This window comes from Cupriavidus sp. SS-3 (genome assembly GCF_035818815.1).
Classification (GTDB): Bacteria; Pseudomonadota; Gammaproteobacteria; order Burkholderiales; family Burkholderiaceae; genus Cupriavidus; species Cupriavidus taiwanensis_C.
The window spans coordinates 225,886-281,510 of the sequence record NZ_JAYLVT010000007.1; the positions used below are offsets into that span (position 1 = coordinate 225,886).

The 55,625-nt window shown below is 68.8% G+C and carries 52 protein-coding genes and 1 pseudogene (1 of these 53 running past the window's edge); 26 read left to right on the top strand and 27 right to left on the bottom strand.

The features are described 5' to 3' along the window. The 4 genes from oxc to U9J39_RS13645 form a co-directional block, all read left to right on the top strand. A protein-coding gene (gene oxc / locus U9J39_RS13630; RefSeq protein ID WP_115713023.1) for an oxalyl-CoA decarboxylase crosses the window boundary here: on the top strand, window positions 1-1,069 show its 3' portion. The gene continues 671 nt to the left of window position 1, outside the view; 1,069 of the gene's 1,740 nt are visible here — the last part of the coding sequence; the start codon falls outside the window, past its left edge; its stop codon occupies window positions 1,067-1,069. Between the two features lie 40 nt (window positions 1,070-1,109). Continuing rightward, a complete protein-coding gene (frc, locus tag U9J39_RS13635; protein ID WP_115713024.1) occupies window positions 1,110-2,360 on the top strand; it encodes a formyl-CoA transferase in 1,251 nt (416 codons plus the stop codon). Between the two features lie 158 nt (window positions 2,361-2,518). Then, window positions 2,519-2,956: a PAS domain-containing protein gene (locus U9J39_RS13640; protein ID WP_116314582.1), complete on the top strand. Its 438-nt coding sequence runs from the start codon at window positions 2,519-2,521 to the stop codon at window positions 2,954-2,956. Window positions 2,957-3,104: 148 nt separating this feature from the next. After that, window positions 3,105-4,682, top strand: a complete 1,578-nt coding sequence (locus U9J39_RS13645) for an AMP-binding protein (protein ID WP_326347293.1) — start codon at window positions 3,105-3,107, stop codon at window positions 4,680-4,682. Here U9J39_RS13645 and U9J39_RS13650 read toward each other — a convergent pair. Next, entirely contained in the window at window positions 4,649-5,263 is a 615-nt protein-coding gene (locus tag U9J39_RS13650) for a TetR/AcrR family transcriptional regulator (protein ID WP_115713027.1), read from the bottom strand. The genes U9J39_RS13645 and U9J39_RS13650 overlap by 34 nt on opposite strands. A 264-nt stretch (window positions 5,264-5,527) precedes the next feature. After that, window positions 5,528-6,115: a hypothetical protein gene (locus tag U9J39_RS13655; protein WP_326347294.1), complete on the bottom strand. Its 588-nt coding sequence runs from the start codon at window positions 6,113-6,115 to the stop codon at window positions 5,528-5,530. Between U9J39_RS13655 and U9J39_RS13660 the strand changes: the two genes are divergently transcribed. Both U9J39_RS13660 and U9J39_RS13665 read left to right on the top strand, forming a co-directional pair. After that, window positions 6,095-7,375, top strand: coding sequence for an SDR family oxidoreductase (locus U9J39_RS13660; protein WP_326347295.1), 1,281 nt, complete (start codon window positions 6,095-6,097; stop codon window positions 7,373-7,375). The two genes, U9J39_RS13655 and U9J39_RS13660, sit on opposite strands and share 21 nt — an antisense overlap. Further along, a complete protein-coding gene (locus U9J39_RS13665) occupies window positions 7,357-7,815 on the top strand; it encodes a DUF2269 family protein (protein ID WP_115682696.1) in 459 nt (152 codons plus the stop codon). The genes U9J39_RS13660 and U9J39_RS13665 overlap by 19 nt, the downstream gene beginning before the upstream one ends. A gap of 54 nt (window positions 7,816-7,869) precedes the next feature. Here the strand turns inward: U9J39_RS13665 and U9J39_RS13670 are convergent, their stop codons facing one another. Both U9J39_RS13670 and U9J39_RS13675 read right to left on the bottom strand, forming a co-directional pair. Next, the gene (locus U9J39_RS13670; RefSeq protein WP_326347296.1) at window positions 7,870-8,175 is read right to left on the bottom strand and encodes a LysR family transcriptional regulator; all 306 of its coding nucleotides are present in this window, start codon (window positions 8,173-8,175) and stop codon (window positions 7,870-7,872) included. Window positions 8,176-8,291: 116 nt separating this feature from the next. After that, the gene (locus tag U9J39_RS13675; RefSeq protein WP_115713030.1) at window positions 8,292-9,233 is read right to left on the bottom strand and encodes a LysR family transcriptional regulator; all 942 of its coding nucleotides are present in this window, start codon (window positions 9,231-9,233) and stop codon (window positions 8,292-8,294) included. 305 nt (window positions 9,234-9,538) lie between these two features. Between U9J39_RS13675 and U9J39_RS13680 the strand changes: the two genes are divergently transcribed. The 5 genes from U9J39_RS13680 to fdhF all read left to right on the top strand — a co-directional run bounded on the left by U9J39_RS13680 (window position 9,539) and on the right by fdhF (window position 17,500). Next, entirely contained in the window at window positions 9,539-10,462 is a 924-nt protein-coding gene (locus U9J39_RS13680; protein WP_115713031.1) for a LysR family transcriptional regulator, read from the top strand. Window positions 10,463-10,589: 127 nt separating this feature from the next. Beyond that, window positions 10,590-10,808: a hypothetical protein gene (locus U9J39_RS13685; RefSeq protein WP_115713032.1), complete on the top strand. Its 219-nt coding sequence runs from the start codon at window positions 10,590-10,592 to the stop codon at window positions 10,806-10,808. Window positions 10,809-11,434: 626 nt separating this feature from the next. After that, window positions 11,435-12,754: an oxalate/formate MFS antiporter gene (gene oxlT / locus U9J39_RS13690; RefSeq protein WP_326347297.1), complete on the top strand. Its 1,320-nt coding sequence runs from the start codon at window positions 11,435-11,437 to the stop codon at window positions 12,752-12,754. Between the two features lie 187 nt (window positions 12,755-12,941). Then, window positions 12,942-14,651: an NADH-ubiquinone oxidoreductase-F iron-sulfur binding region domain-containing protein gene (locus U9J39_RS13695; protein ID WP_115713033.1), complete on the top strand. Its 1,710-nt coding sequence runs from the start codon at window positions 12,942-12,944 to the stop codon at window positions 14,649-14,651. Between the two features lie 26 nt (window positions 14,652-14,677). Further along, window positions 14,678-17,500: a formate dehydrogenase subunit alpha gene (fdhF, locus tag U9J39_RS13700; protein WP_326347298.1), complete on the top strand. Its 2,823-nt coding sequence runs from the start codon at window positions 14,678-14,680 to the stop codon at window positions 17,498-17,500. A 60-nt stretch (window positions 17,501-17,560) separates the two neighbouring features. Here the strand turns inward: fdhF and U9J39_RS13705 are convergent, their stop codons facing one another. The 5 genes from U9J39_RS13705 to U9J39_RS13725 all read right to left on the bottom strand — a co-directional run bounded on the left by U9J39_RS13705 (window position 17,561) and on the right by U9J39_RS13725 (window position 22,380). Then, window positions 17,561-19,660: a TonB-dependent siderophore receptor gene (locus U9J39_RS13705; RefSeq protein ID WP_326347299.1), complete on the bottom strand. Its 2,100-nt coding sequence runs from the start codon at window positions 19,658-19,660 to the stop codon at window positions 17,561-17,563. Window positions 19,661-19,797: 137 nt separating this feature from the next. Further along, window positions 19,798-20,844, bottom strand: coding sequence for an AI-2E family transporter (locus U9J39_RS13710; RefSeq protein ID WP_115682688.1), 1,047 nt, complete (start codon window positions 20,842-20,844; stop codon window positions 19,798-19,800). 83 nt (window positions 20,845-20,927) lie between these two features. Beyond that, entirely contained in the window at window positions 20,928-21,152 is a 225-nt protein-coding gene (locus U9J39_RS13715) for a DUF2188 domain-containing protein (protein WP_115713036.1), read from the bottom strand. Window positions 21,153-21,327: 175 nt separating this feature from the next. Further along, window positions 21,328-21,621 carry a GYD domain-containing protein gene (locus U9J39_RS13720; protein WP_116314571.1) on the bottom strand — a complete coding sequence of 98 codons (294 nt, stop codon included), beginning with the start codon at window positions 21,619-21,621 and terminating at the stop codon, window positions 21,328-21,330. Between the two features lie 237 nt (window positions 21,622-21,858). Then, complete coding sequence (locus U9J39_RS13725; RefSeq protein ID WP_115713042.1) at window positions 21,859-22,380, bottom strand: MarR family winged helix-turn-helix transcriptional regulator; 522 nt, start codon at window positions 22,378-22,380, stop codon at window positions 21,859-21,861. A gap of 139 nt (window positions 22,381-22,519) precedes the next feature. On the opposite strand from U9J39_RS13725, the gene badH reads away from it, so the two are divergent. From badH to aliA, 4 genes are read left to right on the top strand one after another with little or no spacing between them, the layout of a single operon-like run. Then, window positions 22,520-23,287, top strand: a complete 768-nt coding sequence (gene badH, locus U9J39_RS13730; protein ID WP_326347300.1) for a 2-hydroxycyclohexanecarboxyl-CoA dehydrogenase — start codon at window positions 22,520-22,522, stop codon at window positions 23,285-23,287. A 35-nt stretch (window positions 23,288-23,322) separates the two neighbouring features. Continuing rightward, a complete protein-coding gene (gene badI / locus U9J39_RS13735) occupies window positions 23,323-24,105 on the top strand; it encodes a 2-ketocyclohexanecarboxyl-CoA hydrolase (RefSeq protein WP_115682683.1) in 783 nt (260 codons plus the stop codon). Between the two features lie 26 nt (window positions 24,106-24,131). Then, the gene (gene aliB / locus U9J39_RS13740; protein WP_326347301.1) at window positions 24,132-25,283 is read left to right on the top strand and encodes a cyclohexanecarboxyl-CoA dehydrogenase; all 1,152 of its coding nucleotides are present in this window, start codon (window positions 24,132-24,134) and stop codon (window positions 25,281-25,283) included. Window positions 25,284-25,334: 51 nt separating this feature from the next. Then, window positions 25,335-26,978, top strand: a complete 1,644-nt coding sequence (gene aliA, locus U9J39_RS13745) for a cyclohexanecarboxylate-CoA ligase (RefSeq protein WP_326347302.1) — start codon at window positions 25,335-25,337, stop codon at window positions 26,976-26,978. Window positions 26,979-27,139: 161 nt separating this feature from the next. Here the strand turns inward: aliA and U9J39_RS13750 are convergent, their stop codons facing one another. The 3 genes from U9J39_RS13750 to U9J39_RS13760 all read right to left on the bottom strand — a co-directional run bounded on the left by U9J39_RS13750 (window position 27,140) and on the right by U9J39_RS13760 (window position 29,283). Next, window positions 27,140-27,472, bottom strand: coding sequence for a DUF2917 domain-containing protein (locus U9J39_RS13750; RefSeq protein ID WP_116314566.1), 333 nt, complete (start codon window positions 27,470-27,472; stop codon window positions 27,140-27,142). A gap of 14 nt (window positions 27,473-27,486) precedes the next feature. Then, window positions 27,487-28,503, bottom strand: a complete 1,017-nt coding sequence (locus U9J39_RS13755; protein ID WP_326347303.1) for an alpha/beta fold hydrolase — start codon at window positions 28,501-28,503, stop codon at window positions 27,487-27,489. A gap of 165 nt (window positions 28,504-28,668) precedes the next feature. Further along, on the bottom strand, window positions 28,669-29,283 hold the full coding sequence (locus U9J39_RS13760; protein ID WP_240987843.1) for a TetR/AcrR family transcriptional regulator: 615 nt from the start codon (window positions 29,281-29,283) through the stop codon (window positions 28,669-28,671). Window positions 29,284-29,621: 338 nt separating this feature from the next. Between U9J39_RS13760 and U9J39_RS13765 the strand changes: the two genes are divergently transcribed. The 3 genes from U9J39_RS13765 to fahA all read left to right on the top strand — a co-directional run bounded on the left by U9J39_RS13765 (window position 29,622) and on the right by fahA (window position 33,109). Next, window positions 29,622-30,005 (top strand): helix-turn-helix domain-containing protein, encoded by a 384-nt coding sequence (locus U9J39_RS13765; RefSeq protein ID WP_115713049.1) that lies wholly within the window; start codon window positions 29,622-29,624, stop codon window positions 30,003-30,005. 402 nt (window positions 30,006-30,407) lie between these two features. Then, entirely contained in the window at window positions 30,408-31,727 is a 1,320-nt protein-coding gene (gene hmgA, locus U9J39_RS13770; RefSeq protein ID WP_116314564.1) for a homogentisate 1,2-dioxygenase, read from the top strand. Window positions 31,728-31,846: 119 nt separating this feature from the next. Beyond that, window positions 31,847-33,109, top strand: a complete 1,263-nt coding sequence (gene fahA / locus U9J39_RS13775) for a fumarylacetoacetase (RefSeq protein ID WP_115713051.1) — start codon at window positions 31,847-31,849, stop codon at window positions 33,107-33,109. Between the two features lie 24 nt (window positions 33,110-33,133). Here fahA and U9J39_RS13780 read toward each other — a convergent pair whose 3' ends face one another. The 9 genes from U9J39_RS13780 to U9J39_RS13820 form a co-directional block, all read right to left on the bottom strand. After that, a complete protein-coding gene (locus U9J39_RS13780) occupies window positions 33,134-33,613 on the bottom strand; it encodes a hydroxymyristoyl-ACP dehydratase (protein ID WP_115713052.1) in 480 nt (159 codons plus the stop codon). Further along, window positions 33,606-34,418, bottom strand: coding sequence for a beta-ketoacyl synthase chain length factor (locus tag U9J39_RS13785; protein WP_326347304.1), 813 nt, complete (start codon window positions 34,416-34,418; stop codon window positions 33,606-33,608). The genes U9J39_RS13780 and U9J39_RS13785 overlap by 8 nt, the downstream gene beginning before the upstream one ends. A 9-nt stretch (window positions 34,419-34,427) precedes the next feature. Continuing rightward, window positions 34,428-35,630, bottom strand: coding sequence for a beta-ketoacyl-[acyl-carrier-protein] synthase family protein (locus U9J39_RS13790; protein WP_326347305.1), 1,203 nt, complete (start codon window positions 35,628-35,630; stop codon window positions 34,428-34,430). A gap of 65 nt (window positions 35,631-35,695) precedes the next feature. Next, entirely contained in the window at window positions 35,696-36,544 is an 849-nt protein-coding gene (locus U9J39_RS13795) for a polysaccharide deacetylase family protein (protein WP_115713055.1), read from the bottom strand. After that, window positions 36,541-38,955: an MMPL family transporter gene (locus U9J39_RS13800; RefSeq protein ID WP_326347307.1), complete on the bottom strand. Its 2,415-nt coding sequence runs from the start codon at window positions 38,953-38,955 to the stop codon at window positions 36,541-36,543. Before U9J39_RS13800 ends, U9J39_RS13795 begins: the two co-directional genes overlap by 4 nt. Then, window positions 38,952-39,587: a LolA-related protein gene (locus tag U9J39_RS13805; RefSeq protein WP_116314561.1), complete on the bottom strand. Its 636-nt coding sequence runs from the start codon at window positions 39,585-39,587 to the stop codon at window positions 38,952-38,954. Before U9J39_RS13805 ends, U9J39_RS13800 begins: the two co-directional genes overlap by 4 nt. Window positions 39,588-39,604: 17 nt before the next feature. Further along, window positions 39,605-40,579, bottom strand: a complete 975-nt coding sequence (locus tag U9J39_RS13810; RefSeq protein ID WP_115682670.1) for an LpxL/LpxP family acyltransferase — start codon at window positions 40,577-40,579, stop codon at window positions 39,605-39,607. Next, the gene (locus U9J39_RS13815; RefSeq protein WP_326347308.1) at window positions 40,573-42,303 is read right to left on the bottom strand and encodes an AMP-binding protein; all 1,731 of its coding nucleotides are present in this window, start codon (window positions 42,301-42,303) and stop codon (window positions 40,573-40,575) included. The genes U9J39_RS13810 and U9J39_RS13815 overlap by 7 nt, the downstream gene beginning before the upstream one ends. A gap of 49 nt (window positions 42,304-42,352) precedes the next feature. After that, the gene (locus U9J39_RS13820) at window positions 42,353-43,081 is read right to left on the bottom strand and encodes an acyl carrier protein (protein ID WP_240991322.1); all 729 of its coding nucleotides are present in this window, start codon (window positions 43,079-43,081) and stop codon (window positions 42,353-42,355) included. Between the two features lie 265 nt (window positions 43,082-43,346). Between U9J39_RS13820 and U9J39_RS13825 the strand changes: the two genes are divergently transcribed. Both U9J39_RS13825 and U9J39_RS13830 read left to right on the top strand, forming a co-directional pair. Continuing rightward, window positions 43,347-43,607, top strand: a complete 261-nt coding sequence (locus U9J39_RS13825; RefSeq protein ID WP_062802929.1) for a phosphopantetheine-binding protein — start codon at window positions 43,347-43,349, stop codon at window positions 43,605-43,607. Between the two features lie 39 nt (window positions 43,608-43,646). Next, on the top strand, window positions 43,647-44,465 hold the full coding sequence (locus U9J39_RS13830) for a glycosyltransferase family 2 protein (protein WP_115713059.1): 819 nt from the start codon (window positions 43,647-43,649) through the stop codon (window positions 44,463-44,465). A gap of 64 nt (window positions 44,466-44,529) precedes the next feature. On the opposite strand, the gene U9J39_RS13835 is transcribed toward U9J39_RS13830, so the two are convergent. The 4 genes and pseudogenes from U9J39_RS13835 to U9J39_RS13850 all read right to left on the bottom strand — a co-directional run bounded on the left by U9J39_RS13835 (window position 44,530) and on the right by U9J39_RS13850 (window position 49,278). Continuing rightward, entirely contained in the window at window positions 44,530-44,706 is a 177-nt protein-coding gene (locus U9J39_RS13835) for a glycine zipper 2TM domain-containing protein (protein WP_092309867.1), read from the bottom strand. A gap of 172 nt (window positions 44,707-44,878) precedes the next feature. Further along, a pseudogene (locus tag U9J39_RS13840) lies at window positions 44,879-45,763 on the bottom strand (NAD(P)-dependent oxidoreductase); the annotation flags it as partial. Window positions 45,764-46,033: 270 nt separating this feature from the next. Beyond that, window positions 46,034-48,346 (bottom strand): cation:proton antiporter, encoded by a 2,313-nt coding sequence (locus tag U9J39_RS13845; protein WP_115713061.1) that lies wholly within the window; start codon window positions 48,344-48,346, stop codon window positions 46,034-46,036. Continuing rightward, window positions 48,343-49,278: a LysR family transcriptional regulator gene (locus tag U9J39_RS13850; RefSeq protein WP_115682665.1), complete on the bottom strand. Its 936-nt coding sequence runs from the start codon at window positions 49,276-49,278 to the stop codon at window positions 48,343-48,345. The genes U9J39_RS13845 and U9J39_RS13850 overlap by 4 nt, the downstream gene beginning before the upstream one ends. Window positions 49,279-49,411: 133 nt before the next feature. On the opposite strand from U9J39_RS13850, the gene U9J39_RS13855 reads away from it, so the two are divergent. Both U9J39_RS13855 and U9J39_RS13860 read left to right on the top strand, forming a co-directional pair. Further along, window positions 49,412-50,389, top strand: coding sequence for a 3-hydroxyacyl-CoA dehydrogenase family protein (locus U9J39_RS13855; protein ID WP_326347309.1), 978 nt, complete (start codon window positions 49,412-49,414; stop codon window positions 50,387-50,389). Continuing rightward, window positions 50,386-51,273: a 3-keto-5-aminohexanoate cleavage protein gene (locus U9J39_RS13860; RefSeq protein ID WP_326347310.1), complete on the top strand. Its 888-nt coding sequence runs from the start codon at window positions 50,386-50,388 to the stop codon at window positions 51,271-51,273. The genes U9J39_RS13855 and U9J39_RS13860 overlap by 4 nt, the downstream gene beginning before the upstream one ends. Before the next feature lie 43 nt (window positions 51,274-51,316). On the opposite strand, the gene U9J39_RS13865 is transcribed toward U9J39_RS13860, so the two are convergent. Next, a complete protein-coding gene (locus U9J39_RS13865) occupies window positions 51,317-51,592 on the bottom strand; it encodes a hydroxyquinol 1,2-dioxygenase (protein ID WP_115713064.1) in 276 nt (91 codons plus the stop codon). Window positions 51,593-51,897: 305 nt separating this feature from the next. Between U9J39_RS13865 and U9J39_RS13870 the strand changes: the two genes are divergently transcribed. Beyond that, window positions 51,898-52,149, top strand: coding sequence for an H-NS family nucleoid-associated regulatory protein (locus U9J39_RS13870; protein ID WP_373429557.1), 252 nt, complete (start codon window positions 51,898-51,900; stop codon window positions 52,147-52,149). A 40-nt stretch (window positions 52,150-52,189) separates the two neighbouring features. Here U9J39_RS13870 and U9J39_RS13875 read toward each other — a convergent pair whose 3' ends face one another. Beyond that, window positions 52,190-52,627 (bottom strand): hypothetical protein, encoded by a 438-nt coding sequence (locus U9J39_RS13875; RefSeq protein ID WP_115713066.1) that lies wholly within the window; start codon window positions 52,625-52,627, stop codon window positions 52,190-52,192. A gap of 209 nt (window positions 52,628-52,836) precedes the next feature. Between U9J39_RS13875 and U9J39_RS13880 the strand changes: the two genes are divergently transcribed. From U9J39_RS13880 to U9J39_RS13890, 3 genes are all read left to right on the top strand, one after another. Beyond that, window positions 52,837-53,526, top strand: coding sequence for a heavy metal response regulator transcription factor (locus U9J39_RS13880; RefSeq protein WP_018008628.1), 690 nt, complete (start codon window positions 52,837-52,839; stop codon window positions 53,524-53,526). Then, complete coding sequence (locus U9J39_RS13885) at window positions 53,523-54,992, top strand: heavy metal sensor histidine kinase (protein ID WP_326347311.1); 1,470 nt, start codon at window positions 53,523-53,525, stop codon at window positions 54,990-54,992. Before U9J39_RS13880 ends, U9J39_RS13885 begins: the two co-directional genes overlap by 4 nt. 119 nt (window positions 54,993-55,111) lie before the next feature. Continuing rightward, a complete protein-coding gene (locus U9J39_RS13890; protein WP_115683701.1) occupies window positions 55,112-55,522 on the top strand; it encodes a VOC family protein in 411 nt (136 codons plus the stop codon). The last annotated feature ends 103 nt before the right edge of the window (window positions 55,523-55,625 follow it).

Sequence of the window (55,625 nt, forward strand, 5' to 3'; positions counted from 1 at the left end):
GCGCCCGCTGATCCTGATCGGCAAGGGTGCCGCCTACGCACGCGCCGAGGCGGACCTGCGCAAGCTGGTCGAGAAGACCGGCATCCCGTACCTGCCGATGTCGATGGCCAAGGGCCTGCTGCCCGATACGCATCCGCAGTCGGCCTCGGCGGCGCGCTCCTATGTGCTGGCCGAAGCCGACGTGGTGCTGCTGGTCGGCGCCCGCCTGAACTGGCTGCTGTCGCACGGCAAGGGCAAGACCTGGGGCAAGCCCAAGCAATTCATCCAGGTCGACATCGCGCCGACCGAGATGGACAGCAATGTCGCCATCGCCGCGCCGGTGGTCGGTGACATCGGCTCGTGCGTAACGGCGCTGCTCGACAAGATCGGCAATGACTTCGCCAAGCCGGGCGCCGACTGGCTGAACGCGGTGGCGGACCGCAGGGACACCAACCTGGCCAAGATGGCCGAGACCCTGGCCAGGGCCAAGGATGCCGCACCGATGAACTTCCACGGCGCGCTGGCCGTGCTCAAGGACGTGGTCAAGGCCAACCCGGGCATCTCCTTCGTCAACGAAGGCGCCAACACGCTGGACTACGCCCGCGCCGTGATCGACATGTACGAGCCGCGCAAGCGCCTGGACGTAGGCACGTGGGGCGTGATGGGCGTGGGCATGGGCTACGCGGTGGCCGCCGCGGTCGAGACCGGCAAGCCGGTGCTGGCGCTGTGCGGCGACAGTGCCTTCGGATTCTCGGGCATGGAAGTCGAGACCATCTGCCGCTACAACCTGCCGGTCTGCATCGTCATCTTCAACAACAACGGCGTCTACAAGGGCATCGACAAGAACCCCACCGGCGGCACCGACCCCGCGGTCACGACCTTCGTCCCGGGCGCGCGCTACGACAAGATGATGGAAGCCTTCGGCGGTGTCGGTGCCAACGTCACCACGCCGGCGGAACTCGAGGCCGCGGTGAACGAAGCCCTGCGCTCGGGCAGGCCGACGCTGGTCAACGCCGTCATCGATCCGGCGGCAGGCACCGAAAGCGGCCGCCTGACCAACCTGAATCCGCAAAGCTCGGCCAAGAAGTAATCCACCCGAATTTCACCCCCTAATCCAATAGGAGACGAACGTGAACCTCCCACTCAACGGCATCAAGATCATCGACTTCACGCACGTCCAGGCGGGTCCCGCCTGCACCCAGCTGCTGGCATGGTTCGGCGCCGACGTGATCAAGGTGGAGCGCCCGGGTTCCGGCGACGTGACGCGCACCCAGCTGCGCGACATCCCGGATGTCGACGCGCTGTACTTCACCATGCTCAACAGCAACAAGCGTTCGCTCACGCTGGACACGAAGAAGCCGGACGGCAAGAAGATCCTGGAGCAACTGATCCGCGAGTCGGACGTGCTGGTGGAGAACTTCGGCCCGGGCGCGCTGGACCGCATGGGCTTTTCGTGGGAGCGCATCAACGAACTCAACCCGAAGATGATCGTGGCGTCGGTCAAGGGCTTCAGCGACGGCCACCACTATGAAGACCTGAAGGTCTACGAGAACGTGGCCCAATGCGCCGGCGGCGCGGCCTCGACCACCGGCTTCTGGGATGGCCCGCCCACGGTGTCCGCGGCGGCGCTGGGCGATTCCAACACCGGCATGCACCTGGCCATCGGCATCCTGACCGCGCTGATCGGCCGCGACAAGACCGGCAAGGGCCAGAAGGTGGCGGTGTCGATGCAGGATGCGGTGCTGAACCTGTGCCGCGTCAAGCTGCGCGACCAGCAGCGCCTGGACCGCCTGGGCTACCTGGAAGAGTACCCGCAATACCCGCACGGCACCTTCAGCGACGTGGTGCCGCGCGGCGGCAACGCGGGCGGCGGCGGCCAGCCGGGCTGGGTGCTGAAGTGCAAGGGCTGGGAGACCGATCCCAATGCCTACATCTACTTCACCATCCAGGGCCATGCCTGGGAGCCGATCTGCAAGGCGCTGGGCAAGCCGGAATGGATAGCCGATCCCAACTACGCCACCGCCAAGGCGCGCCAGCCGCACATCTTCGATATCTTCAACACCATCGAGGAATGGCTGGCCGACAAGACCAAGTACGAGGCGGTCGACATCCTGCGCAAGTTCGACATCCCGTGCTCGCCGGTGCTGTCGATGAAGGAGATTGCCGCCGATCCGTCGCTGCGCGCCAGCGGCAGCATCACCGAGGTGCCGCACAAGGAGCGCGGCAGCTACCTGACGGTGGGCAGCCCGATCAAGTTCTCCGACCTCAAGCCGGAGATCACGGGTTCGCCGCTGCTGGGCGAGCATAGCGAAGAGGTGCTGGCCGGCCTGGGCTACGGTGCGGAAGACATCAAGCGCCTGCGCGAGTCCCAGGTGATCTGACGCCGCCCGCCGGCACCCCGTGCCGGCGCCGACGCCGGGGCCGCGCGCACAGCGGGCTCCGGCGTTTTTGCTTGTGGCGCCGCGCTGTGGCACGCTACCTTGACGGCACCGGCGGGCTCCAGGCCGCTGCCGTTTGCAGATGACGAGAGGGAATCCCCATGACAGAGCAGATCGACTACGCGCAACTGGTGTCCGCCATCGGCGACGCCATCATCATCTCCGACGCCAAGGGCGCCATCACCCTGTGGAATCCCGCGGCCGAGCGCATGTTCGGCTTCACCGAGGCCGAGGCCATGGGGCAGTCGCTGGACCTGATCATCCCCGAGCGCCTGCGCGGGCGGCATTGGGAAGGCTACGACAAGACCATGGCGACCGGTATCACGCGCTACGGCCATGACCTGCTCAAGGTGCCGGCGGTCGACAAGGACGGCAAGACGATGTCGATCGCCTTCACCGTGGCGCTGCTCAAGGACGATGCCGGTGCCGTGACCGGCATCGTCGCGGTGATCCGCGACGAGACCGCGCGCTTCCAGGAAGAGCGGGCGCTGAAGAAGCGGCTGGTGGAGCTGGAAAGCCAGGTGAAGGAACAGGCCTGAGGCGCCTGCGGGTTGCGTGTCGCCGGACACCGTTGAGCGGCTGGCTTTGCCCTGAGTTAACCCGGCCTTCTCGGTACCAAAAGCGTTGACCTGGTACCGGGTGGCCCCTACATTGGGAGCCTGACCAGAACAACTCCAGGGAGACAACATGGCCCGTCAGGCTTCAGCGGCTTGCGTCGTCCACGGCGGCGCGACCGTCGGCCAGCTCTATACCGCGGCGCTGCGCGCGCGGCCCGGCGTACCCGCCGTGGTCGGCGACGACGTCACGCTGAGTTATGAGGCGCTGGCCCGGCACAGCGCACGCATCGCACGGCTGTTCGCCGCGCGCGGCCTGGCGCGTCAGGACGTGGTGGCCTTCCTGGTTGGCAACCGCGCCGAGGCGGTCGCAGCCATCATCGCCGCGCAGCTGGCGGGGCTGAAGGCCGTGTCGCTGCACCCGATGGCCGCGCAAGCGGACCATGCCTTCGTGCTCGAAGACGCGGCGGTGCAGGCGCTGGTGGTCGACAACGCCCGCTTTGCCGAGCGCGCGCGCGCGCTTGCCGCCAGCACGCGGGTGCAGGTGCTGCCGCTCGACGACGGCGAGTTCGGCCCCGGCCTGGTCCGCGCCGCCGCCGGCTTCGACGACGCCCCCGTGGTCCCCGGCGACGATCCGACCGAGATCAGCAAGCTGTCGTACACCGGCGGAACCACCGGACGTTCGAAGGGCATCCTGCATACGCACCGGACCTCGGTGACGATGCTGCAGTACATGCTGGCAACCTACGAATGGCCGGCGCAGGTGCGTTACCTGGTGACCACGCCGATCTCGCACGCCTCCGGCAGCCTGTTCCTGCCGACGCTGCTGCGCGGCGGCACCATCTACCTGTGCGACAAGTTCAGCCCGGCGGATTTCCTGCGCCGCGTGGCCGAGCACCGCATCAACCTGACCTTCCTGGTCCCCACGCAGATCTACGGGCTGCTCGATTGCGACGGCCTGGACGCGGCCGACCTGTCCAGCCTGGAACTGGTGCTCTACGGCGCGGCGCCGATCGCACCGGTGCGCCTGGCCGACGCGCTGCGCCGCATCGGCCCGGTGTTCGGGCAGATCTACGGCCAGGCCGAGGCGCCGATGTGCATCAGCTACCTGAGCCCGCGCGACCATGATCCGAACCATCCCGAGCGCCTGCGTTCATGCGGCAAGGTCATTCCCGGCAACCAGGTCAGGCTGCTCGACGCGCAGATGCGGGAAGTCGCGCCGGGCGAGGTGGGCGAACTGTGCGTGCGCGGCCCGCTGGTGATGGAGGGCTACCTGAACCGGCCGGAAGAAGACGCCAGAGTCTTTGCCGGCGACTGGCTCCATACCGGCGACATGGCCCGCTGCGACAGCGAAGGATTCCTGTACCTGGTTGACCGCGCCAAGGACATGATCATCAGCGGCGGCTTCAACGTGTACCCGAGCGAAGTCGAGCACTGCCTGGCGCTGCATCCGGCCATCGCCATGTCGGCGGTGATCGGCGTGCCCGATCCCAAGTGGGGCGAAGCCGTGACCGCGGTGGTGGTGGCCCGTCCCGGCACCGAGCTGACCGAGGCCGAGGTGATCGCCCACGTGACCCGGCACAAGGGCGTGGTCAATGCGCCCAAGCAGGTGGTGTTCGCCGATGCGCTGCCGCTGACGGCGCTGGGCAAGATCGACCGCAAGGCCATCCGCGGTCGTTACTGGGGCGGGCAGGAGCGGCAGGTGGCCTGAGCACGGCTACCGGCGTCCGGCCGGCACAGCAGGCCGTTCAGGATGATCTCGTAGAACTCGCTGAAGGCATCGCCCATCTTCATCCCGGTGTCCTTCAGGAACTGCTGGCTGCGCAGGCGATGCGCGGCGCCGAGGATCGCTTCGGACACCAGCCGCGGGTTGTGCGGTGCCATCAGTCCCTGCCGCATGCCGGCCTCGAGCAGGCTTTCCAGCCCCCGCACGCGCGCCAGCTGGTACGCGTCGAACACGGCCCGGCCGCTGTCGATGGCATCGAGGTCGGCCAGTGCCGCCTTGCTCAGTCCCGAGGTGTTCAGCGCAGCATGCAGGTAGGCCGACACGGCGCGCGCGGCATCGCTCTCGCGGCGCGCAGCGGCGAAGCCCCGCTCCAGGTTGGCCGCCAGCACATCGCGGCAGATGCCGACGAACAGCGCCTCCTTGGTCGGCGCGATCTCGTACAGGCGACGCCGCGAGCAGCGCATGCGCTGCGCGATCTCGCCGATGGTCAGCGACGAGACGCCTTCGCTGCACAGCAGGCGCGTCAGGTCATGGATAAAGTCTTCGTCGGTGCGTCGCGTGGCCATCAAGCGGGCGGGGTATGCGTCCGGCTGCCGCCGGCGGGTTGAAGCTGGGTTGGGAGCGGTATGTTACGACGATTCCCGCACGCGCTGCAGCATGGCGCCAGGCGCGCGGTGGCGTGGAGCTTGCACGGCTGGTGCAGCGCGTTGCCGGGTGCAACGCCAGGGCCCGCCCGGACGCGGCGGAAACGGTAAAAGCGGGAGAGCCGTGTGAAAATTACTGGCGCTGCGTGCAGCAAGACGGACACAGGCGGCGGACGCGGGCAGGACTCAAGCGCGCCTTCCTGCTTGCCGCAGCAGCATCGCGCCCAGCGGCAACGCCAGACCGAAGGCGACGTAGACCAGTGCCAGCATGCCGGGCGACAGCCGGCGCTCGAAGCCAGGGGTGAGGCGATGGGGCGTGCACTTCAGGTCGACGAAGCACGCAATGCCGGCAATCGCGAGGCCGCCGAGCACGCGCGTCGGCGCCGTGGGGGATGCGGCAGGACGCGCGCTGGCATGGACATCGCCATGTGTGCCGGCCACCGCCATCGCGCCTTCGTAGAACGCCGCCCAGAACACCGACATCGCATGATGGATGACATAGCCCAGCACGGTATGCCGCACCGACGGCCGGTTGGTGTGAATGGCCCGCTCGCCCCAGATCCAGTGGCTGACGGCGTTGACAGGCGCGAACGCGCTGCCGCAGTCGACGCTGCCGCCGCAGGCGAGCATGCCGGTCGACAACAGGCTGGCGCAAGTGCCCGAGACCGCGGCCCGGCGCAGCACGGTGGCCGCATCCAGCGCGTGCTGGTGCTCGGCGCCAGCGGCTTTATCGGCCGGCATGCCTGTGCCGCAATGCTGGATCGAGGATTCCATGTGATAGCGGGGGTGCGGCGCGTGCCTGCGCACGATGCACCCGAAGCGCCGCACAGCGGCCATGCCTGCACGGCAAGCGAATTTCGTGCCGTCGATTTCGCGCGGATGACGGCGGCGGCGGACTGGGCGCCGGTGCTGGCCGACATCGATGCGGTGGTCAACCTGGTCGGCATCTTCCGCGAGACCGCCACGCAGCGCTTTGACGTGCTGCACCGCGCGGCGCCGCAGGCGTTGTTCGATGCCTGTCTGCGGCAGCGCGTGCGGCTGGTGGTGCAAATGTCGGCGCTGGGTGCCGACGAACACGCGCTGACCGACTTCCATCGCAGCAAGCGCGCGGCCGACCAGCACCTGCTCGGCCTCGGCATCGATGCCGTGGTGCTGCAGCCGTCGCTGGTGTTCGGTGCCGACGGCACCAGTGCGCAGCTGTTCTGCGCGCTGGCGACGCTGCCCTGCCTGGCATTGCCCGGCGGCGGCAGGCAGCCGGTGCAGCCGGTCCATGTCGACGACGTGGCGCAGGCCATCGTGGCCTTGCTGGCCGGATGGGGCGGCGCAGCGCCCTGGCGCTCCGGCCGGCTGGCGCTGGTGGGGCCGGCGCCGATGCCGCTGGCCGGCTACCTGCAGGCGTTGCGGCATGGCCTGGGCTTGCGCGGCAAGGCCTGGCTGTTGCCGTTGCCGCGCGCGCTGGCCCGCGCGGTGATGCCGCTGGCCGAACGCGCCACCGGCGGCGTGCTCGGGCGCGATGCGCTGACCATGCTGGACCAGGGCAGCGTGGCCGATCCGTCCGGACTCGCGCGCGTGCTCGGGCGGTCGCCGCAGGCGGCGCATGCCTTCATCCCGCCGGGACTGCGCGGCGCATTGCGCGCGCAGGCACTGCAGCGCTGGCTGCATCCGCTGCTGCGCTGGAGCCTGGCCTTTGTGTGGATCGTCACCGCGGCGGTTTCGCTGGGCCTGTACCCGGTGGCCGACAGCTATGCGCTGCTGGCGCGCGCGGGCGTGCCGCCTGCGCTGCAGCCGCTGGCGCTCTATGGCGCGGCGCTGCTCGACCTGGCCTTCGGCGTGCTGTGCGTGCTGCCGCGGCGCCCGCGCTGGCTGTGGCTGGCGCAGATCGCGCTGATCCTGGGCTATACCGCCATCATCAGCGTGCGCCTGCCGGAATACTGGCTGCATCCGTATGGCCCGCTCATCAAGAACGTGCCGATGCTGGCCGTGCTGTGGTGGCTGCACCTGACCGAGGAGCGGGCATGGACTACGTCACGCTGAAATGGCTGCATATCATGTCGGCCACCTTCCTGTTCGGCACCGGCGTGGGCAGCGCCTTCTACCTGGTTGGCGCGACGCTGACGCGCAATGTCCGCACCGTCGCCGCGACCGCGCGCATGGTGGTGATCGCCGACTGGATCTTCACGGCCTCCACCGCCATCCTGCAGCCGCTGACTGGCTATGCACTGGTGAAGATGGCCGGGTTCTCGTGGTCGGTGCCGTGGCTGAAGTGGTCGGTGGTACTTTACGCCGTCGCCATTGCCTGCTGGCTGCCGGTGGTCTGGCTGCAGAAGCGCATGCGCGACGTGGCGCTGGACTGCACCGGGCCCCAGCTGCCGCGTGTGTACTGGCGCCTGTTCTGGTGGTGGTTCGGCCTGGGCTTTCCGGCGCTGTTCTCGTTCCTTGCCATCTTCTACCTGATGGTGGCCAAGATCAGTTGAAGAAAGAACGGCGAGGCCGCTGTCGCGCGCCTCGCCGTGAACCGATCGGGCCGCTCAGTTGAGGTGGCCGACCGCGCGCAGGTACTCGTTCTTTTTCTCGAAGATCAGCCCGCTCAGGAACGCGGCGTCGTAGGCGGCCAGCAGGTGAGGGTGGTGTTCCTCGATATAGCGGGCCACGCGTCCCTTTTCGCATTCGATGCCGCACAGCCATTCATACATGGCGGCGTCCCAGCGAAAGCGCAGCCCCAGTTCGATGAAGGCCGCGTTATACGCCGCGAGCTGGGTCTCGCGCGGGATCGGCTGGTTGTCGGCGCCGACCGTGATGGCGGCGCGGCGGCTTTCCTGCTGGGCTGGGTTCATGCTGGTCTCCTCGGATGCGCGCTGGCAGTTGGGTTGAGACAAGCATAGGGACGGCGAACAATTTACGATAATTAAAGTTTCATAGAGAAATCATAACTCATCGTTTATGGATGAGGTCAAGCGTCCTGGCGGATCAGTCCTTCCACACCGGTGATGGTCTGGATCAGGTCCGCGCCTTCCTCCATCAGAAACTGCTTGAACGCCAGCGCCACCGGCGGCAGTCGCTTGTTCTTGCGGTGCACCACGTACCAGTTGAGCATCACCGGAAAGCCTTCGATATCGAGCACGGCGAGCTTGCCGGCCTGCAGCTCCAGGCCCACGGTATGGGCCGACAGGAAGGCAATGCCCATATTGGCGATCACGGCCTGCTTGATGGTCTCGGTGCTCTTGATCTCCATGGCGATGCGCAGGTTCGACAGCCGGCCGGCAAAGCCCTCCTGCATCGAGTTCCAGGTGTCCGAGCCCTTCTCGCGCGAGACAAAGGCCTCGTCGGCCAGTTCGGCCAGCGGGATATTGCGCGCGCCCACCAGCGGGTGGCTGGGCGCGGCCACGATCACGTAAGGGTGCGGGGCAAAGGCCTCGTTGATGGTGTCCATGCCTTCGGGCGGGCGCACCATCACGGCGAGGTCGGTCAGGTTGCCGGCCAGCTGGTGCAGCAGCTCCTCGCGGTTGTGCACGGCCAGGTTCAGCGTCACGCCAGCGTGGCGGTCCATGAATTCCGCCAGCAGCCGCGGAAAGAAGTAATCGCCGGCGCTGATCACCGCGACATTGAGGCGGCCGCCGGAGATGCCCTTGAGCTGCGACATGGCGTCTTCGGCCTCGCGGAACTGCTGGATGATGCTGCGGCTGTAATGCAGCATTTCATGGCCCGCCGGCGTCAGGTAGATCTTCTTGCCGAGCTGCTCGAACAGCGGCAGCCCCACGTGGTGCTCCAGTTGCCGCACCTGGGTCGATACCGCGGGCTGGGTCAGGTGCAGTTCCTCGGCGGCGCGGGAAAAGCTCAGATGGCGGGCTACGGTCTCGAAGACCTTCAGTTGCCGCAGCGTGGCGTTCTTCATCCTGCTTTCGTCCTATAAACGATCGGCTATATAAACGATAAAAAACTTTATGCATTGCTGATCTTAGATTCAAGTAGCATCAATCGTCCGTTCGACATTTCCCGCCAGAATCCGGCACTCCGGCAGCGCAGGAGCCAGCCACCGGCCATCATCACGGCCGACAACACGATGGCTGCCCACAGCCACGCAAACCAGGAGACAACCGTGACCGGATTGAACGCAACCGTGCGTGCACCGCGGCGCCATGCCGTGCCTGAAGACAGGATTTACCTCGGCCATGCCGGCGCGGGGCAGGGGGGCAGGCCATGAATATCTCGCTCCCGCAACTGAAGGCCTTTGCCGCGGTGGCGCGGCACAAGAGCTTTACCCGCGCCGCGGTCGAACTGGGCCTGACGCAATCCGCGGTCAGCCGCAGCGTGCGCGAGCTGGAAGAAGAGATCGACCAGCGCCTGTTCGACCGCACCACGCGCCAGGTGGAGCTGACCGACGCCGGCCAGCACTTGTCCCAGCGCATCTGCCACCTGATCGACGAAGTGGAGCAGACCCTGCGCGACAGCCAGAGCGCCAGCCGCCCATGCCAGGGCCTGGTGCAGATCGCGTCGGACCCGGTGCTGAGCTCGATGTCGCTGCCGACCTGGCTGGCCGGCTGCCGGCAGGCGTGGCCGGCGATCGCCATCCACCTGAAGGACCGTTCGCAGGAATCGGTGCTGCAGAGTGTGCGCAGCGGCGAGGTCGATTTCGGCATCGCCACCGATCCGCGCGCCGGCGACGACCTGTATTGCGAACCGTTGTGCGTCGACGCCTATCACGCCGTGCTGCCCGCCAAGCATCCGCTGGCCCAGCACGACACCGTAGGCTGGGGCGACCTCTGCGATGCCAGCGTGCTCACGCTGGACCAGCAATGCGGCGTGCAGCCCGTGGTGGAAAAGGCGCTCAGCAGCTATCACGTGCGCGCGGGCTCGCTGCAGTTGCTGGGCCATTTCGCTGCGGTGTTCGGCATGGTGGCGCTGGGCCTGGGCATCGGCGTGCTGCCGTCGCGGGCGCAGGCCGGGGGCATGCATCCGGCAGCCGTGATGCGGCCGCTGCGACCCCAGGTGACGTCGACGGTGATGCTGGTGCGGCGCAAGAGCCGGTCGCTCAAGCCCAACGCTGCCGCGATCTGGGATGCCTTGCGCGGCCAGGAATACCAGGAGCCGCCTGTCCGCAGGCGCGAAGCGACGACGGTTTGAGGAGAGGCGAGAAGAGTGTTGGATTAGTGCACACGCTCTATTGATATATTACATACAGGATATTTACACATAGTGCGGCGCAGCATATAATGAAAACTCCTGATCACAACGCTACTGGAGTTTTCAAATGGAAGTCGCTCTTCTCGTCGCCCTTGGCCTGGCCCTGATTGCTGTCGGTGTGGGCGTGACCACGCTGCTGGCCACGCGCCTGCCCATGGATGTGCTGGTCACCGCGCAGGACCATGGCCGCTTCGCTGGCCTGGGCTCGGACCAGCACAGCGACGGCGTGGGCCGCGCCCGCACGTCGCGCATCGTGCCCGCCGCCGGTGAACTCGCCTATGCCTGACGCCGCCAGGCGTGCGGCGCGTTCGCGCTGAAGCGCTGAAGGCAAGGGCTGTAGCGGCCGGCATCCCTTGCGACCATCACGGCGAGTACGGCCGCCATTCTCCTTATCTCCCTTCGTTCTCTTCCCTCGGTTCGCAAGAGCGAACGCCTTGGCGCCTGCTTGCGCGCCGTCAACCATCGGCACCGTGCGTGCCCCGCGTGGATTCCCCGACATTCCATATCGATACGGACACGGCCGGACATCCATGTCTGCATCTAGGGACTTTCCCGAACCGATCGTTTTCCCGGTTTTTCGATGGCGAGATCCCCGGCATGCTTGCGGATGCCGTGCGTCGGCCGATTTATGACCCGCCGCAAGGCAACTGCTTGATTTCCAAGGACTCTTGATGCTGCCGGAACTGCCATTGATTCCGCTTGCGCACCAGTCGCGTGCGGTCCGTGACGGCTACGGCACCAGGTAACGCGGCTGCATGCTGCACAGCCGCGAAGAATACGCTTGACTTACATGATATATCACATACCGTATAGCACTGGGACGGCTAAGCTGTTCTTCGACCGAGAGTCACGCAGAGGCGTCTGAAGGCGCCCATCTTCCACCTTGGCGGTTCGCCGCTATAAGGAGACATCATGGAATTGCAGCAGAGGGAGTCCACGTCGCGCTTTGCGTCGCCGTGGGTGCAACTGGTATTTGGCGTGATCTGCATGGCGATGATCGCCAACATGCAGTATGGCTGGACCCTGTTCGTCAACCCGATCGACGACAAATACGGCTGGGGCCGTACCGCGATCCAGGTCGCATTCACCATCTTCGTTGTGACCGAAACCTGGCTGGTGCCGATCGAGGGCTACCTGGTCGACAAGTACGGCCCGCGCCCGGTGGTGGTGGGCGGCGGCCTGCTGTGCGCAGTGGCCTGGGCGCTTAACTCGGTGGCGTCCTCGCTGCCCATGCTTTATGTTGCGGCGGCCATCGGCGGCCTGGGCGCGGGCGCGGTGTATGGCACCTGCGTGGGCAATGCGCTGAAGTGGTTCCCGAATCGCCGCGGCCTGGCGGCGGGTATCACCGCGGCGGGTTTTGGCGCCGGCTCGGCGCTCACCGTGGTGCCGATCGCCAACATGATCAAGAGCTCCGGCTATGAGGCGGCATTCCTGTGGTTCGGCCTGGGCCAGGGGCTGGTGGTGTTTATCCTCGGCATGGCCCTGTACCCGCCGTCGGCCAAGATCCTGAACGAGGTCAAGACCACGCTGAAGACGGCCGCCACCTACAACGCGTCGCCGCGCGAGGTGCTGAAGTCGCCGATCTTCTGGGTCATGTACGCGATGTTCGTGATGATGGCCGCCGGCGGCCTGATGGCCACCGCGCAGCTGGGCCCGATCGCCAAGGACTTCGGCCTGCACGAGGCGCCGATCTCCATCCTCGGCCTGACGCTGCCGGCGCTGACCTTCGCGCTGACCATCGACCGCGTGCTCAATGGCCTGACGCGTCCGTTCTTCGGCTGGATCTCCGACCATATCGGCCGCGAGCGCACCATGTTCTTCGCCTTCGCGGTCGAGGCCGTCGGCATCCTGCTGCTGTCGAAGTACGGACACCATCCGGTCGCCTTCGTGATCCTGACCGGCGTGGTGTTCTTCGCCTGGGGCGAGATCTACAGCCTGTTCCCGGCCACCTGCGGCGATACCTTCGGGCCCAAGTTTGCCGCCACCAACGCCGGCCTGCTGTACACCGCCAAGGGCACGGCGGCATTGCTGGTGCCGTTCTCGAGCGTGATCACCGCCGCCACCGGCAGCTGGCACGCGGTATTCATGGTGGCCGCGGGCATGGCGGCACTGACCGCGGCGATGGCGCTGTTCGTGCTCAAGCCGATGCGCGAGGCCCATGCCCGCAAGTACGTGCATGCCAACACCGCTGCGCCGATGGGTTACCGTACCGTGCCCGAAGACCTGACCTGATGAAGAAAGCAGTACGGCGCCCACCGGCGCCGGCAGTATCCGGGCGCGTGCGGCTGCGATGCCTGCACAGCCGTCGCGCCCGGTAGAGCACAATACAACAACAACAAGGCACGACAGGAGGGCGGCCCGCCGGACGCCTTCCTGATCGCGCACCGCATCCCCACCAACAACATCCTCCAGGCACGCCATGAACCAGGTTGTCATTCCCCTCGAGGCCACGGGCCTCAGCCGGCAGCGCAAGCGCCGCCAGCCCAAGGGCCGGCAGGTCGACGCGGCCGCGCTGGCCGAAGTGCGCGTGGCGCTGGGCGACATGCCCCGCCGGCGCGACCTGCTGATCGAACACCTGCACTGCATCAACGACCGCTACGGCCAGCTGGCCATGCCGCACCTGGTGGCGCTGGCCAGCGAACTGCGGCTGTCGATGACCGAGGTCTACGAGGTCGCCACGTTCTACCACCACTTCGACGTGGTGCGCGAGGATGCCGACGGCCAGATCGCCCCGCCGCCCGCGCTGACCGTGCGGGTGTGCGAAGGCATTGCCTGCGAGCTGGCCGGTGCGCAGGCCCTGATCGACAAGCTGCCGGCGCTGCTCGGCACCGACGTGCGGGTGGTCGCCGCGCCCTGCATCGGCCGCTGCGAGAAGGCGCCGGCAGCGCTGGTCGGGCAGAACCCGGTCGATGCCGCGACAGCCGAGGCCATCGGTAACGCCGTGCAGGCCAAGGCCGTGCGCCATGCGCCCGAACCCCATATCGACTACGACACCTACCGGCGCGACGGCGGCTATGCCTTGCTGAAGGCCCTGGCCGGCGGCGCGCTCGACCCGGACGCGGTGCTGGCCACGATGGAGGATTCCGGCCTGCGCGGCCTGGGCGGCGCGGGCTTCCCGACCGGGCGCAAATGGCGCATCGTGCGCGGCGAGGCCGCGCCGCGGCTGATGGCGGTCAATATCGACGAGGGCGAGCCCGGCACCTTCAAGGACCGGGTCTACCTGGAACGCGATCCGCATCGCTTCCTCGAGGGCATGCTGATCGCGGCGCATGTGGTCGACGTGGCGGCGATCTATATCTACCTGCGCGACGAATATGCGGGCTGCCGCGCGCTGCTGTCCGCGGCCTTGCAGCAGTTGCAGCAGGACCCTCCGGTCCCTGGCCTGCCGCGCATCGAGCTGCGTCGCGGCGCGGGCGCGTATATCTGCGGCGAAGAGTCGGCCATGATCGAATCGATCGAAGGCAAGCGCGGCATGCCGCGGCTGCGTCCGCCTTATGTGGCGCAGGTGGGGCTGTTCGGGCGGCCGACGCTGGAGCACAACTTCGAAACCCTGTACTGGGTGCGCGACATCCTCGAGAAGGGCGCCGAGTGGTTTGCCTCGCAAGGGCGCAACGGGCGCAAGGGCCTGCGTTCGTTCTCGGTCTCGGGCCGGGTCAAACGACCTGGCGTGCACCTGGCGCCGGCCGGGATCACGGTGCGCGAGCTGATCGACGAATACTGCGGCGGCATGCTCGACGGCCATGCGTTCTACGGCTACCTGCCGGGCGGCGCGTCGGGCGGCATCCTGCCGGCGGCGCTGGGCAATATTCCGCTGGACTTCGATACGCTGCAGCCCTACGGCTGCTTTATCGGCTCGGCCGCGATCGTGATCCTGTCCGACCACGACAGCGCCACGCAGGCGGCGCGCAACCTGATGCACTTCTTCAAGCACGAGTCGTGCGGACAATGCACGCCGTGCCGCACCGGCACGGCCAAGACGCTCGACCTGATCCGCCAGCCGAAGTGGGACCTGGCGGCGCTGGATGACCTGTCCGCGGTGATGCGCGATGCCTCGATCTGCGGCCTGGGACAGGCCGCGCCGAACCCCGTCGACTGCGTGATCAAGTACTTCCCGCACGAACTGGCCTGATGCCGGCCCGAGCCTGAGAGACAGACATGAATGCACTGACCCGCGCCGAACGCGCGCTTGTCGAATCCGCCGAACCAGCCGTCACCTTCACCCTCAACGGCCGCGAGGTGAGCGCCCAGCCCGGCGAAACCCTGCTGAAGGTGGCGCAGCGCGAAGGCTTCGACGTGCCGCACCTGTGCTACAAGGACGGCCTCGAGCCCGCCGGCAATTGCCGCGCCTGCATGGTCGAGATCCAGGGCGAGCGCGTGCTGGCCCCGTCGTGCTGCCGCTTTCCCGCCGCAGGCATGCAGGTGCAGACCGAATCGGAGCGCGCCCGCCGCGCCCAGCGCACCGTGCTGGAGCTGCTGCAGTCGGACATGCCGGAAGCGGAATACACGCGCAACAACGAGCTTGACCAATGGGCTGCCCGGCTGGAAGTCGGCAAGCCGCGCTTCGCCCCGCGCGAACGCGTGGCGGCGGACCTGTCGCATCCGGCCATCGCGGTCAACCTGGATGCCTGCATCCAGTGCACCCGCTGCCTGCGCGCGTGCCGCGACGAACAGGTCAACGACGTGATCGGCCTGGCGCTGCGCGGCGACGAAGCCCGCATCGTGTTCGACATGGACGACCCGATGGGCGCCTCCACCTGCGTCGCCTGCGGCGAATGCGTGCAGGCCTGCCCGACCGGCGCGCTGATGCCCGCGCGCGATGCCGCGCTGGCGGTGCCCGACAAGCAGGTGGAATCGGTGTGCCCGTACTGCGGCGTCGGCTGCCAGCTGACCTACAACGTCAAGGACAACCGCATTTTGTTCGTGGAAGGGCGCGATGGCCCGGCCAACCACCAGCGCCTGTGCGTGAAGGGCCGCTACGGCTTCGACTACGTCCAGCATCCGCAGCGGCTGACGGTGCCGCTGGTGCGCCGCGACGGCGTGCCGAAGCAGGGCGATTTCGTCATGGACCCCGACCACGTCATGGACGTGTTCCGCGAAGCCAGCTGGGAAGAAGCGCTGGCGCTGGCCGGCGGCAAGCTCGCGCAGATCCGCGATACCCATGGCAAGCGCGCGCTGGCCGGGTTTGGCTCGGCCAAGGGCAGCAATGAAGAGGCCTACCTGTTCCAGAAGCTTGTGCGCACCGGCTTCGGCAGCAACAACGTCGACCACTGCACGCGGTTGTGCCATGCCTCGTCGGTGGCGGCGCTGCTGGAAGGGATCGGCTCGGGCGCGGTGTCCAATCCGGTGATGGATGTCGACAAGGCCGAGGTGGTGATCGTGATCGGCGCCAACCCGACCGTGAACCATCCGGTGGCCGCCAGCTGGATCAAGAACGCCGTGAAGAACGGCACCAAGCTGATCGTGGCCGATCCGCGCCGCTCGGACCTGGCGCGTTTCGCCTGGCGCTTCCTGCAGTTCAAGCCCGATGCCGACGTGGCGCTGCTCAACGCGATGATGCATGTCATCGTCAACGAAGGGCTGGTCGACCAGGACTTCATCGACAGCCGCACCATCGGCTTCGACGAACTGCAGCGCAACGTCGCCGCGTACAGCCCCGAGCTGATGGCGCCGATCTGCGGCATCGACGCCGAAACCATCCGCGAGGTCGCGCGCGTCTATGCCACCGCGAAGAGTTCGATGATCCTGTGGGGCATGGGTGTGTCGCAGCACGTGCATGGCACCGACAACGCGCGCTGCCTGATCGCGCTGGCGCTGATGACCGGCCAGATCGGCCGCCCCGGCACCGGCCTGCATCCGCTGCGCGGCCAGAACAACGTGCAGGGCGCTTCCGACGCGGGGCTGATCCCGATGATGTACCCGGACTACCGGCGCGTCGACGACCCGCTGGCGATCGCCAGCTTCGAAGCGCTGTGGGGCATGCCGCTGGACCGCCAGCCAGGCCTGACCGTGGTCGAGGTGATGCAGGCGATCGAGCGCGGCGAAGTGCGCGGCATGTACATCATGGGCGAGAACCCGGCGATGTCCGACCCTGACGCCGAGCATGCGCGCGAGGCGCTGGCATCGCTGGACCACCTGGTGGTGCAGGACATCTTCCTGACCGAGACCGCGTACCTGGCCGACGTGGTGCTGCCGGCCTCGGCCTTCCCCGAAAAGACCGGCACCTTCACCAACACCGACCGCACCGTGCAGCTCGGACGGCAGGCGCTGAATCCGCCGGGGCAGGCGCGCCAGGACCTGTGGATCGTCCAGCAGATGGCGGCACAGCTGGGGCTGGACTGGCGCTACGACAGCGTCGAGGACGTGTTCAACGAGATGCGGCAGGCGATGCCGAGCATCGGCGGCGTGACCTGGGAGCGGCTGGAGCGCGAACACGCGGTGACGTATCCGTGCAAGGAAGAGGGCGATCCGGGCGAGCCGGTGATCTTCGTCGACAGCTTCCCGACCGCCACGGGGCGGGGGCGCTTCGTGCCGGCCGATATCATCCCGGCGGCCGAGCGGCCCGACGCCGACTATCCGATGGTGCTGATCACCGGACGCCAGCTCGAGCACTGGCATACCGGCAGCATGACGCGCCGCGCCGGCGTGCTGGACGCGATCGAGCCCGATCCGGTGGCGCTGGTGCATCCGCTCGACCTGGATGCGCTCGGGGGCACGCCGGGCGGCGTGGTCACGCTGTCGTCGCGGCGCGGAGAGGTCACGCTCTATGCGCGCGCCGATGCCGGCACGCCGCGCGGCGCCGTGTTCGTGCCGTTCTGCTACTACGAGGCGGCGATCAACAAGCTGACCAACGCGGCGCTGGACCCGTTCGGCAAGATTCCCGAGTTCAAGTACTGCGCAATCAGGATGACGGCGGGCGGACCTGTGCCGGTGCAGTCCAGCTATGGCGGCGGGCAGATCCTGGAGCCCGCTTCGGCCTAGCCCGGCCTAGTCACAAGGAGCGGTGGTGTTTCGCATCGCCGGCGGAACACCACCCCAGCTTCAATAGTTCATGGTCACGTTGAGCATGGCGACGCGCGGATTGCCCACCGGCAGCACGTTGTTGTTCAGGCCACCCGCGTAGTACATCTTGTCGAACACGTTCTTGACGTTGAATGCCGCGCGCCAGTGCGAGGCCACGTAGCCGACGGCAAGATCGGCGACGGCGTAGCCCGGCACGGTGTAGTTGAAGCTGTAGCCGCGCTTGGCGCTCTCGCCCCGCACGCCGGCGCCGACGTACCAGCCGGCCAGCGCACCACGCAGGCGATACTGGCTCCAGACCGAGAAGCTGTGCCGCGGCACGCTGTTCAGCGGCTTGCCGACGTTTGTGGCGGTGGTGTCCTCGGTGACTTCGCTGGCGATGTAGGCGTAGGCCGCCGATACGCTGAGGCCATTGCCGAGATCCTGCGTCAGTTCCACTTCCAGCCCGCGCGAGCGCTGCTCGCCCACGGCCATGCTGAAACCCGTGTTGACCGGATCGCTGCTGAGCACATTGGTGCGCGTCAGGTCGAACGCCGCCAGCGTCAGCAGGCCGGACTTGTCCGGCATGTCGAACTTGACGCCGACCTCGTACTGGCGACCCTTCTCGGGCCTGAAGGTGGCGCCGCTGACATCGGTGCCGGCGTTGGGCAGGAACGACGTGGCGAAGCTCGCGTACGGTCGGGCCCAGTGCGTCAGGTCGTACATCACGCCGGCGCTGCCGGTGACGGCGTTGTTGTCATTGTCGGTACGCGACGAGGCGAGCCGGTCGGTTGTGCCCGTCCGCGCGGATTCGTAGCGCACGCCGCCGGTGACGGTCCAGCGCTGCCCGATGCGGACCTGGTCGCGCAGGTAAAGGCCCAGCGCATCCAGCGTATCGGTCGCATCCACGCTATAGGCGGACGGGCAGTTGATGCTGGCGCCATAGACCGGGCTGTAAACGTTCAGCGCGGCCACGCGGCACGTCTTCTGCAGGCGGTCTTCCTTGGTATGCCGGTAGTCGATGCCGAAGGTCACGTTGTGGGCATGGCCCGTGAACGCAAAAGTCCGCTGCACGTTGGTGTCGACGCCGAACGAATTGCCCGAAAAGTTCTGCTGCGTGCCGCTGCGGTTCATCGACTGGCTGTTGAGCGCCATGGTGCCGGCCGATACCAGCGTACCGGTCAGCGACGAGGTCTGGTAGCGCAGGTTCTGGTTCAGGGTCCAGCCCGAGTCGAACCGGTGCGTCAGCGCGTAGCCGATGCGGTTCTGCTCGCCGTCATAGGAAGGGGCATCCGGTTCGCCGATAAAGCGGTTGGCCGGCACCACGCCATTGCGGTTCGGCACCAGCGTGCCATTCACGGGCAGGCCCTGCTGGCGCACGTAGTTGCGCTGGTTGTGGCTGGCCAGGATGGTGAAGTCCGTGCGCGCGCCCAGGTCGAGCGTCAGCGACGGCGCGATCCAGCGGTTGCGATACCAGACGAAGTCGGTCGGATCGTCGCTGTTCATCATCAGCCCGTTCAGGCGGAACGCCGCCTTGCTGTCCTTGGCCAGCGGCGTGCCCACATCGACCGTCATCTGCCGGAAGCCATAGTTGCCGACGGTCAGGCCCAGTTCGCCGAACAGTTCCGCGCGCGGGCGCTTGCTGACCATGTTGACCAGGCCGCCGGGCTGCACCGCGCCGAACAGTATCGAGGCCGGTCCCTTGAGCACTTCCACGCGCTCCACGCCGAACAGCTCCTGCGCCACGCGGTTGTTGCTGTCGACCAGCAGCCCGTCGGCAAAGATCGATTCCGAGGCACGCTGGCCGCGGATGATGAAGTCGTCCCAGCCGCGCCGGCCATAGACGTTGGTAACCACGCCGGCCGAATTCTGCAGCGCGTCGCTGAGGTTCTGCGCCTGCTGGCTGTCGAGCAGGTCGCGCGTGATCACGGTGATCGATTGCGCGGCGTCGGCCGCCGCTTCGCCGGATTTGGTCACGCCAGCCGCCCGGCGCGTGGCGAAACCGATGTCGGTCTGCCCGTCAGCGGCGGCGCTGACCGTCACGGACGGCAGCGTGGCCGGTTCTTCGGCGGCGTGGGAGACAACGGCAGGCAGCAGCAGCGAACTGGCGGCGGCAGGTATGGCAAGACGGCGGAAAAGCATGACGGCCCGGGATAAAAGCAAAAGGCCGAATAATAAATGAGAATAATTCTTGTTTCTAGGGGTTTTGTCTGGGCGTTCGCAGTTGCTTTGTCAACGTGCAGAACACGGCGACATGGCGAAATGGCGGCGTGAACCGGTCACATGGTGTCGTCGCGATCCTCGATCACCGAGATATCCCAGCACGACATAAACAGCGCGGCAATCAGCGGACCTATCACAAAGCCGTTGATGCCAAACACCGACATGCCGCCGAGGGTCGAGATCAGCACGAGCCAGTCCGGCAACTTGGTGTCCTTGCCGACCAGGACAGGGCGCAGCAGGTTGTCCACCGCGCCGATGACGAGGGTACCGATGGCAATGAGCGCGACGCCTTTCCAGACTGGGCCGGCCAGCAGGAAATAAATTGCGGCGGGGCCCCAGACCAGCGCGGCGCCAACGGCCGGCAGCAGCGACAGAAACGCCATCAGCGTGCCCCACAGCAGCGCGCCGTTGATGCCCAGCAGCAGGAAAGCCAGGCCGCCCAGAATGCCCTGCACCGCCGCCACCACCACGTTGCCCTTGACCGTGGCGCGGACCACGGTGGTGAACCGGCCGACCAGCCGGCGGGTGTGCGCGTCGCTCAGCGGCATCGCTTCGCGGAAGCGATGGGAAATCACCGCACCGTCACGCAGCAGGAAAAACACGAGGTACAGCATGACACCGAGGCCAACCGCGAACTGCAGCGTGTTCTGGCCAATGGCGACAGCCTGGGCCGCCATGAACTGGCTGATGCGGGCGGCCCCTTCGGTCAGTTTTGCCTGCAGGCCCGCGACGTCGGCCAACCCGATTTCGTTCAGCCAGTTCTCGATGGAAGCCGGCAGGGCTTGTACGGCGGTCTGGAAGTACTGCCCGAAATCCCATTTGCCGGTCTTGATTTGCTGGTAGGCAAAAGCCACTTCCTGTGCGAGCGTGGCAATCATCAGGAATACCGGGACAATGGCCATCAGCACGCAGACCAGCAGCGTGGTCAATGCCGCGAGATTTTCCCGGTTGCCGAATCGCACCGTCAGCTTGCGGTGCATGGGATGGAACAGGATGGCAAGTATGGTGCCCCACAGGATCGCGCTGTAGAAGGGCAGCAGTATCCAGATGAACGCAATGGTGACGGCGATCAGAAGGATGTAAAAACCTCTCAAATTGCGCATCGGGTTGTCCGCGATTAGAGTCGTCCAGGCACGTTGCCGATGGTGCCCTGCACGATGGTACCCTGCACGAGGTTTCCCTTCCATTACCCGTCGGCGTCACCGGAAGCGTTGCCGAAGCAGTTGCGCTCCATGATCTGGTGGTCTTTTCCATGGATCAGCAACTCGACCTTTGCGCGCCTGGCTTTTTCCATGCCGGTGGCGATCGCATGGTCCATCGACGTGAATCGCTGCTGGTTGCCGGCGCGTCCTTCCGCTTCGACGGCCCAGCCGTTATGGGTCGGCACGACATGGATATTCTTGCCTGGCATGGCGCTCTCCGGAAGTTGGCAGTATGAGTGTCAGCGCTGTGCCGTGGCCGAGGTATCGGGCGCCGTCTGACAAGGCCGTCGGATATCCGGAAAGCGCGCACCAGCCAGCAGCAACAACGCCCGCCAGGCGCCATGGCGGGCGTTCTTGATGACATGGACAGAGTGCCAGGGCGGTTCAACTCATCTTGTCGATAATCTCCTGCATCTCGTCGACGTTGAAGGCCCGCAGCGTCTGCGTGCGCACGTTGCCGAGCGCGCCCACCGCCAGGCCGAAGGCGGTCATGCTGGCGTCATCCTGGGCTTCGACGGTCAGCACGATGTCGTATTTGCCCAGGGTCCAGTAGATGTCTTTCATCTGCACCCCGAAGCGCGCGCCCATCTCGCGCACCGCGGCGGCGCGCTTGGTGGTGTCCTTGACGGCGCGGATGCCCTGGTCGGTGAAGCTGGCTAGCACGATATAGCGGGTCATGGCGGGATCTCCGGTAAGGATCGATCGAACGCCGTCCCGGCTGCGCGCACGCGACCGATCGCAGCAAGCCGGGGCAGTGGTTCAGGGAGTCCCGGCGCAGCGCCGGGGGCCTGAGCAACCCCACACCGACGCATATTGCGCGCCAGCCGACGTGGTGGGCCGCGTCGCGGGAAATGCCGCGGTGCCCGACGGCTCGGGATGGGCTGCTGTGTATCAGTCCTGATACAGCGATCCGCCTTAGTCCTGTGCCGGCCCGCCGTCGCCACCCTCCGGCGCGTCCAGTGCGCGCATGTTGTCCAGCAACTTCAGCAGGTAATGCAGCGTGTGCGTCAGGTCGTTGGTGGAGAAGCCGTCCAGCGCCTGCTCGTAGTACTGCCGGATCTTCGGCTGCGCCTGGTGGAGCCACACCTCGCGGCCCGGCTCGCTCATCCGCACCAGCCGCGAGCGGCGGTCGCGCCCGTCAGGCGCCAGCGTGACGTGGCCGTCCCGTTCCATCCGGCTGACCAGCCCGGACAGGTTCTGGCGGCTCACCATCAGGTAACGGGCCAGGTCGCCGACGCTCATGCCATCGGCGGCTTCCGGCCGCGACAGCGCGCCCAGCACGGCCCACTGCTGTGTCGTCAAGCCTTCCGCTTCGACGGCGCGCGAGCCGGTTTTATGCAACATGTTTGCGCATTGGTACAGGCGAAAGAACAGCCGGTTGGCCAGTTCCATGCGCGCGTTAGTCGGGAGTTCGCCTCCCTGGTCGGGGTTAACCATAGTGATTTCCAAAGGATAGCGGCCTTGCACGCGGTCTCGGTCGCGCCTAGTATACGTCAATATATTTACGTAAATAAAGGCGCATGTGGCGGCGACACCGCCGGCACGATAGCACCGGAACCCTGAAAGGAGAACGGCTGTGCAAGGACTCGAAGGCAAGACGGTCATCGTGACCGGCGGTGGTGGCGGTATCGGCGGCGCAACCTGTTTGCGCTTTGCACGTGCGGGCGCGGCGGTGGGGGTGCTCGACCTGAACCCGGACGCGGGCGAACGCGTGGCGGCGCAGATCCGCGATGCCGGCGGCCGCTCGCTGGCGGTGCGCTGTGACATCACCGATCGCGCCAGCGTCGATGCGGCGGTGGCGGCGGTGGAGCAGGAGTTGGGACCCATCGACGTGCTGGTCAACAACGCCGGCTGGGATGTGTTCCGTCCGTTCGTCAAGACCGAGCCGGCGCAGTGGGAGCGGCTGATCGCCATCAACCTGACCGGCGCGCTGCATATGCACCACGCGGTGCTGCCCGGCATGGTGGCGCGCAAGCGCGGGCGCATCGTCAATATCGCCTCCGATGCCGCGCGCGTGGGTTCGTCCGGCGAGGCGGTGTACGCCGCGTGCAAGGGCGGACTGGTGTCGTTCTCCAAGACCATCGCGCGCGAGCATGCGCGCCACGGCATCACCGTGAACGTGGTGTGCCCGGGGCCGACCGAGACCGCGTTGTTCGAGGACTACAAGCAGGGCGCGGGCAACCCCGAGAAGCTGGTGGAAGCCTTCACCCGCTCGATCCCGCTGGGCCGCATCGGGCAGCCCGACGACCTGCCCGGCGCGGTGCTGTTCTTTGCCGGCGACGATGCGGCCTTCATCACCGGGCAAGTGCTGAGCGTGTCGGGCGGCCTGACCATGAACGGCTGAGCGCAAACCATCCCAACCAGACAACGGAGACCACCATGCAATACGAAGACATCCGCTATGAAGTGCGCAACGGCGCGGCCTGGATCGTCATCAACCGCCCGGAAAAGATGAACGCCTTCCGCGGCCGCACCTGCGACGAATTGATCCACGCCATCAACCGCGCCGGTTATGACCGCGAGATCGGCGCCATCGTGCTGGCCGGCGCCGGCGACAAGGCGTTCTGCACCGGCGGCGACCAGTCCGCGCACGAGGGCCAGTACGACGGCCGCGGCACCATCGGCCTGCCGATGGAAGAACTGCACAACGCCATCCGCGACGTGCCCAAGCCGGTGATCGCGCGCGTGCAGGGCTATGCCATCGGCGGCGGCAACGTGCTGTGCACGATCTGCGATTTCACCATTGCCTCGGACAAGGCCGTGTTCGGGCAGGTCGGGCCGAAGGTTGGCTCGGTCGACCCCGGCTACGGCACCGCCTTCCTGGCGCGCGTGGTGGGCGAAAAGAAGGCGCGCGAGATCTGGTACCTGTGCCGCCGCTATCCCGCCGCCGAAGCGCTGGCGATGGGCCTGGTCAACGCCGTGGTGCCGCACGAGCAGCTCGACGCCGAAGTGCAGAAGTGGTGCGACGAGATCCTGGAAAAAAGCCCGACCGCGATCGCCATCGCCAAGCGCTCGTTCAACATGGACACCGCGCACCAGGGCGGCATCGCCGGCATGGGCATGTACGCGCTCAAGCTCTATTACGACACCGAGGAATCGCGCGAGGGCGTGCGCGCCTTCCAGGAAAAGCGCAAGCCGGATTTCCGCAAGTACGCGAAGTAAGCCGGCCCAACCGCGCGGAGACGAACATGAATCCCTACCTTGACGAAGAACTGATGGCGCTGGCGGAACACGCGCGCCGCTTTGCCGACGCGCGCGTCGCACCCGGCTGCCTGGAGCGCGACCGCACCCGCGTGCTCGACCGCGCGCTGATGCGAGAGATGGGCGAGATGGGCTTTATCGCGCCCGAGCTGCCGGAACAGTATGGCGGGCAGGGCCTGGGCTCGCTCGCCGCCGGCGTGATCCACGAAGCGGTGGCGCGCGCCGACCTGAGCCTGTCGTACATCAACCTGCTGGCCTCGCTGAACGGGCAGATCCTGGCGCACCACGCGCGGCCGGAGATCGCCGGCCCCTGGCTGCAGCGCCTGACGCGCGGCGAAGCGCTGCTGGCGATCGCGCTGACCGAGCCGCGCGGCGGCTCCGACGCGGCCAGCCTGCGCCTGCGCATGGAGCGCGATGGCGACCACTATGTGCTCAATGGCGAGAAGACCTCGATCTCCGCCGCCGACCAGGCCGATGCCGCAGTGGTGTTCGCGCGCAGCGGTTCGGTGGAGTCGGGAGCGCGCGGCGTGTCGGCGCTGCTGGTGCCGATGGAGCTGCCGGGCATCACGCGCAACCGCTTCGACTGCCATGGCCAGCGCGCCATCGGGCGCGGCTCGATCTTCTTCGAGAACGTGCGCGTGCCGGCCAGCCACCTGCTGGGCAAGGAAGGGGAGGGCTTTGTGCAGGTGATGCAGGGCTTCGACTTCTCGCGCGCGCTGATCGGGCTGCAGGTGCTGGCGGTGGCCCAGGCAGCGCTGGACGAGACCTGGACCTATGTGGCGGAGCGCCAGGCCTTCGGCAAGCCGCTGTCGGCGTTCCAGGGCGTGTCGCATCCGCTGGCCGACTTCGAGACCCAGGTGCAGGGCGCGCGGCTGCTGTGCCTGCAGACGCTGTGGCTGAAGGACCGCGGCCTGCCGCATACCGCCGAAGCCGCGATGTGCAAGTGGTGGGCACCCAAGCTGGCGTACGACGTGGTGCACCAGTGCCTGCTGTCGTTCGGCCACGGCGGCTATGACCGCGGCGTGATGGAGCAGCGCCTGCGCGACGTGCTCGGCTTCCAGATCGGCGACGGCACCGCGCAGATCATGAAGACCATCATCGCGCGCACCCGCGCCGGGCGCGAGGCGGTGCCGGCCTGACGCGCGCGCCTGACGCAACGACTGGCAGCACACAACAACGAGGAGAACGCCATGGATTTCGACGCCGTACTGATCGCGCCGCGCCGTGCCGCCAGCGTTGCCGGCGGGCACTGGCAGGACCGTACCATCAACGACTATCTTGCCGCATGCGTGCGGGAACGGCCCGACGCAACCGCGTTGACGGCGCTCAGCATCGAACGTCAACAGGTGACGCGCTTCACCTGGCGGGAGCTGGCGCGCATGGCCGATCGCGTGGCGCTAGGGCTTTCCCGCCTCGGCATCGTTACCGGCGACGTGGTCTCATGCCAATTGCCCAACGGCTGGCACCTGAGCGTGCTGTACCTGGCCTGCGCGCGGCTGGGCGCAGTGCTCAACCCGGTCATGCCGATCTTCCGCGAGCGCGAGCTGTCGTTCATGCTGGCGCACGCCCAAAGCAAGGTGGTGGTCGTGCCGAAGACGTTCCGCGGCTTCGATCATGCGCACATGCTGCGGGGTTTGCGCGATGCGCTGCCCGCGCTGCGTCATGTCGTCGCCGTGGACGGCGACGGCGACGACAGCTTCGAGGCGCTGCTGAGCGGCCCGCCCTGGGAGGACGACACCGATGCCGCCGCCATCCTGCTGGGCAGCCGCCCCGGTCCGGATGACGTCACCCAGCTGATCTACACCTCCGGCACCACCGGTGAACCCAAGGGCGTGATGCATACCGCGAACACGCTGTTCTCCAACATCGTCGCCTATGCCGGCCGGCTCCATCTCACCGGCGACGACGTAGTGCTGATGGCCTCGCCGATGGCGCACCAGACCGGCTTCATGTACGGACTGATGATGCCGGTGGTGCTGGGCGCGCATGCGGTGCTGCAGGATATCTGGGACCCGGCGCGCGCGGCGGCGCTGATCCGCGAGCAAGGTGTGACCTTCACCATGGGTTCGACACCGTTCCTGACCGACCTGGCCCGCGTGGTGGCGGAGTCCGGCACGCCCGTGCCGAGCCTGTGCACCTTCCTGTGCGCTGGCGCGCCGATCCCGGGGGCGCTGGTGGAGCGCGCGCGCTCGGCGCTGGACGCCACGATCGTCTCGGCATGGGGCATGTCGGAGAACGGCGCCGTGACCACGACCCTGCCGGACGATCCCGAAACGCGTGCCTCGACTACCGACGGCTGCCCGCTGCCCGGCGTGGAGCTAAGGGTGGTGGACGGCGCCGACGCGGACCTGCCCGCGGGGCAGACCGGGCGCCTGCTGGTGCGGGCCTGTTCGAATTTCGGCGGCTACCTGAAGCGGCCGCACCTGAACAGCACCGATGCCGACGGCTGGTTCGACACCGGCGACCTGGCGCAGCTGGACGCGCACGGCTACCTGCGCATCGCCGGCCGCAGCAAGGACGTGATCATTCGCGGCGGCGAGAACATCCCCGTGCTGGAAGTCGAGACCCTGCTGTACCGGCATCCCGCGGTGGCGCAGGTGGCGATCGTGGCCTATCCCGATGCGCGGTTGGGCGAGCGTGCCTGCGCCTTCGTCGTGCCACGCCCGGGGCAGTCGATCGACATGGCCGGCATGGTCGACTGGCTCAGGCAGCAGAAGATGGCGCTGCAATACATCCCGGAGAAACTGGTGGTGCGTGACGCGCTGCCGGCCACGCCCGCCGGCAAGATCCAGAAGTTCCGGCTGCGCGAGATGCTGCTTGGCGAAGAAGGCTGAGGTTGCGTCGGCAGGTATCCGCGGCGCGGGCGGCAAGGTCAGCGATGTTTGCCATGGCGATTGCGCAATTAACCGCCATGACGCACAGCCATCCACCAACGCCCTGGGGCGGCAAGCTGGCAGGGCTTGTCGGCGGATGGCAGACGGGGTGGCGGCTCGTGTCAGCGGCTGGCGCCGGTATAGCCGTGGCGGCGCGGGCCGAGCCAGCGCGATAGGCGCTGCCGCCATGGGTCGCGAACCGGGCCGGGAGCCGCCTTGCAGCGGCTGACATGCAGAGAGGCGGCGGTGATCGCATACAGCTCGACATGGCCGGCGTCGGACAACGTAAAGCACTCGCTTGCGGTCAGCGCCGTGTCCTTCGGATCGCCATCGCGGATCAGCCACAATTCGCCGGCGGTGCAGCGCACCGCCACCCGTTCGCCGGGCCCGGCGACCAGCCGCAGCGAGCTGCGGGCGGGCAGGGTGGCGGTCATATCGTTGCTTACCAGGTACATGATGGTCTCCTGGTTCAGGCCACGGCCAGGCCGGCGGATACCGGTAGCTGGCACGGCCCGGATGGCGGCCGGATGAATTCGGCGATGCGCTGGATCACCGCGGGATCGCGCAGGATGCGGCGATGGCCGAGGCCGGTGGTGGTCTCCAGCCGGGCGCCAGGCCAGGCACCGGCGATGGCCGCGCCGTCTTCCCAGCGCACCTCCTTGTCGTCGCGGTCATGGATCACCAGCGTAGGCGGCACCGGGCGGGCGCGGCCCAGGTCCGGCACGTTGAAGGCCGACCATGGCATGCCGAGCCAGCGTTCGCTGTGGCGTTGCATGCGGCCCAGCACCGCCGGCGCCACGCCCAGCTGCCACGCCAGCGCGGCGCATGCCGCGCGCATGTCGGCGGGCGCGCCCAGCAGCACCGCGGCGCGTGCCGGCAGGCCTTCGCGCAGCGCCAGCGCCGCGGCCGCGCCACCGAGCGAATGCGCCACCACGGCATGGACCGGCCCGGCATGCCAGGCTGCCGCCAGCAGCGAGCGCGACATTTCCAGCACCGAACTCTGCGCGGCGCCGCGCGCGCCGGCATCGGAGGCGCCGTGCGACAGCGCATCGAAGGCGACCACCCGCATGCCCGCTGCCAGCAGGCCGTCGATCGCCGCATGCCACTGGCCCGCATGACCGCCCCAGCCATGGGCGAGCAGCACCACCGGACCTGCGCTGCCCCAGCGGTAGACCCGCACCCGCCGGCTGGGTCCATGGCCGGTTACCAGGGCCCAGTCTGCGCGCGCACTGTCCAGCGCATGCCGGGCAGCGGAAGTGGCGACACCCCGCGGCGGGCAGAACCAGATCCGCTCGAGCCGACGCGCCGTCGCCGCGGGCATCAGCACGCTGCCCGCTTGCCAGCGCAAGCGCTGCAAGCCCGTCAGGACACGCTGCAAGGTACCGTCGCGGCTGGCGGGGGACGACGCATCTGGGCTGCGCAAGGCGGTCGCGGCCACGGCGGGAGAGGGGGAAACCGGGGAAGGAGAAGAGACTGCTTGCGTCATGACCTGCACCTCCAATGGATTCTGGATTGCGCGACGTCATCGGAACCGGGCGGGCCGGCGGCGTCTCGCGCTTTCTAAAAGACCGACCAGTCGTGCTTTTTTCGGTGCAAAAAAAGCCGCCGGAGCGGTTTGCTGCCTGCCGGCGGGATAGCGCCGGCGCCGATGTCAGGTCCTCGCGGGATGGGGCGCGCCTGCCGCCGCGCGCGCGGCCAGGGCCGCGAAGGCGTGCCGCGCCATCGCTTCCGCATCCTGCCGCCCCAGCAGCTTGAACGACTGCTGGAAGGCCATGCCGATGCCGGACAGCTCGAAGGCGAACTGGCGCGGGTCGACGTGCGGCCCGAACTGGCCTTCCTCGATGGCGTCCCCCACCACCCGCGCGATGGTGCTGTGCCAGTCCTTCAGCGACTGCACCACCAGGTCGCGGATAGAGCCGGGGCGGTCGCGATACTCCTGCCCCAGCGCGGTAAACAGGCACCGCCCCTGCGTCACCGTGCCGCCAAGCCATTCCAGGTAGCCTTCGAACAGCGCCTGCAATCGCGGCATGCCGCGCGGCTGGCGCATCGCCGGCCGGATCACGATGTCGCCGAAACGCTCCACCGCCAGGTCCAGCACCGCCTGCTGCAGCATCTCCTTGGACTTGAAGTGCGCGTACAGGCCGCTCTTAGACATATTGGTGTCGGCCGCCAGCGTGGCCAGCGACAACTGCTCGAAGCCGACCTTGGCGGCGGCGTCCAGCGCCTGCTCGATGATGGCTTTGCGGGTGAGATGTCCTTTCTGCATGCAACGAAGAATAGCACGACCGGTCGGTTTGTCAACGAAACCGGATGCATGGTAGTTGCCCCGACTTGCGTTGTTGTGCTGGGGAGGCCATAACGTCATACAGCTATGCATGTGACGTCAACGCAAATTCCGAGGGCTCGTTACTGTCAAGGCGGCGGGAAGGTGTTGTGCTCTGTCCGACGCTTGGAGGGGCGCCTTCCGGTAGATGCCGGCGCAAGATGACGGGCCAGCAATAAATCTGCACAAAGTGTTTCGGCGGTTACATACGGAACGCTTTGCGTGCTCTATACTCGAATGCACGTCCGCGCACTTTTTTTCACTGGTGACTGGAGACCGACATGAACAGTACAGCCGTGCCGAGAGGCGCTAGCGAACCGTTCCGGCAACTGCGGGCGCTGCGCCGCGCGCGCAAGCTCAAGCAGGAGGACGTTGCCCGCAAGGCGGGCATTTCCCGGGAGGCTTACCTCCGGGCAGAATCAGGTCAGGCCGACCCCCGCATGTCGACCTTCCTGGCGGCCTGCGAGGCGCTGGGCCTCGAAGTGGTGCTGGCGCCGCAGCACCTTGCCGCTGACGTCAACGCTTTCATTGCCAGCCGCAACGGCGGCGTGACCGCTGCCTCGATGGCCGGCCAGCCCGCTGGCAGCGCGCCGGCACCGGCCGCGGCACCGGCCTCCGGCGGCGGTTTCGGCCCCGGCACCGGCGAGGGCCACAAACCGGTCTGATCCGCCTTCTGCCTGGCCGGACGCATGCTTGTGCGGGCCGGTCCGGCGGCGGGCCTCCAGGCCACCCTCCGCAAGCGGCGCGTGCCCTCCGGCGCGCGCCGAGCCGCTTTTGTCCCGAGAGCCGTTTCTGCTCCCTGACGCCGCAGGCCTGACTGCCTGAACCGGCGCTTTCAAGCCTTACTGTCTTCTTCCGCTTCTGGCACCCCCAGCGGCGTCCTCCCCATTTCCTGATTCGCCGCCTACAACTGCAAGAGCGCCGCGTGCTGCCCGCGCGCCTCCGCGGTTTGACACGCCCGGTTTCGGTGATTACGATATGGTAAATTCATTGCACAATACGTAATTCAAGCGCCGTGCGGCCAGCGCTGCGCTGATGGACCCACCCCGGAGACGCAAGACCACACCATGGACCTCACGCATACCCAGCTTGCCGAGCACGGCTATATGTCCGGCTTCGCCAATGAATTCGCCACCGAGGCACTGCCCGGCGCGCTGCCGGTCGGCCAGAACTCGCCCCAGCGCGCGCCCTATGGCCTGTATGCCGAGCAGTTGTCCGGCACGGCGTTCACGGCGCCGCGCGCGCACAACCGCCGCTCGTGGCTGTACCGCATCCGCCCGGCGGCAATGCACAAGCCGTTCACGCTGATCGAACAGTCGCGTTTCCTGAGCCGCTTCGACCAGGTGCCGCCGTCGCCGAACCAGATGCGCTGGAGCCCGCCGGCGATGCCCTCGGTGGCGACCGACTTTGTCGACGGCATCGTCACCATGGCCGGCAATGGCGGCCCGGAGGCGATGACCGGCTGCGGCATCCACCTGTACCTGGCCAACCGCTCGATGCAGGACCGCTTTTTCTACAACGCCGACGGCGAGATGCTGATCGTGCCGCAGCAGGGCCGGCTGCTGATGGTGACCGAACTGGGCCGCCTGGAAGCCGAGCCGCACGAGATCGTGGTGATCCCGCGGGGCGTGCGTTTCCGCGTGGAGCTGCCCGACGGCGAGGCGCGCGGCTATATCTGCGAGAACTATGGTGCGCTGTTCCGGCTGCCCGACCTGGGCGTGATCGGCTCGAATGGCCTGGCCAATCCGCGCGACTTCCTGACACCGGTGGCCAGCTACGAAGACCGCGAAGGCGCGTTCGAGCTGGTGGCCAAGTTCCAGGGCAACCTGTGGCGCGCCGACATCGGCCACTCGCCGCTCGACGTGGTGGCCTGGCATGGCAACTACGCGCCGTACAAGTACGACCTGCGCCGCTTCAACACCATCGGCTCGATCAGCTACGACCATCCGGATCCGTCGATCTTCCTGGTGCTGCAATCGCCGTCGGATACGCCGGGCGTCGACACCATCGACTTCGTCATCTTCGGGCCGCGCTGGCTGGCCATGCAGGACTCGTTCCGCCCGCCCTGGTTCCACCGCAATATCGCCAGCGAGTTCATGGGCCTGATCGCGGGCGTCTACGACGCCAAGGCCGAAGGCTTCGCGCCGGGCGGCGCCAGCCTGCACAACTGCATGAGCGGCCACGGCCCCGATGCGGAGACGTTCGAGAAGGCCAGCGTTGCCGACACCTCGACGCCGCACCATATCGAAAACACCATGGCGTTCATGTTCGAAACCCCGGGCGTGATCCGCCCGACGCCGTACGCGGCGCAGTCGGCGTCGCTGCAGCAGGAGTACTACACCTGCTGGCAAGGCCTGAAGAAGCATTTCAACCCGAACACCCGCTGATCCCGGCCGCCTGGCCCGCCCGGTTTTCTCTCTCCCGCTTGCGGGAGAGGGCAGGCGCCCGCCAGGCGTGACGCGTCACCGCATGTGACAAGTGCCACCAAAATTTTCGGAGTATCCCGATGACCGCCCCCCAAACCAGCTGGATCGACAGCGCCAACGACGGCAACACCCATTTTTCGCTGCAAAACCTTCCCTACGGCGTGTTTTCCACCCAAGGCCGGGCGCCCCGAGTCGGCGTTGCCATCGGTGACCAGGTCGTGGACCTCGACGCGCTGGACCAGGCCGGCCTGCTGCCTGAAGCGGCCCGGGGCACCTTTGCCGCGGCCAGTCTCAATCGCTTCATCGCGCTGGGCCAGCCGGTCTGGAGCGAAACGCGCCGGCGCCTGACGGCGCTGTTGTCCGGTGCCGACGCCGCGTTGCGCGACAATGCCTCCCTGCGCGACCAGGCGCTGGTGCCGATGTCGGCCGCGACGCTGCACCTGCCGGTCGAGATACCGGGCTACACGGATTTCTATTCGTCGAAGGAGCACGCCACCAACGTCGGCCGCATGTTCCGCGATCCGGACAATGCGCTGCTGCCGAACTGGCTGGAAATCCCGATCGGCTACAACGGCCGCGCCAGCTCGGTGGTGGTGAGCGGCACGCCGCTGCATCGCCCCAATGGCCAGATCAAGCTGCCGAACGAGGCGCGCCCGGTCTTCAGCGCCTGCCGCAAGCTGGATTTCGAACTGGAGATGGGCTTTATCGTCGGCAAGCCCTCGGCCCTGGGCGAGCCGGTCAGCACCGCCGACGCGCCGTCGCATATGTTCGGCATGGTGCTGCTCAACGACTGGAGCGCGCGCGATATCCAGCAATGGGAATACGTGCCGCTGGGGCCGTTCAACAGCAAGGGCTTCGGTACCTCGATCTCGCCGTGGGTGGTCACCATGGAAGCGCTCGAGCCGTTCCGCCGCGACAATCCCGCGCAATCGCCCGAGCCGCTGCCCTACCTGCAGCAGCAAGGCAAGAACGCCTACGACATCGCGCTGGAAGTCGCGCTGCAGCCCGCAGGCGCAGCGGCGCCCAGCACCATCTGCCGCACCAACTTCAAGGCGATGTACTGGACCATGGCGCAGCAGCTGGCGCACCACACGGTGTCGGGCTGCAATGTGCGCGTGGGCGACCTGATGGGCTCGGGCACGATCAGCGGCACCACGCCGGACTCTTACGGCAGCCTGCTCGAGCTGACCCGCAACGGGGCCGAGCCGCTGACGCTGGCCGATGGCAGCCAGCGCAGCTTCCTGCAGGACGGCGACGACGTGCTCATGACCGGCTACTGCCAGGGCGACGGCTATCGCGTCGGCTTCGGTACGGTGTCGGGCAAGATCCTGCCGGCGCGCTGAAGCGAGGGTGCTGGCCGGCAGGCTTCAGCCTGCGTCAGCGCCAAGCGCGGCGGCATCCAGGATGACCGCCGCGCGGCCCGACAGCAGCGTACGTCCCGCGGCGCTGACGGCAAAGGCGTAGAGCACGGTGGCACCTTCGCCGCTGATGCGCTCCGCCGTGACCTCCAGCGGCGCCGCGATGTCGTCGAGCCGTTCCACCTGCAGCACCAGCTTGCGCACGCTGGCAAGGTAGCCCGTGCGCGGGCGCTGCGGCGCGCCGCCTGCCTGCCCGGCCTCGGCCAGCAAGGCGCCGTGCACTGCCATGGCCTGCGCGGCATATTCGATCCCGCATACCGCTGCCAGCCGGTCCTGCGCGCGCAGCGGATTCTCCGCATGCGTGTGGCTGCTTGCCGTGCAGCGGATCGATGCCGCGTCCCACGCCACCACGCCGTCGAGCAGGCACATGCTGCCCTGGTGCGGAATGCGCGCCGCGATCCAGGCGCGGTCCCTGATTGTTTCAGGCATCGGCCTGGCTGCCGAGGCTGGTGACCTCGGCTTCGATCCGCAGCGTGTCCAGATAATCCAGCACCACCGTGCCGGTCTCGCCGCGGGCGATGGCGGCCAGCAGCGGCAGCGCGCGCGCGGCCGGGGCTGACTGGCGCAGCGCTTCCAAAGCGGCGTCCGCCATCGCGGTGGCCGGTGCCTGTGTCAGCGCCACCGCGATGCGCGCCAGCGAGCGCGGGCTCGGTTGCGGCGTGAGCAGCAGGGCCACGCCGAACGGATCGGGAATCGGCCGGCAGCTGTGCAGCGGCTCCGGATAGCCGGTGTCATAGGCAATCAGCAGGCAGGGCTCGGCATCGGCGCTGGCCTGCAGTACGCCTTCCAGCAGCCCCGCGCCAAAGCTGCCGTCCATCGCGCACAGCACGTTGGAGGCGCGCATCGCGCCGGCTGCAATCGACCAGTAGCCGGCGGTCGCGTTGTGCACGGAGTTGTGGAAGCGCGTGGGCGACATCAGCGGCTCGGGCTGCGCCAGCGCTTCGCAGATGGCATGGAAGTTTTGGCCATCGCTGCTGGACGAGGTAAAGATCGTCGGCAACTGCGCGGCATCGCAGCCGCCGGCAGCCACTGCCTGCTGGCCGACGCCAAGCGCCAGCCGGACGGTGGGTCCGGTGCGGCGGCGCTCTGCCGGTGGCAGGCCCGACGGCAGCGGCAGCTCGGTGGCCGCATGCTCGTACGGCGCGCGTCCGGCGAGCACGGCACTGGCCTGCTGCCAGCCGCTCAGGCCGGGGCCGAGCAGGCCGATGCTTTCGAGATAGACGGGCTGGGGCATGGCGCTGGCTCAGTGAGCAACTGCGTCCGCACGGGCGAACAGCAGGCTGCAGTTGGATCCACCGAAACCGAACGCATTGCTCATCGCGTAGCGCAACGGCGTGTCCTGGTTGGCGAGCTGGTAGTTCACATCGAGCGCGGGGTCCGGCTGCGTGGTGTTGATGCCGGCCGGCACCAGGCCGTGGCGCAGCGCCAGCGCGCAGATCACGGCTTCGAGGGCGCCGGCCGCGCCGAGTGCATGGCCGGTGGCGCCTTTGGTCGAGCTGCACGGCGTGCCGGGCAGCACCGCGGCCATGGCCAGCGCTTCGGCGGCGTCGTTGCTGCGCGTGGCGGTGCCGTGCAGGTTGACGTAGCCGACTTGCTCCGGCGCGAGGCCTGCGCCGGCCAGCGCCTGCGCCATTGCCATGCGTGCCCCCAGCCCCTGCGGGTGCGGTGTCGACATATGGTGCGCATCGCTCGATTCGCCGATGCCTGCGAGCAGGATGGCATCGTCCGCCACCGTGCCGGTCACGCGTTCGAGCAGGCCGAACACCGCGCCTTCGCCGATCGAGATGCCATTGCGGGCCACGTCGTAGGGCCGGCACGGCTGGCGCGACAACAACTCCAGCGCATTGAAGCCGTACAGCGTGGTGTGGCACAGCGAGTCGACGCCGCCCACCACTGCCGCATCGATCAGCCCGGCCTCGAGCATGCGCCGCGCCGAGCTGAACACCTTGGCTCCGGACGAGCACGCCGACGACACCGCCGCCGCCGGCCCGGTCAGGCCCAGTTGCTGCCGCAGGAACGCCGGCAGCGAGTAGGGGTTGTGCGTGCCGCCGTAGTGGAAGTCCGGCGGCAGCGCGCCGCTGGCCGGATCGCGCTGGCGGTAGCCCAGTTCGGTCTGCAGCACGCCCGCGGTGCTGGTGCCGAGAAAGACACCGATGCGGTGGGCGCCGTAGCGCGCCGCCGCCTCGCGCACGCGTGCGGCAAAGTCGTCCTGCTCCAGCGCCAGCTGCGCCAGCCGGTTGTTGCGGCAGTCGAACTCGGCCAGCGCGGCCGGCAGCGTGACGGCGTCCAGGCCGGCCACTTCGCCGACATAGGTATCGAGGGCAACGTCGCCGAAGCGGCACGGCGCCAGGCCGCCGCGCTGCGCGCGCAGCGCCGCCAGCGTGGCGTCGAGGCCGGCGCCGAGGCAGCTGGTGGCCGTGAAATGCGAGAACAGGAGCGGGGACACAGCTTCGGTGAGGCGAATGGAAGGAATCTCTGAAGGCAGCGGCAATTGTAACAAGCCGCGGCGGCTCAGCCCGGCGGCACGGCGGCGCGCAGCGTCACGCAGCGCAACCCGGCCCGTTCGATCGCGTCCAGCAGGCCTGGCAGCACGGTGGTGCAGTGGGGCTGGCCGGCAGGGTCCAGGCCGGGGTTGCCGTCGTGCAGCAGCAGGATGTCGCGCGCGGCCAGGCTGCCGGCGAGGCGCCGCGCCACGCGCGCGGCGTGGTTGCCGCTGAGGGTATCGAAGCCGCGCCGGGTCCAGGCCGCCAGTTGCAGCCCCAGCCGGCACAGCACCGGCTCAAGGAAAGGATTGCGCAGCCCCGCCGGGGCGCGGAAGAAGCGTGGCGCCTGGCCGGTGATCTCGGTCAGCAGCAGCTGCGCGGCGGCAATGTCGCGCTGCATGCGGCCGGGCCCGAAGGTGGAGAAGTGCAGCCGGTGGTACATGCTGTGGTTTTCCACGGCGTGGCCACGGCGCACGATCTCGCGCACCAGTTCGGGATGCGCCGCGGCGCGCTCGCCGATGCAGAAAAACGTCGCGCTGGCGCCGTGCTGGTCGAGCAGGTCGAGCACCCGCGGCGTCAGGTCCGGGTTGGGGCCATCGTCGAAGGTCAGCGCCACGCAGCCTTCCGCCGATGGCGGCAGGCGCAGCAGGTTGGGGCCGAGCCAGGTGCTGCGCGGCCACAGGCCGGCCGCGCACATCGCCACATGGGATGCGCCGATGCCGGCCAGGCCCCAGCCCAGGCCTTGCGGATAAGCGAGCATCGCGCCGACGGCGCCCACATGCACCGCGGCGGCGCCATAGAGCAGCGGGGTCGGCCGCCATGGGCGGCTGGGAGGACGCCCGGGCAGGGCAACGCCCGGTGCGGATAGCGGCTTCATGTTGCACTCCCGGCCTTCGCCGCTGCCGCGGGCGAGGCCGCGGGCGCGAGGATGGCCGAAAACCACAGCGCCAGCACGGCGCCGGGGCCGACCGTCAGGCCGAATGCCTGCAGCAGCGGCAGGCTCGACAGCGACAGCAGGCCGAACGCGGCGACCGTGGTCAGGTTGGCCAGCAGCAGCGACACCAGCGTGTGCGGCGAAGCACCAGCCTCCTGGCCGTCTGCCGCCGGGCCATTAAAGAATAGTGCGTAGTTGGAGCCGACCGCGGCCAGCAGCAGCAGGCCCACCAGGTGCAGCAGCGTCAGCGGCTGGCCCAGCGCCGCCAGTCCGCCCAGCACCACCACCGCGGCGGCGGCCAGCGGCAGTACCGTCGCCAGCACCCGCCGCGGCGAGCGCAGCGCCAGCGCCAGCAGGGCGATGATCGCCAGCAGTCCGGCCAGCGACAGCAGCAGGGCCTCGCGCAGGTAGCCGGCATAGAGCCGGTCCGATTCGCCCTTGAGATCGACGAACAGCGTATCGGGCACGCCCGCCCGCTGGATCGCGGCGCGCACCGCCGCGCTGTCTACGCCGTCGGCGGCGCTGGCATAGCCTGCGGCATGCACCGGCGCGCGCAGGGGCAGCGTCGCGCTCCAGCGGCCGTTGCGTTGCACCAGCAGGGCGTCGACCGCCAGTGCCATCGAGGTGCCGCGCAGGCTCTCGCGTTGCAGCAGGGGACCGGTGCGGGCCGCTTCGGCCTGCGCCAGAAAGGGCCCGAACACCGATGCGCGCACCGGCTGGCCGGCGATGGCGGCATGCAGCCGCTGCGCCAGCACATCGGGAGGCGGCAGGCTGGCCTGGCGCTCGCGCTGGGTCGCCGCGCTGGGCAGGTAGCGCGCGGGGCTCTCGTAGCCGCCGATGAAGTTCTGCGCCACCAGCGGTTCCAGTTCATGCGCGACGCGTTCCGCGCCCTGCAGCACGGATTCCTGGTCCGGCCCCGACACCACCACCAGGTAGCGCACGTCCGGTGCGCCCAGGTTTTCGCGCAGCGAGGTATCCAGCGCCTGGTCGCTGGCCGATACCGGGCTCAGCGCCTGCAGTTCCCGGCCCCACAGCGTGCCGCGATGCTGGACCAGCACCACGCAGGCGCCCACTACAAGCAGCAGCACCAGCCAGCGCAACCGGGGCGCGCGCTGCGTCAGCCATTGCAGCTTGCGGCCGAGCGGTGCGACGTCGCGCAGCTGCAGCGTGGCCGGCACCAGCTGCGGCAGCACGAAGCGCGTGACCAGCGCGGCGGTGACGAGCCCCGCGATCGAATACAGGCCCAGCTGCGCCAGTCCCGGGAATCCCGACAGCAGCAGCGACGCAAAGCCGCAGACCGAGGTCAGCACCCCCAGCCGCACCGTCGGCCAGAAGCCGCCCAGCCAGGCGCGTTCGTCGCGCCGGCCATTGCTTGTGTACTGCGCGGACTGCACGAACAGGTAGATCGAATAGTCGACCGCCTCGCCGATCAGCGTGGTGCCGAAGCCCAGCGTCAGGCCATGCACCGCGCCGCCGAAACCCAGGCTGACCGCGGCAATGCCTGCCAGCGCGCCGCTGAACACGGGCACCAGCCCCAGCACCAGCAGCGGCACCGAGCGGTACACCGCCAGCAGCAGCGTGACGATAATGGCCAGCCCGATGGTCGAGAGCCGCTCGACGTCGTGCCGGATGGTGTCGCGCGCCTTGACCGAGAACACGCCCGGGCCCGTCATCACCAGCTGGTAGGGGCCGTTCGCGGCGGCGCTGGCAAAGGCTTGCTGCACGGCCGCCATCGCCTCTGCCTGCGCATCGGTATCCGAGCCCGCGCCGGTGGTCTGCGCCAGCAGCAGCGCGCGCTTGCCGTCGCGCGAGGCCCACGCGCCCGCATGCATCGGCACGCGCTGGCCGGCATCGAGCTGGGCCAGCATCGCCGCGACCTCGCCGGTGGGATCGCGCGGCAGCAACGACTTGGTGAAGAGCCCGGCCGAGGAGGCCAGCAGCGCGAACGAATCGTTCACTGCCTGGGCCAGGCCGTGTTCGCTGAACCGCTCCGGCGTGACCTCCGGGCTGAGCAGGTAACGGTGCGCGAACACGTATTCGCGGTCCGCCGCCTGGTTGACCGGCTCGCCGTTCTGCACCGAGGCGAAGCGCGGGTCGCTACGCAGTTGCGCCGCCATCGCGCGCGAGACCCTGGCGCGGCCATCGGCATCGCCGCCTTCGATGCCGACCAGGATCAGGCGCGATACCAGCCCGTCGCGCAGCTGGTTCACCAGCAACTGCTGTTCGGCGCTGGGCAGCCGCGGCAAAAAGGCGGACAGGTCGGCGGTGAAGCTGGTGCGGCTGACGACTGCGGCGCAGGCCAGCAGTGCCAGCACCCACAGCGCCAGCGCCAGGCGGCGCGGTGCCGCGCTCATCGGCTCGCGGCCGGCCGGATCTTCATCACCGAGCGGTCACCGTCGGCCTGCCGGATCTCGACCTGGTCCAGCACATCCTGCCTGCCTTCGATACGCACCTGGCTGACGGCCGCGGCCAGGCGCGAGTCAGCCGGCGTCAGCGTCAGCGTCCAGCGGCTGGCCCGGCCCTCGACGCCGAGCTTGTAGTAGCGCTCCAGCGCATCGCGGTTGCCGGCCAGCGTGGCGCGGATGCTCTCGATAAACGCGGCGATCTCGGGGTAGTTCTGCAGCGGCATGGTGTAGCGCTTGCCGTCGCGCTCGACCGTCAGCATGTCGCCGTCCAGCAGCAGGTTTTCCGCCTTGGGGGAGAGCGTGCGCTTTTCCAGGTGGTCGGGCGCGGTGAAGCGCAGTTCGCCCGACGACTGCACCGGCTTGTCGAGCAGCGCCAGGTACTTGGTCTCGGTAAACAACACGCGCCCCGACTTGCGCTGCGCCAGCGTGGACATCAGCTGGTCGACGCCGAACGCGGCGGTGGCGGCCGGCGCCGCGGATGAGGCGGGTGCTGCCGTGGCCGGCAGCGGCGCCAGCGCAAGCAGTGCGCTTGCCAGCAGGGTCGACAACGAATAGCGGACAGGGCGCGCGGATAAGAACATCAATGGCGGCTCACGGGTTAGGGCTCGTTCCCCGGCGGCGGCTGTTCGGACAGCGGCGGGCCGGCGTGCCAGAAGTCATAGAAGTTGAACCAGTTGTACGGGGCGCTGCGGCTGAACCGCTCCAGCAGCCGCACGTAGTCCGCCAGCGCCGCCTGCACCGCCGTTTCGCGCTGGCCGCGCGCGGTCTCGGTGAAGTCCGCCAGCGGCACGAAATGGACGTCGTAGCGGTTGCCGCCGCGGTACAGGCCGGTGATGAAGAACACCGGCCGGCGCAGCATGGCCGCCATGCGCAGCGGGCCGGTTGGGAAACCTGTCGGCGCGCCGAGGAAACTGCATTGCTGCACCGGGTCGGTGGCGCGCTGCGACAGCGTGCGGTCGGCCAGCATGCCGATCATATAGCCGCGGTCCAGGTAGTCGCGCACGCGCAGCATGGTGTCGAAGCGGCCCAGCGCGATCACGTCCTGGCGCATGGCCGGATTGATCGACTGCAGCACGTCGTTGAGCTTGTGCGCGTTCTCTTCGTACATGGTGATCGCGACCTCCATGTTGGGGTGGCGCCGTCCCAGCGCGCGCACCACCTCGAAGCTGCCCAGGTGCGCGCCCAGCAGGATGGCGCCGCGGCCGCGCGCCATCGCCGCTTCCAGCAGGTGCTCGCCATGCAGGCGAATGTCGAACAGGTCGAAGCGCCCGTTTAGCAGGTAGATGCGGTCGTGGATGGTCGAGGCGAAGGTGAACACATGGCGGTAGCCGTCGCTCCAGCCGGCCTGGCGTCCGAGCACGCGGTCCAGGTACGCGCGCGAGGCATGGCGTGCCGCCGGCGCGAACAGCATGAAGTAGGCGGCAATGGCCCGCAGCACCACGCGTCCGGCGGGCCGGCCCAGTGCCAGCGAGATCCACGTCATGACGCGCAGCAGCGTGATGCTGCCGCGCTCTTTGCGGCTGGACCATTCCGTGTCCAGCGGCGCCTGTCGCCGCCACAGCCAGCTCAGCATGGCAAGGCTCCGGCTTGCGGCGAGTTGGTGCGCACCTGCAGCGTGCCGCTGGCGACATCGCGCCCGGCGCTGCGCAGCGTGAAGCGGATGGTCTCGGCGCCATCGGCTGCCGCCTCGGACTGGTGCAGCACCTCCACGCGCTCGCCTGGGCGCACCGGGCTCAGGAACTTCAGCAGGCTCGCCTGCGCGACTGCAAGCGGGCGGCCCAGCGCGGTGCCGAGCGCCAGCACGGCATGGTCCAGCAGCACCACGCCGGGCACGATCGGATGGCCCGGGAAATGGCCGGCCATGGCAGGATGGCCGGCGTCGATGACAAAGCCTGGCGGCAACGCGGCAGCGCGGTCATGCGCGCCGGACAGGGTTGCCACCAGCGCGGCCAGCGCCTCGCGCGGCAGCTTGCCCGCGGCATTGCGCGGCAGGCGCTCGGCAAAGTACAGCGGGCGCGGCATGAAGGCCGGGTCGATCCGTTCGCGCAGCGCCTGCTGCAGCCGGGCCGGCGCCACGCCCGGCGCCACCACCACGGCCACCAGCCGCACCACGTGCCCGTGCGCGTCGCCTTCATGCGCGTCGTCGGGCATGAAGAACGCGCCGTCGCGCACGCCGTCAATGGCGGTGAGCTGGTGATTCAGGTAGCCCAGCGAAGTCCGCTTGCCGGCGATATTGAGCAGGTCGGCCTTGCGCCCATGTAGCAGGAAGCGCTGCGTGTCGAGCGGCGCGATGGCGTCGCCCAGCGCCACCGGCTGCTCGATATGGCCGCCCTCGGCCCAGGTTTCGGTATCGTCAGCGGCGGCGTTGGGGCGGGCTTGCAGCCGCACGCCGGGCACCAGGGTCCACGTGTCTTCCTGGGCGGTGCGGCGGGTGGCAAGTTGTCCGGTCTCGGTGCTGCCGTAGATCTCGCACAGCGGCGCGCCGAACAGCGCCTCGGTCTCGGCGGCGAGCTGGCGTCCCAGCGGCGCGGTGGCGCACAGCACCAGGTCGGCCGCGGGCATGGCGACCCCGGACTGCACCAGCGTGCGCAGATGCACGGGGGAGCTGACCAGCACGCGCGGCGCCGGCACCGCGGCCAGTGCCGCGCTGACGTCGGCCGGATAGAACGCCGGCGCGGCTACCAGCGCCGCGCGGCCCTGCAGTGCCAGCATCACGGTGGCTTCAAGGCCGAACATATGCTGCGGCGGCACCGTGCCCGCCAGCGTCCACGCGCGCCCGTCGAGCAGGCCGAGCCGCTGCGCCGCGGCGCGCGCGCTGCCGACCATGGCGCCCCAGGTCTTGCGGTGCGGCACCGGCGTGCCGGTCGAACCGGACGTGAATACGTAGGCCATCACCTGCGCCGCCGGAATCTGCGGGATCTCGACGGGACCGTCGGCGGCGGTGGCGGCCAGGCCATCGTGGTAGTGCAGCGCCGGCATGTCGAAGGCCGCGTCGGGCTGGTCATGCAGGCAGAAGGCGTCGGGCGCGAAGGCCAGCAGCTGGCGCACCGTCTCGGGCGTGTGCGAGGGCGGCAGCAGCGTGGGCTTGCCCGCCAGCAGCGCCGCGCACAGGCCGACGGTAAAGCGGTAGCGGTCGGTGCAGGCGTTGAAGACGTGGCCGCCAAGGGTACCGGCAGGCAAGGCCGCTGCCAGGCGGGCCGTATCGGCGAGGAACTGCCGCACGGTGACGGGCCGTCCGTGCACCCAGGCGATGGTGTCGTCGGGCGCAGCGTGGGCAACGATGGGGAATGAGGTCATGGACGGAGCCTGTGCCTGTTACGCGGGGCCGGGGCCGGATGGCGGCGCGTCAGCGCGGCAACCCGGGCCGGGCCGCACGGGCCGTCATCAGCGCGCGGTAGCCGTGCACCGCGTCGAGCAGCCCCCGGTGACGCATGCCCGGAAAGGCGATGCGGCGGTACAGGGCCTCGCCCGCGAACATCAGCGCGATCAGCAGCGGCGTGGCCAGGTTGGCGAAGCTGGACCAGGCCGCCACCGGCGCAAGCACGAACAGCAGCGTCGACACCCCCACCATTGCCGCGAAGAACAGCGTCCAGGCCTGGGTCACGCGCACCGTGTAGCGCGCATGCGCGGCGGACAGCGGGCCGTGGATGGCGCTGGCGATCTGGGTGCAGAGCGGGGTGCGGCCGCGGCGCAGGCTGAGCGCGAACATTGCCCCCAGCGCGGCATTGGCGCCCGCATGCTGCAAATAGTAGGTCCAGCCGAAATGGCCGGACAGCGGTGCGCGCCACAGCCACAGCGCCGCGCACGCGGCGAGCAGCGCCAGCAGGGCGGGCACGCGTCCGGCCAGCCGGCGGCAGGCGACGAAGCCGATCAGCAGGAACGGCGCCGCGCCGAGCCACAGCGCGGCCACCTCGGCGCCCGGCTGGTGCGCCGCGCGATGCAGGGCCGACTCGTAGACCACGAAGGCTGCCACCGCGCCGATCCAGGCATGGCGCCGCCACCACGGGGCGGCAGCGTCCGGCGCAGGCATGGCGGCGGGCGGGGAACGGCGGTCGAACGGCTGGCTCGAAGGCATTTGTGAGAGCTTGGTGTGTTGCGTAAGGCGCTTGGCTTGCGGTGCGCCGGAAAGGCGCCAAGTGGCACGCGAAGCGAACGCTTTATACCCCAAAAGACCCTCCGGACGCGATCATGATTCCCCAATAGGTTGTTGATGTTGTTACTAAACTTCTCTCGACTGGCCCGGGAATGGCCCGTTTGATAGCATTCGGGTGCCCGACGCCCGCACCGGGACCGACTTGCCCGGCACGGGCGGCGCAGCGGCGTTCCAGCCATCTAGCAACATGACCGAACTCGAAACCGAACTTGCCCGCCTGATCCTCGACGAACTCGACATCGCCGAACTGCGGCTGGAGGACATCACCGCCGCCACTCCGCTCTATGGCGAAGGCTTCGGGCTGGATTCGATCGATATTCTCGAGATCGCCCTGCTGGTGTCGCGCAAGTACGGCGTCGAACTGCGCTCGGACAATCCCGACAACAAGACCATCTTCACCTCACTGGGCAGCCTGGCCGCCTACCTGGCGCAACACCGCACGCGCTAGCCCAGCCACTGTTTCCTCCAGCCCGTACAGGACCACGACATGCCGCAGCAAGCCACGCCCGCGCCGGCGCTGGTGGAAGGCGGTGCCCCGCCTTCGGCGACCCACCTGGTGCTGATCCCCAGCTATAACCCCGGCGCGCGCCTGCAGGAGGTGCTGCGCGGCGCGCGCGCGGCCTGGACCCCGGTCTGGGTGGTGGTCGACGGCAGCACCGACGGCAGCACGCAATGGCTGCAGGCGCAGGCCGCCGCCGACCCCGGGCTGCAGGTGCTGGTGCTGCCAAGCAACCAGGGCAAGGGCGCCGCGGTGCTGCACGGCATCGAACAGGCTGCGGCGGCAGGCTACACGCATGTGCTGGTCATGGACTCCGACGGCCAGCATCCGGCCCACCTGATCCCCGCATTCATGGCGGCGTCGCAGCGCGACCCCGGCGCGATGGTGCTGGGCCGCCCGCGCTTCGACGCCAGCGCCCCGCGCGAGCGGGTCTACTGGCGGCGCATGTCCAATTTCTGGGTGGATGTGGAGACGCTGTGGGCCGGTATCGGCGATTCGCTGTTCGGCTTTCGCGTCTACCCGATCGCGCCGCTGCGTGCGGTGATGCATGGCAGCCGCTGGATGCGGCGCTTCGATTTCGATCCGGAGGTGGCGGTGCGCTTGTGCTGGCGCGGCGTGCGTCCTATCAACCTCGACGCCCCGGTGCGCTACTTCGATCGGCGCGAGGGCGGCGTCTCCCACTTCCGCTACCTGCGCGACAACCTGCTGCTGACCGGCATGCACCTGCGGCTGCTGGCCGGCTTCGTGGTGCGGCTGCCGATGCTGCTGTGGCGGCACCTGCGCCGGCCGTCCGGCCACGCGGCGTAACCCACGGCCAAAACAGGCCAGGCCGCGCGCGGCGGCCTGGTGCCCGGTGGGACGGATCGACCCGTCAGTCGCTGAGCTCGTGGCCGATCACACCGCCCACCACGGCGCCGCCGATGGTGCCGGCGGCGCTGCCGTCGGTCAGCTCATGGCCGGCGACACCTCCGGCGACCGCGCCCGCCGCCGTACAGCCGGCCAGCGCCATGCTTGCGCCTACCAGAAGCGCGCCTGCGAGTTTCCACATGATGGTCTCCTGCCTCGTGGCCGGGCCCGCCGCACCACGTCTCGGGGAAGACATCGCAGCGGCCGGGGCCCTCATGCGACCACTTTAGGCGTGTGACGCGGCGCGGCCCTTCCGTGAAGCGCCGATTGCCCTGTAGGAATCGGACGACGGCAGGGGTGGAGCGTCCGTGGCCTCAGCCCTGGTCGCTGTGCTGGCGCAGCCGCTTGATCAGCGACGAGGTGTCGGCGCGGCCACAGCCCATCTGCTGCAGGTCGGCGTAGAACTGGTCCACCAGCGCCGTGACCGGCAGGGCCGCGCCGTTGCGGCGGGATTCGTCCAGGCACAGGCCAAGGTCCTTGCGCATCCAGTCCACGGCGAAGCCAAAGTCGAACCGGTTGTCGATCATGGTGGGGCCGCGGTTCTCGAGCTGCCAGGAACCGGCCGCGCCCTTGCTGATGACGTCCAGCACCAGGCGCATGTCCAGGCCCGCGCGCTCGCCGAAGGCAATGGCCTCGGACAGGCCCTGGATCAGGCCGGCGATGCTGATCTGGTTGACCATCTTGGCCAGCTGCCCGGCGCCGGACGCGCCGATGCGGGTCACGGCGCGCGCGTAGGCTGCAATGACCGGCTCGGCCTGCGCAAAGGCGTCGGCGTCGCCGCCGCACATGATGGTCAGGATGCCTTTTTCCGCGCCCACTTCGCCGCCCGAGACCGGGCCATCGACAAAGTGCAGGCCGCGCTCGCCGGCCGCCGCGTACAGCTCGCGCGCGACGTTGGCGCTGGCGGTGGTGTGGTCGACGAAGATGCAGCCGCTGGGCGCGCCGAAGAAGGCGCCGTCGCGCCCGGTCAGCACCGCGCGCAGGTCGTCGTCGTTGCCAACGCAGGAGCAGACCACCTGCGCATCGCGCACCGCCTGCGCCGGGGTGGCGGCGGCTTTGCCGCCGAAGCGCTCGACCCAGGCCTGGGCCCTGGCGGCGGTGCGGTTATAGACCGTGACCTCGTGGCCCTTGGCGGCGAGGTGGCCGGCCATATGGAAACCCATCACGCCCAGTCCGAGGAATGCGACACGCATGCTGCTGCTCCGTTGCTTGTTTGATGTCTGGAATCGGTGCGGCGCGGCGGCGCCGGTCCCGCGAGTATACGGGCCGGGTGGCGCCCCGGACAGATACAGAACTGCCGGCACCGGGCCATGACAGCCCGTGGGCGGCGGCGAGGACCCTGACAAGTCACAAGCGGGTCAGAACCCGCCTACGCCAGCATCCGCCCTTGTCCTATCCCTGGCGCCGCGCACGCTGCCTACATTGAACACAGGTTGCACCCCCGAAGGAGCCGACTCATGTCATTCGCGCTATATATCATCGGCCTGCTGGTCCTGGTGGGCGGCATTGCCTGGGGCCTGTCGACGGCCGGGCTGGCGCCGGTCTATATCGGCATTGCCTGCCTGATCGTGCTCGGCATCGGCATCATGGCGGCCGTCTCGCGTACCCGCACCAAAGACCCTTCCTGAAGCCCCTCTGGTTACGCCGCCTTGCGGCTGCGGGCCCGGCGCCACGCCGGGCCCGGTCGCAGCTTCCGTGACGTCGCCCAGCGGCGGGCGCACCAGGCTGGCGTTCCACGCCTGCTGGATCACCTGGGCGATCTGGTTGAACGCTTCCTTGGAAATCACCGCCTCCTCGCGCATCGCTTCCAGCGACAGCCGGCCCTTGCGCAGCGCGAACAGCATCAGCAGGCGCCGCTCCAGCGCCACGGTATAGGCGCCGAACTTGCCGCGCATGTCAGCCAGGCCTTCGGCGGCGGCGCGCGAGCGGTCTTCCAGCACTCCGTCGAGCACGGTCGCCATGCGCGCGCCGAACACCGGCGTCAGCATCGAGCGGTTGTAGCGGCGCAGCCGGTCCAGCACGGTCTGGCGGCAGATCAGCAGTTCAAAGCGGTCGGCCAGCGCGCGCGCCAGCGGGCGATCGATGCCGAGCCGGCGATGCAGGAACAGCGCCACCTTGAAGCCCAGGTGATAGTCCAGGATATGCCGCGCTGCGCGGTTGTAGCCGATGCGGCCCTGCTCGCGCGCCGCGTCGATCATCTGCGCGGTGTTGCGCATCATCGCGTCGAGGTTGGCCACCGAGATCACGCCGTCGCCGTATTCCGGAATCAGCTCGCGCTCGCGCGTGGCCAGCGTGACCAGGCCGATGCTGAGGCGGTCGCGCTCGGACAGGGCGGTGTCGAAGTCGAATTCCGCCGAGCCCAGCTCGATGCCGTGCCGGTATTTCTGCGCCGCCTCGCGCGCGATCGCGGGCGGCAGGTCGAACGAGTCGGCCACGCGCGCCAGCATCGCCTCGACCTCCTCGGTGGAGAGGCGGATTGCCTGCAACTGCAGCGCGCGCTCCTGCGGCGAAAGCTGGTCCAGGCCAAGCCGGTGGATCAGCGCGCGCAGCGTGGTGCCGTTGAGCAGCAGGCTGACCAGCACGAAGCCGGTCGCCAGGATGGCGACGAAATGCCGCGTTTCGTAGGGCAGGTCGCTGTTCTCGGCGATGCCCAGCGCCAGCACCAGGGTCACCGCGCCGCGCAGCCCGCCCCAGGCGATGGCCAGCTTGAAGGCGCCATCGATGGGCGCGCTCAGCCGCAGCCCGGACAGCAGCGGCAGCAGCCCGAACAGCGTCAGCAGGCGCGCCGCCAGCGCCGCTAGCACCAGCGCCAGCAGCAACCAGCCATGATGCCCGGTCACGCCTGCCAGCATCGACGGCACGCGCACCGCGGCCAGCAGGAACACCACGGCGCCGGCGATCCCGGCGAACTGCTCCCACATCATGCGCAGGTGGCGCCAGTTGGGCGGCGCCAGGCGCGTGGGGCCGAGGGCGCTGACCATCAGGCCGGCGCACACCACCGCGACCACGCCCGACACGCCCAGCAGTTGCTCGGCCAGCAGGTAGAGCGGGTAGGGCAGCGCCAGGGTCAGCGCGCTTTCCGCCATGGCCAGGCCGGCCAGCCGCGGCAGCAGGTCGGACACCAGCCGCCCGGCCAGCGCGCCGCACAGCACCCCACCGACAAAGGCCCAGGCCAGCTCGCGCAGCCCCGCCGCCAGCGTCGCCTGCGCGCCGTGCCCGGTCAGCATCGCCACCAGCACGCCGACGATGGCGATGGCGGCGGCATCGTTGAGCAGGCTTTCGCCCTCCACCAGCCGGATCAGGCGCGCCGGCGCGCCCACGTCGCGGAAGATCGCGATCACCGCGGCCGGGTCGGTGGTGGCCACCACCGCGCCCAGCAGCAGGCACACCGCCAGCGGCATGCCGCTGGCCGCCGCGGTGACCACGCCGATGACACCGGTGGCCACCACCACCGCAACCACTGCCAGCAGCAGGATCGGCGCCGCGTCGGGCAGCATGCCGCGCACGTCGGCGGTCAGCGCGGCGTGGAACAGCAGCGGCGGCAGGAAGATCCACAGGTAGGCCTCGGGCGGCAAGGCCGGGTCGATCAGCGGATGCAGGAAGTGGCGGGCAAAGTCGGGGTGGGCGGCGTCGATCGCCACATAGCCCGCGCCGATGGCGATGCCGATGGCAGACAGCAGCGTGGATTCGGGCAGCACCAGCCGCGCCGCGGCCACCTGCACCACGGCGACGATGGCCAGCAGCACGCCGGCCAGGATCAGGATATCGACGATGATGCTCATGCGCCGGCCTCCGGCGCCGCATCCTGCAGCGGCGGGCTGGCCAGCCGCGCGCGCACGGCCGCCGCCAGCTCGGCCGCCGCCGGCGACAGGCTGCGGTTGCGCGCCGTGACCAGGCCGATCGAACGCTCGGTCACCGGCGCGGTCAGCAGCCGCTCGACAATGCCGGGCTGGCGCACCGTGCCGGCGGCGATCTCGGGCAGCGCGGCCACGCCGAAGCCGCATTCGACCATGGCCGCGATGGTGGCCAGGCGTTCGGCCTCGAACACCGGCTGGAAGCGGATGCGGTTCTGCAGGAAGGCCCATTCCGCGTACTGGCGCACGCTGCTGGGATGGGTCATCGACACATGCGGCGCGGCGGCGGTGTCGGCCCAGCGCAGCGGTCCGGGGCTGCGCGCCAGCGGGTGCGCCGACGGGATCAGCAGCACGAAGCGGTCCGACAGCAGCGGCTCGTACTGCAGGTCCGCCTGCTGCGGGTTGGCGGCGGTCAGCGCGAAATCCACCTCGCCGGCGCGGACCAGGTCGAAGGCCGGCCCGGACAGGGTGTCGAACACCTTCAGCGCAACCTCGGGGCGAGCCTGGTGGTAGGCCATCAGCACCCGCGGCAGCACCCGCGCCGCCAGCGAGGGCAGCGCGGCCACGGCCACCTGGCCGCGCTCGGCGCTGGCGATGCCGGTCACGGCGTCGATGGCGCCGCGGAACGCCGCCTGCAGCAGCGCGGCCTGCTGCATGAAGACCTGGCCCGCCGCGGTCAGGCGCACGGTGCGGGTGGTGCGGTCGAACAGGCGCACGCCCAGCGCTTCCTCGATGCGCAGGATCTGCGTCGACAGGGCGGATTGCGACAGGTGCAGCTGGCTCGCGGCCTGGCGGAAGTTCAGGGTGCGGCCCAGCACCAGCGTGGTCTCGATGTCGCGCATCGACAGGTTGATGTTCATGGCAGCGGCGGTCCGGCGGCATCGTGGCCGGACCCTCAAGTCGATTGATCTGATTTGGTGATCATTTTATCCAGAGAATCGACTTCTTCAATCAAAGCGGGTTCTCTACACTGGCGGGATGCCAGGAGAAACCATGCCCAACGCCACCCCCGCCGCAACGCCATCCACCCTCAGCCGGCCGGGCGCCACCCATGCCGTGGTGGTGGGCGGCGGCACCATGGGCGCCGATGTCGCCGTGGTGCTGACCCGCGCGCTGTGCCGCACCACCATTGTCGAGCCGGATGCCGGGCGTGCCGGCGCGCTGCCCGCGCGCGTGCGCGCCAACCTCGCCGCGATCGGCCGTGAAGCGGGCGCGGAGCGCCTTGCGGTGGCCGCGACGCTCGACGCCGTCGACTGGCCATCTGTCGACCTGGTGATCGAATGCATTCCCGAGGACCTGGCGCTGAAGCAGGCGCTCTTTGCGGAGCTGGTCGCGCGTGCGCGCCCGCACACGCTGCTGGCCAGCAACAGCTCCAGCTACCCGATCAGCGCGATCGGCGCCGGCCTGGACACGCGCGAACGCATGCTTGGCCTGCACTTCTTCATGCCGGCGCACCTGGTGCCGCTGGTCGAGGTGGTGCTGGGAGAGGCCAGCGACGAGCGCCATGCCGACGCGCTCGCCGCGTTCATGCGCCGCTGCGGCATGGTGCCGGTGAAGGTACGCAAGGACCTGCCTGGCTTCCTTGCCAACCGGCTGCAGCATGCGCTGTCGCGCGAGGCCTTCAGCCTGATCGACCGCGGCATTGCCTCGCCCGAGGACGTCGACGCGGCGGTGCGCTTCGGCTTCGGTTTCCGCTTCCTGGCGGCGGGACCGGTGCTGCAGCGCGACCACGCCGGCATCGACGTCCATGCGGCGGCCGGCGCCACCATGTACCCGACCTTCTGCAACGACGACCGTCCCGCGCGCTGCCTGTCCGAGCGCGCCGCCGACGGCCGCCACGGCATGAAGCGCGGCGAAGGCTTCTACGCGTGGACCCCTGAAACCATCGCCGCCGAGCGCGCGCGCTATGACCAACTGCTGCGCGCCGGCCTGGCGCTGATCGCCCCCGAACTGCCCGAGATCCAGCCATGACCGATACCCCATCCCAAGCCGGCACCCGGCCTGTCCCGCAGCGCGCGGCACTGGCCGAATCGCCGCTGATCGTCACCGTGGCGCCCAACGGCGCCTACAAGCGCGCCAGCGACCATCCCGCGGTGCCGCTGACCGCCGCGGCGCTGGCGGCGGAGGCGCGCGCCTGCCTCGATGCCGGCGCCGCCATGATGCATATGCATGTGCGCGATGCCGACGGCCGCCATTCGCTCGATGTGCAGACCTACCGCGACGCGCTGGCGGCGGTCAGGCAGGCCGTCGGCGACGCGCTGCTGGTGCAGGTGACCAGCGAGGCCGCCGGCGTGTACCAGGCAGCCGAGCAGATGGCGATGGTGCGCGCGCTGCGCCCCGAGGCGGTCTCGGTCGGCCTGCGCGAAGTCGCGGTGCCGGAGGTCGCGGACAGCGAGCTGGCGGCGTTCTTCGCCTGGCTGGCACGCGAACGCGTGATGACGCAGGTGATCCTGTATGACGCAGCCGACGTGCGCCGCTGGCAGCAAATGCGCGCGCGCGGCATGGTGCCGCCGGGCGCGTGGTCGGTGCTGTATGTACTGGGACGCTATGCGGCGGGACAGGTGTCGTCGCCGCACGACCTGCTGCCGTTCCTGCAGGCCGCGGCCGAGGGCGGCGATGCGCTGCCGTGGGCGATCTGCGCCTTCGGTCGCGAGGAGAATGCCTGCGTGACCGCGGCCGCCGCGTTCGGCGGCCATGTGCGGGTGGGCTTCGAGAACAATCTGCTGTTGCGCGACGGCAGCCGTGCGCCCGGCAACCATGCGCTGGTGGCGCAGGCGGTGCAGGGCGGGCTGACGCTGGGCCGGCCGATCGCGGATGCGGCCGATGCGCGCCGTATCTACGGCGAGGTGCGCTGACGAAGGCGCGCCGCGCGGCGCTTTAATGAGCCGTCAGGGGCCATCAGGCGCCGTCGCTGAAGCTGTCGCGCGGGCCGTTGGGGTTGTGGGCACCGTCGGCGAACGGGTTGCGCGCGCCGGTCGCGGTGTGTTCGCCGTCGGTAAAGCTGCTGCGGGTGCCGGTGGCGGTGTGGGCTCCGTCGGTGAACGGGCTGCGCGTGCTGGTAACGCTGTGCGCGCCATCGCTGAACGGATCGACGCTGCGTGGCGCGGCTTGCGCGGCGCCGGCAACGCCGGCAATAAGGGCGGTGGCGACAAAGACTTGCCTGAGTGCATGCATGGATCGCTTCTCCGTAAGGTTGCCGACCCGGGATGGGCGGCGGTGTGGCTAGTCTAGGTGGCGGCCACCCACACTAGCATGACTGCCACATGACAATGCCGTCATCCCGCGGGCATTAGTCGGCACCGCCAGCACGCCGGAGAAGCTGCCGCCGGGCAAAGGCTGTAGAATCATGGCTGTCCGACCGGCCTGTGGTTCCATCGCCGGTTTTTCATTGCCCGCGGAAATGCAGCGGGCCTCTCACAAGAGTCATGTCCGAGTCTGATTCAGCCAAACTCGCTGCGGTGGCGTGGATCCGCGAGCAAATGGACCGTCATGCCCTGACCCTCGACGACCTGGTCGAGGCCGGGTGTTTCGACAACGTTGCAGCGGCATCGGCGGGCGCCGAAGAGTCCGCGCCGTCGGCGGCCCCCGCCGCGGCGCCGAAGCCCGCGGGCGCGCGCCCGCTGTACCGCAATGCCCTGGGCCAGAGCTGGGACGGGCAGGGTGAATATCCTGACTGGTTGCAGCGGGCGGTCAACGCCGGGCAGTCGATCGAATTCTTCCGCGTCGATTAAGCCGCGGTTAAATCCACTTTAAATTTGCGCAGCGTCGCGCTCAGCAGTGCGGGGGCAGCAGCCGCAGCACCGGCAGCATCGGCAGGATGCCGGTGAATGCCGCCGGCGTTGCCATGGGCGCCGCATGAGAGCGGTGCACGAAGACCTCGGGCGGCAGCTCGCGCAGCACGTCGCCAGCCGCGGCCGACTGCGGGGCGTTGCCCGCGGCAGGGTCCTGCGGACCATCCGTCTCGCCCAGCTGCAACGGCGCGCCGGCGCCGGCCGGCTCGGCCATCACGCGCACCGCGCTGCCGCCGCAGCCTGCGTCGCCAGCGCCATCCAGCGACGCTTCCGCCGCCAGCTTGGCCGCGACGTGCCGGTCCGGCAGCGACAGGCCAGCCGCCTGCACTGCGCCGCACATCCGGGCGTCCGCCGCGATGCCCGCAGCGGGCGCAAGCAGGGCCAGGGACAGCAACAAGGAATCAGGCAGGCGTTTCATCGCAGGGAAACCGGCAGAATGGGAGACGATGCGCGCGGGACAGTCGCGCGCAGGGAAGGTGAGCGCGCATTCTACCGGGGATTTGCGCGGCCAGGCCGTGGCAATGCGTTGGCATGGCGATGACATTTCTGCAATCTTTACCCATTTGCCGCCATCCTCGGCTAGCGTTACGCCATGGCGGCACTGGGCCGCCCGAAAGTGATTGAATCATGCGTATCCTGATTGTCGAGGACGAACCCAAGGCAGGCGACTACCTGCACAAGGGGCTGACCGAATCCGGCTTCGTGGTGGACCTGGCGCGCGATGGCGCGGACGGCCTGGCCCACGCGCGCGAGCATCCCTATGACCTGATCGTGCTGGACGTGATGCTGCCCGGCCTGGACGGTTGGGAGGTGCTGCGCGAACTGCGCCGCGAGCGCGACACGCCGGTGCTGTTCCTGACCGCGCGCGACGAGCTGTCGGACCGCCTCAAGGGCCTCGAGCTCGGCGCCGACGACTACATGGTCAAGCCCTTTGCCTTTGCCGAACTGGTGCTGCGCATCCGCACCATCCTGCGTCGCGGCCCGCTGCGCGAGAGCGAGTTCATCGAAGTGGCCGACCTGCAGATCGACGCCATCCGCCGCCGCGTGGTGCGCGCCGGCCAGAAGATCGACCTGACCTCGAAGGAGTTCGCGCTGTTGTACCTGCTGGCGCGCCGGCGCGGCGAGGTGCTGTCGCGCTCGCTGATCGCCTCGCAGGTGTGGGATGTCAATTTCGACAGCAACACCAATGTGGTCGACGTGTCGATCCGGCGCCTGCGCGCCAAGGTCGACGACCCGTTCCCGCGCAAGCTGATCCATACGCGCCGCGGCATGGGCTATGTGCTGGACGACGGCGACGAGCGGGTGCAGGACGCATGATGCGGCTGCCGTCTTCGCTTACCACGCGGCTGGCGCTGGCCTACGGGCTCGCCACTGCGGCGATCCTGGCCAGCGTGGCGGCCTACCTGTCGAGCGCGCTTTCGGCCCAGCTCGAAGGACGCGATGAAAGCGAACTGGTGGGCGAGGTGCTGCTGGTGCGCCACCTGCTGCGCGAGGTGCGCAGCGAAGCCGAGATCCGCGCCGATACCCACCGCTTTGCCGATATCGCGATGGGCCACGAGGGCCTGATCCTGGTGGTGCGCACGCGCCAGGGCGAGCCGCTGGTGACGCTGAACCCGCGCAACGAGACCGTGCCGCCGCTGCGCGTGCTGCCGGCCACCACGCAGCCCGAGAAGGGCATGCTGCAGACCTGGCGCCCGAAGAACGGCGTGCCCTCGCGCGGCATTGCCGCGCTGGGCCAGCTGGGCGACTCTGACAAGGCCGTGGAGATCGTGGTGCTGCGCGATGCCGGCTATCGCGTCGCGCTGATCCGCGAATATCGCCACCAGTTGCTGTGGGCCACGCTGTGCGGCGCCGCGGTGGCCGCCGGGCTGGGCTTTGCGCTGGCGCGGCGCGCGCTGCGGCCGCTGCGGCGCATGGCCGCCGACGCCGCCGCGGTGACCACCAGCCGCCTGGCCACGCGGCTCGACGTCGGCAGCGCGCCGGCGGAGCTGCGCGAGCTGGCGGCCGCGCTCAACGACATGCTGGCGCGGCTGCAGGACAGCTTTTCACGGCTGTCCGAGTTCTCGGCCGACCTGGCGCACGACTTCCGCACGCCGATCAGCAACCTGATCGGCCAGACCCAGGTCACGCTGGCGCAAAGCCGCAAGACCGCCGAATACGAGGCGCTGCTCGAGTCCAACCTGGAGGAATACGAGCGCCTGGCCCGCATGATCGAGAACATGCTGTTCCTGGCGCGCGCCGACCATGCGCAGGTGGCGCTGGACGTGCGCACGCTGGACGCGCGCGAAGAACTCGACAAGATGGCCGAGTACTTCGAAGCCGTGGCGGCGGACCGCGAGGTGGTGCTGACGGTCTCCGGCTCCGCGCCGGTGGAGGCCGACCAGACGCTGCTGCGGCGCGCGGTGACCAACCTGCTCGACAACGCGCTGCGCCACGCGCCGGCGGGCAGCACGGTGCGGGTCGACGTGGCACGCGCGCCCGCGGCCGCGGGCACGGGCGCCGGCAGCGGTACGGGCACCAGTATCCGCGTCAGCAACCCGGGCCCGGCGATCCCGCCGGAGACGTTGCCGCATATCTTCGGCCGCTTCTATCGCGCCGATCCGTCGCGCCGCAACTCGGCGGCTTCGACGGGGCTGGGGCTGGCCATCGTCGACACCATCATGCGGCTGCATGGCGGCAGCGTGACGGTGCGCAGCGTCGACGGACTGACCGTGTTCACGCTGCAGTTCCCGGCCGACCCGATGCCGATGCCGGCGGCTGCCACCCCCGCCGCCGTATCCTGAACCCCGCACTTGCACTGGCCCGGCGCGCGCGCATAATGGCGCGCGTGCCGGCCGCGCTGCGACCCGCAGTGCCCGCCGGTCTCATGTCATGCAAACCGATGGACAACCAGGAGAGCTACATGCAGGTGCAACCCTATCTGGATTTCGGCGGCCGCTTCGACGAGGCAGTGGCCTTTTACGGCAAGGTGCTGGGGGCGCAGGTCACGTTTGCGATGCGCTACAAGGAAGCGCCGCAGGACCAGGGCATGGCGGTGCCCGAGGACTGGAAAGACAAGGTGATGCACGCCAACCTGCAGATCGGCGAGAACCAGGTGATGGCCTCCGACGGCCGTCCCGGCGAGCGCCCGGCGTTCAGCGGCTTCAGCCTGTCGGTGGGCGGAGTCAGCCGCGACGAAGGCCAGCGCATCTTCGAAGGGCTGAGCGAAGGCGGGCAGGTGGTGGTGCCATACCAGAAGACCTTCTGGGCCGAAGGCTTCGGCATGCTGGTGGACCGCTTCGGCATGTCGTGGATGGTCAACTGCGAGCACTAGCGGCCCGCCGCGGCATGGCCGGCATCACGGCGGCCATGCCGCTTGACTCTGTAGCCACTACAGGGTCTTCAATGTCATCAGGTCAAACCAGCGCGAACAACAA

Coding starts and splice junctions, on each gene's coding strand:
- U9J39_RS13640 (WP_116314582.1), top strand. CDS start 2,519: ATGACAGAGCAGATCGACTACGCGCAACTGGTGTCCGCCATCGGCGAC.
- U9J39_RS13645 (WP_326347293.1), top strand. CDS start 3,105: ATGGCCCGTCAGGCTTCAGCGGCTTGCGTCGTCCACGGCGGCGCGACC.
- U9J39_RS13650 (WP_115713027.1), bottom strand. CDS start 5,263: ATGGCCACGCGACGCACCGACGAAGACTTTATCCATGACCTGACGCGC.
- U9J39_RS13660 (WP_326347295.1), top strand. CDS start 6,095: ATGCTGGATCGAGGATTCCATGTGATAGCGGGGGTGCGGCGCGTGCCT.
- U9J39_RS13655 (WP_326347294.1), bottom strand. CDS start 6,115: ATGGAATCCTCGATCCAGCATTGCGGCACAGGCATGCCGGCCGATAAA.
- U9J39_RS13665 (WP_115682696.1), top strand. CDS start 7,357: ATGGACTACGTCACGCTGAAATGGCTGCATATCATGTCGGCCACCTTC.
- U9J39_RS13670 (WP_326347296.1), bottom strand. CDS start 8,175: ATGAACCCAGCCCAGCAGGAAAGCCGCCGCGCCGCCATCACGGTCGGC.
- U9J39_RS13675 (WP_115713030.1), bottom strand. CDS start 9,233: ATGAAGAACGCCACGCTGCGGCAACTGAAGGTCTTCGAGACCGTAGCC.
- U9J39_RS13680 (WP_115713031.1), top strand. CDS start 9,539: ATGAATATCTCGCTCCCGCAACTGAAGGCCTTTGCCGCGGTGGCGCGG.
- U9J39_RS13685 (WP_115713032.1), top strand. CDS start 10,590: ATGGAAGTCGCTCTTCTCGTCGCCCTTGGCCTGGCCCTGATTGCTGTC.
- oxlT (WP_326347297.1), top strand. CDS start 11,435: ATGGAATTGCAGCAGAGGGAGTCCACGTCGCGCTTTGCGTCGCCGTGG.
- U9J39_RS13695 (WP_115713033.1), top strand. CDS start 12,942: ATGAACCAGGTTGTCATTCCCCTCGAGGCCACGGGCCTCAGCCGGCAG.
- fdhF (WP_326347298.1), top strand. CDS start 14,678: ATGAATGCACTGACCCGCGCCGAACGCGCGCTTGTCGAATCCGCCGAA.
- U9J39_RS13705 (WP_326347299.1), bottom strand. CDS start 19,660: ATGCTTTTCCGCCGTCTTGCCATACCTGCCGCCGCCAGTTCGCTGCTG.
- U9J39_RS13710 (WP_115682688.1), bottom strand. CDS start 20,844: ATGCGCAATTTGAGAGGTTTTTACATCCTTCTGATCGCCGTCACCATT.
- U9J39_RS13715 (WP_115713036.1), bottom strand. CDS start 21,152: ATGCCAGGCAAGAATATCCATGTCGTGCCGACCCATAACGGCTGGGCC.
- U9J39_RS13720 (WP_116314571.1), bottom strand. CDS start 21,621: ATGACCCGCTATATCGTGCTAGCCAGCTTCACCGACCAGGGCATCCGC.
- U9J39_RS13725 (WP_115713042.1), bottom strand. CDS start 22,380: ATGGTTAACCCCGACCAGGGAGGCGAACTCCCGACTAACGCGCGCATG.
- badI (WP_115682683.1), top strand. CDS start 23,323: ATGCAATACGAAGACATCCGCTATGAAGTGCGCAACGGCGCGGCCTGG.
- aliB (WP_326347301.1), top strand. CDS start 24,132: ATGAATCCCTACCTTGACGAAGAACTGATGGCGCTGGCGGAACACGCG.
- aliA (WP_326347302.1), top strand. CDS start 25,335: ATGGATTTCGACGCCGTACTGATCGCGCCGCGCCGTGCCGCCAGCGTT.
- U9J39_RS13750 (WP_116314566.1), bottom strand. CDS start 27,472: ATGTACCTGGTAAGCAACGATATGACCGCCACCCTGCCCGCCCGCAGC.
- U9J39_RS13755 (WP_326347303.1), bottom strand. CDS start 28,503: ATGACGCAAGCAGTCTCTTCTCCTTCCCCGGTTTCCCCCTCTCCCGCC.
- U9J39_RS13760 (WP_240987843.1), bottom strand. CDS start 29,283: ATGCAGAAAGGACATCTCACCCGCAAAGCCATCATCGAGCAGGCGCTG.
- U9J39_RS13765 (WP_115713049.1), top strand. CDS start 29,622: ATGAACAGTACAGCCGTGCCGAGAGGCGCTAGCGAACCGTTCCGGCAA.
- hmgA (WP_116314564.1), top strand. CDS start 30,408: ATGGACCTCACGCATACCCAGCTTGCCGAGCACGGCTATATGTCCGGC.
- fahA (WP_115713051.1), top strand. CDS start 31,847: ATGACCGCCCCCCAAACCAGCTGGATCGACAGCGCCAACGACGGCAAC.
- U9J39_RS13780 (WP_115713052.1), bottom strand. CDS start 33,613: ATGCCTGAAACAATCAGGGACCGCGCCTGGATCGCGGCGCGCATTCCG.
- U9J39_RS13785 (WP_326347304.1), bottom strand. CDS start 34,418: ATGCCCCAGCCCGTCTATCTCGAAAGCATCGGCCTGCTCGGCCCCGGC.
- U9J39_RS13795 (WP_115713055.1), bottom strand. CDS start 36,544: ATGAAGCCGCTATCCGCACCGGGCGTTGCCCTGCCCGGGCGTCCTCCC.
- U9J39_RS13800 (WP_326347307.1), bottom strand. CDS start 38,955: ATGAGCGCGGCACCGCGCCGCCTGGCGCTGGCGCTGTGGGTGCTGGCA.
- U9J39_RS13805 (WP_116314561.1), bottom strand. CDS start 39,587: ATGTTCTTATCCGCGCGCCCTGTCCGCTATTCGTTGTCGACCCTGCTG.
- U9J39_RS13810 (WP_115682670.1), bottom strand. CDS start 40,579: ATGCTGAGCTGGCTGTGGCGGCGACAGGCGCCGCTGGACACGGAATGG.
- U9J39_RS13815 (WP_326347308.1), bottom strand. CDS start 42,303: ATGACCTCATTCCCCATCGTTGCCCACGCTGCGCCCGACGACACCATC.
- U9J39_RS13820 (WP_240991322.1), bottom strand. CDS start 43,081: ATGCCTTCGAGCCAGCCGTTCGACCGCCGTTCCCCGCCCGCCGCCATG.
- U9J39_RS13825 (WP_062802929.1), top strand. CDS start 43,347: ATGACCGAACTCGAAACCGAACTTGCCCGCCTGATCCTCGACGAACTC.
- U9J39_RS13830 (WP_115713059.1), top strand. CDS start 43,647: ATGCCGCAGCAAGCCACGCCCGCGCCGGCGCTGGTGGAAGGCGGTGCC.
- U9J39_RS13835 (WP_092309867.1), bottom strand. CDS start 44,706: ATGTGGAAACTCGCAGGCGCGCTTCTGGTAGGCGCAAGCATGGCGCTG.
- U9J39_RS13845 (WP_115713061.1), bottom strand. CDS start 48,346: ATGAGCATCATCGTCGATATCCTGATCCTGGCCGGCGTGCTGCTGGCC.
- U9J39_RS13850 (WP_115682665.1), bottom strand. CDS start 49,278: ATGAACATCAACCTGTCGATGCGCGACATCGAGACCACGCTGGTGCTG.
- U9J39_RS13855 (WP_326347309.1), top strand. CDS start 49,412: ATGCCCAACGCCACCCCCGCCGCAACGCCATCCACCCTCAGCCGGCCG.
- U9J39_RS13860 (WP_326347310.1), top strand. CDS start 50,386: ATGACCGATACCCCATCCCAAGCCGGCACCCGGCCTGTCCCGCAGCGC.
- U9J39_RS13865 (WP_115713064.1), bottom strand. CDS start 51,592: ATGCATGCACTCAGGCAAGTCTTTGTCGCCACCGCCCTTATTGCCGGC.
- U9J39_RS13870 (WP_373429557.1), top strand. CDS start 51,898: ATGGACCGTCATGCCCTGACCCTCGACGACCTGGTCGAGGCCGGGTGT.
- U9J39_RS13875 (WP_115713066.1), bottom strand. CDS start 52,627: ATGAAACGCCTGCCTGATTCCTTGTTGCTGTCCCTGGCCCTGCTTGCG.
- U9J39_RS13880 (WP_018008628.1), top strand. CDS start 52,837: ATGCGTATCCTGATTGTCGAGGACGAACCCAAGGCAGGCGACTACCTG.
- U9J39_RS13885 (WP_326347311.1), top strand. CDS start 53,523: ATGATGCGGCTGCCGTCTTCGCTTACCACGCGGCTGGCGCTGGCCTAC.
- U9J39_RS13890 (WP_115683701.1), top strand. CDS start 55,112: ATGCAGGTGCAACCCTATCTGGATTTCGGCGGCCGCTTCGACGAGGCA.